Here is a 57,671-nt window from a genome sequence, read left to right on the forward strand (position 1 = left end):
GTGACTTTGCAGCCTTTACGCCGCTATGACTTAGATGCCGCTATTCTTTTCTCTGACATCTTAACTGTGCCAGATGCAATGGGCTTAGGTTTGTATTTTGAAACCGGCGAAGGTCCACGTTTTCAGCGTCCAACTGATACGATTGACGCAATCAAAAAGCTTTGCGTGCCCGATCCAGAAGATGAGCTTGGCTATGTAATGCGTGCTGTTAGCACTATTCGTCGTGAGCTAAAAGGCGAAGTGCCATTAATTGGTTTCTCTGGTTCTCCATGGACACTCGCCACGTATATGGTTGAAGGTGGTTCAAGCAAGACCTTTGAAAAAATTAAGAAAATGGCTTATGAAGAGCCAGCAACATTACACATGTTGTTAGATAAATTAGCTGATTCAGTTATTTTATATCTAAACGCACAGGTAGCGAATGGTGCTCAATCGTTAATGATTTTCGATTCATGGGGCGGTGCGTTATCTCACCACGCTTACCGTGAGTTTTCATTACGTTATATGCAAAAAATTGTTGATGGCCTAACTCGTGAAGCTGAAGGTCGCACAGTACCAGTAACCTTATTCACTAAAGGTGGTGGTTTATGGTTAGAAGCTATGGCTGAAACCGGTTGTGATGCGCTAGGTTTAGATTGGACTGTTGATATTGGTGATGCTCGTCGTCGCGTAGGTCACAAAGTGGCTTTACAGGGCAATATGGATCCATCAGTACTTTACGCTTCACCTGCACGTATTCGTCAAGAAGTGGAACAAATTTTAGCTTCTTACGGTGAAGGTTCTGGCCATGTATTTAACTTAGGTCATGGTATTCACCAGCATGTAAATCCAGAGCACGCTGGTGCATTCATTAACTCTGTCAATGAGTTATCAGTTAAATATCACAAGTAATTCAGTGGTATTTGATATAAAAGCGAACCTTAAGGTTCGCTTTTTTTTACTTATAACTAGACTATCCGTTTTAGACCTTATCCGTTAACAGTTAATACCGACTTTGGGATATTCCTATCTGGACTCGCGACTGTTGAATAGCCATAACCCTTACTATGTGCTCTGAATGGAGCAATAAAGCTAAGTTGGCATCTATTTAAAGCCCACAGCATGTTCTCGCTGGTCTCAATGTAAATAGCCACTGTTCGGGATTATAGCTGCATATCAAACAGCCCTTTGCACAGCTAACTGCGTTGAATTGACTTACAATATACCCGCTATTGATACGTAAATTCGCCTTGTTATCAGTACAAAGTTCAAGTTTTACAGTAAGCAATTGCATATCAATATTTAAATCTCGTGAATTCATCTCTTAACCCAATTTGAGGTTAAATAGTATCCGAATTATTTCATAAATGACGGTATCATCTGCTTCTTGTTCTTATTTGTATATTTTGAAGTCGTCAATGAAGCTCAATCTAAGTAATGGAAATATTAGGTGTAAAAAATTGATTCAATAAAAAAACCAGCCTAAGCTGGGTCTGTTGTATTGATGAGTACGATTAATTACATGAGCTGCTATAAAGATCTTCGGCCCACATTGGATTATCGATGAAGGGATTGCGGTTCAACTGCCATTCATACACACGGTTATTACGACGACGCTCCCAATCACTCACAGGATCTTGAATGTGCCAGTTGAGCAAGGTGCATAAATCACCTAATAGTGCCTCACCAGTACCAGTCACACCTTTGGCTACAGTAAGGTTAGGTGTACCACTGCTATCGCCGCCTTCATAACGCACATCCATATAGAACACCATACGTGCGACATCACCTTTTACCATGTTTGCAGGCTCGAAACTGTCTGCATCTGTTTTGTTATCAGGCGCTTCAGTTAATGGGGCTCCACCTAAGGCAAAATCTTTATTACCTCGACTGCTATTCACTGTGACATCTGCAGGTCGCAAATGGTGTAAGTCGGTATAGGCATGTTGTCCGCTGCTAGGGAAGCCATGGCTTTTAGCCCATACGTGCTCACGATTCCAGGCATCTAAAGAATTGCTCATACCGGCACGGTTTGTTTTAGGTTCTGAGCGATTGGTATACAATAAAATCACATTATTAGTATTGCTTGGGTCTTCATCCGCATAGTTAAGGCCATCCCACACTTGATCATAAGTAAAGCGAGTATGATCGCGAATGATAAGGTTTAGACTCGCCTTTAATGCTGAACCTGTCTTGCCATTAGCATTAGCATAATAGGTATCGAAGGCATAATCACCTGGGTTTCCCTCACCGCCACCTGTGGTAGCCGGGGTATAGTTAGCCACTAAGTTAGCAGCGCTGAAACCTTGATAAGCTGTGATGTTGACAAAATAACGACCTGCTACAGCGGTAGCAATAGGGCATTCTTCATTATTACCAGTTAAGTATGGGCGACAATCAAATACGTTCGCCGTAGGCTCACTGCCCTGACGCACATAAAGATCCGCATCGCCACTGCCGCCATTCATTTTAAAACTAAGTCCAGTTGCCCCAGCTGGAATATCGGCCACAAATTTCAATGTTTGCCCTGTACTGGCGTTAAGGCTTGTCTTGACTTGACCATTTTCGAGTAAGTTTTCCGTTGGCGGCGTGCCACAGCTAGTCGTTAAACTGCCATCCCCGGGATGACCGGCATTGCTGCCCACATCCCAATCAGCTTGGCTTTGGGTGTTCGTGCTGCGTACTAAAGATACGTTAGTGGCATTCAGTGTCCAACCACTTAAGCCACCTTCCCAAGCGACGACATCAATTTCTTGAGTTCCCTTGAGCAACTTAACGTAATCACCTGAGTTACCTAGAGATAAAGGCATGGGTGCTAAATCGGCTTGGCGTGAGAACAGGCTGTTAAACCCTGCAGCATCTTTGGCTATTGTAAAGTATTGACCCGATGCCAATGTGCCGCTTAAGGCTAAGCTTGCGCCATTGTCGCTGATATTATATTGGCTCAAGTCTATACTGCTGCAACTGGCGTTGTAGAGTTCGACAAATTCTTCGAGACTATCATTATTGGGTGCATCGTAAAGCACTTCGCTTATCATCAGATTTGCACTGGCATTGAATGCCAAGCCTGTAATTGCCAGTGTTACAGCACTTTTTAGTGCTATTTTAGATTTAATCATCAACATAACTCTCTTTAATATTTATTATTTAGGACTTTCATAGCAGTTCTTCATGGAAATTCTCAATAATGATTTCCTTAGAAAACACCACGAAAGTCTGACCCCATTCAAATCCATTTGAGTTTTTTTAAAGCGGCTGGAGTATGACACAAACTTAGTTACGTATATGTGATAAAAATGTTGTTTTAAAAATATGGCTATGGGATTTCCGAAGACATGAAACGTGGCCATGTCTAAGGGCTGATCTTGAAATTCTTTTATCTTTTGTTAGTGATACCCAATAACAACAAATTTTACCCTTAGAATACGGTTATGAATTAGCCATACCGATTCAGTTTATTATTTACTGTGCTGAGCGGTTTGACTGAGAATAATCTAGCCTTTTATCAGGTAGTTGGCGGTGATAAGATAAACGATGCATGATCTTCATATCACGCATTAAACACGTTGAGCTAATTTGCCTTTATGAGAGCTCAATATTTGCACATCAAGGACGTGGCACATATGAAACAGAGTTATTTTAAGCTGTTATCTATTTTTGCTTTATCGTTTAACGTAAATGCAGCCAGTTATGATTGTACTGGTCAATTAAATTTAACCGAGCAGGCTATTTGCTCAAGCAAAGCGTTAAATTTATTAGACGAGCAATTATCTGACTATTATTCAGCACATTTAGCCGTATTACAAAATACTGAAAAATCTGATCTGATTAGCAATCAACAAAAGTGGATCAGAAAAAGAAATCATAACTGTCAGACGAATGTCGATTGTTTAGCTGTTGTTTATGCTGCAAGAATTGAGCAGTTGAGCCTTATCCCTGACAACATTGAAACGACCAACAGCACATTTGCTCACCGGCCGGCATTAGATAGCTTTAACGTTGAAAAACAATGCGACTTTTCAAACATCACATTATCTGCAGATTTAGCGGTTTATGCAGGTGGTGCTTACAGCGGCCATAAAACCAATTATCAGATTGACGAAAGCGGCCATATGGCAACGGTTTTCGATGTTGCGATAAACTCTCCGGATGTACCAGTTGCACTCATTTTAGGTGCTTATGAACCTTCCATCTGGAATATCAAGTGGACACAAGACACTAAAATAGCAGCGGTTTACGCTATGGGATACCATAAGCAAATTGTTGCCGGACTAGCAAGCAATACTCCGGTCGTTTTGACCAGTTCTCGTGAAATGCCTAAGTGCCAGAATAATTTTTATATCAGTGCTAAAACATTGGATAAAATAAACCCACTTTCCATGCACCTTTTTAATAAGAAAGTTTCGTTAGTTACTTTTGCAAAAAACGCTAAGCTTGGGTTTGGTAATGCTTTTGATCAAAAAACAGAATTTTTTACTAATGCAGCCAGTACGTTAGAGAAACATGTTGATCATTCTTTGCCCTTGGCAGGCAAAGCCGGAATAGAACAATTAATGGCAAGGGGTGATATAAGACCCTATAACAAGAAAGATATCGAAAAGTGGGTTAAGTTAAAGTCAAATCAACTTAATGAAGACTTGCCTCCCGTTTCTGGAATGGATGTTTCATCAAGATACAAGCCAAAACATATCGGTTATGGTTATGTCATTCTCAAAAAGATAACGATTCCTGCCGGTTTATTTGGTGGAAATCGAGTTACATTCTTTTTGAATGAAAATGTACCTTATCCAGGGGGAAGCCTTGGCCACAGTGATTTATACGATTTTAATACTCTTAAATGCCATGGGTCATTATGTAATATCTAACTATTTAATCGTTTGCTTATCGATATTATCAAGCAACGGCAATGCTGTGATTGACTAGACTTATATCGCTGTGGGTTGAGATGCCCGTTAGCTAAGTTTAAAAAGTGGTTTGTGCCATGTCAGCTGCGCAACGCACAAATCACAAAATGTTAGTTGCCAGATGATTAGGCGACTTCTATCCCGTTTTGTACCTGTAATATGTGCAGATTTGGGGCTGTAGGATATAGTGATAAATTTATCAAGTAACGATAGCTTTGATGACTCACCTTTGGTTGTTTTTTAATCAATTCGCGAGTGTGTTGATTCAATCCGCATAGGGGCTTACTCTGTGAGTCTTAAGTTGTTCTAACTTTGCATCACCAACTCTATCTTAAACTCACTGCCTACGCCTGGTTGGCTTTGCACTTCAATTTTACACTTTAATAGCCCCAACAACTGTCGCACAATGGCTAACCCTACGCCGAGTTGAGGTAGTGCTTGGTTGTTATCAAAGGTCAGTTTGTCTTGTTGGACTGCCGTTTGGCTTAAAGATAATTGTCTTAATGCTTCTACCTCATGTTGATGCATACCAGAGCCTGTGTCTTTCACAGCCAGCCATTGTTGATATTGTCCGTTGGTTAACTCTTGTTGGGTGAAAATAGTGATTTCGCCGCCAGATGGGGTATAGCGTAGGGCATTATCAATTAAGTTATTCAATATGCGGCGCATCAATTGTGGGTCGGTTAGAATTTGTGTCGATTTAATATTGGTAAAGTTTAACTTCACCCCGAGTTTTTTGGCTCTTGGGGCAAAGGTTTGCGCTACATGACTTAATAAATCGGCTAATTCAACCCGCTGTAGCTGTGCATGAATTTGGCCATTTTCTAGTGCGGCAAGCTCTAACAATTGCGCTAATAATTGCTGTAAAGTTTGGCCTGAGTTAGCTGCATATTGGATCAAGGCTTCATCACGCTCAGCGGCAGGTAAAATAAGCCAGGTATCGATATAGCCTAGCAGTGCGGTTAACGGGGTTTTTAAGTCATGGGACAAGTGCAGTAAAAAGTCATGTTTGGCCTGTTGCTGGCGCTTTACCTGTTGTTGCTGTAGTTGAATTTCTTGCAGTAAATGGTTGATATGCTGACTCAATTGACTGATTTCCAAGCTCCCCCTATAGCGTTCTGGCAAGGTGAGGTTTTCAGTCATTGGTATGCTTTTTAACGCGTTTAAGTCATGGGCAAGTTTATGGATTGGACGAGTAAAATAGCGCAGTAACATCACAAACAATAATAGAGCGAATATTCCCCAGAAACCTATTGTCGCCCCCCATATTTTCGGCTGATTTTTGGCATTAATTAACGCCTGCCAGCTGTCGTAATCCTCACCGCCAATAATCACATATAAATAACCGCTATGTAGTCCATCACCATTGATAAGCTTACTGGCAGAAAATATTTTTTGGGTGTTTTTTGAGCGAGGATCTGTTCCTAAAATGGGTAAGTTTTGGCCAGCTAAAAATTGCTGAATAATACGAATATCGACACGGTGGTTTTTAATTTTCTCTTCTTTTGCATCATAGGCTATCACCTTACCATTGGGGTCTAAGGTATAAATTTCAAAGCTTGGGCCAAGCAACATAAAATCATGAAAGGCTTCCTTTAACGCCGCATCAGAGGTGATCCCTTGGGATAACAGCGGATTAATGTGTGCCATATGTTCAGCCAATTCTTGGTGCAGTGATTGCTGAATTTGGTTGCGACTAAACTCATGATTTAACTGCAACCATTGCCATAAAGCGACAAATAACAGAAGAGATATGGTGATTGCGACTAAGAATAATCGATTAAATAGGCGATTCATTAGTGAGCATGCGCCTCTGGTGGCGAGAATTTATAGCCCACACCCCAGACGGTTTTGACTAAGTCGTGTTCTGAGCAACGGGACAGTTTGTTACGTAAGCGATTTATGTGGCTATTGACTGTGTGTTCGTATCCGCTGTAGTTATAGCCCCACACTGCTTCTAATAACTGTAACCGGCTAAACACTTGCTGTGGATGCTGGGCAAGAAAAAGGAGCAAATCGAACTCGCGTGCTGTTAACGCTAATGCGTTATTAAACGCCAGAACTTCACGTGTGCTGGCATTAATACTGACACCGTTAAAATCAAGTTGCTGCTGAAGTTCGTGCTGAACTTGCCCACGTCGTAAATGGGCTTTTACTCTAGCGCGCAGCTCTAAAACACTGAAAGGTTTTACCAGGTAATCATCGGCACCCGCTTCAAGCCCTAATACTATGTCAGCTTCAGAGTCTTTGGCGGTTAATAACATAATTGGCACTTCTTTTTGTGCTTGCCTGAGCTGTTGGCACAGCATGAGCCCATCGCCGTCGGGCAGCATTCTGTCCATTAAGATCAAATCGAGCTTTTTATGTTCGATGATTTTCATGGCTTGCTTTAATGTGGTGGCGTGACATACCTGATAATTCAACGCTGATAAATTCAGCAAAATTAACTTGGCTAAATCTTGTTCATCTTCAACCAATAAAATATGTTGTGGGCTTGTGTGTCCATTATGTTTTGCCGAATGATTCATGTGTATCCCTCAAGACAGATCCCTGCATACTTTGCAAAAGACCTGTGTTGAGGCAATAAAATTTCACCAGTGTTGAAATTTTATTCAGTACGCATAATGGTAACGGCTAGCACTGGATTGTCAAAACGATGAGACGGCATAAGTACTGAGTCTGTTAAACCATCATATTGGCTAATCACACCTGGGTGAATATGGACAAAATCCACATCATCACGGGCGGTATTAAAGCCTTCTCCGCCGTCAGCAGGACCAGGCATACTGCCTTTGGCTTCTGTGTTAGCTTCAGTACCTGCATCGTAGGCCATGTAATGCATCATTGTTGGCATATCCACAGCCATACCTGCAATGTTGACACTATTAATGCCTGTAAAAGCATCATTGGTATTGACCAACATGGTAGCCAAACTGATGTTGGCGACATCCGCTTCTGCTAACGTTAAAGTTAGGGTTTCACTCATACCTGGCATCAGCATGCCTGTACCATTTACGCTGCTGGTGATCACTTCTAGTGCGGCAATATCTGCGGTATCACCACCTTCAGCCATTTTTTCAATCGCAAGGCTTGCGGTTTCACCTGCTTGCCACAACATAGCGTCTGCACTGTGCGATGCTAACACCACTGGCGACATAAGTTGATTTGCAGTGAGGTTTGTTACAGTGACGGTAAAGGTTTGCATAACAACTACTGGAGGTGTTGGCTCTGGCACAACAACGTCATCTCCACAGCCACTAAGTAATGTCGTGGCAATCACTAGGGCAAGTAAGCTGGGTTTAAGTTTAATGTCGGTGGTTTTCATGTTTTACCTCCTTATTTTACTGTGACCACAACTTTGGCCACAGGGTTTAACCAGCGGTGAATTCGGCTGTCTAAATCGCTGGCTCCACCAACGGGGTCGGTATCACCTAATACGCCTGGATGAGTGTGCACGTACATATTATCTGCACCGTCCATTACGCCCGTGCCATTCGAGCCGCCATCTCCACCGGGAGCCGCAGGAATACCAGCAACACCCGACATACCACCGCCATTAATGATTTCATCATTGGCTTCTGTGCCTGCGTCGTAGGCGTTGACATAAACTGTGTAAGTTCCTGCTTCAGTTGGAATTTTCCAGCTGTCTAAACCAATAAATGCATCATTGGTTGGCAGCACCATTGCCACGATAGACAGATGAGTGTTTTCGCCAGTCTCTAGCATGACAGCATTAACGCTTGCTCCTGCTGTAAGTAAGCCCATGGCTGGGTTTGCAGAGGTGACACCATTTGCACCTGTTACCGCAGTATTAAGATCCGCTATGTCGCCGCCTTCAGCCATTTTTTGCAATGCCGGAGTCGCCATTTCACCGACGTGAAATAAATGGTTGTCGCTGGTGTGAGCGGCTATTAACAGTGGCGTAAAGTGATTACCATGGGTAAGGTTGGTGACACTGACTTCAATGTCTGCGGCTTGAGTTGATAAACTGAATAAACCTGCTGCTACTATGCTAGCGTTAACTAATGACCTTTTCATAACCGAGCTCCTTTTGTTTAATTGCAGTCAGTATGACAAAGGGAGTTCACTGGGTTATCGCTAAATTATCACAAAAGTTTAACATCGTTAGTTTCAGGTTATTTTGTTATGCTAAATTGGCCTGTAAATTAACAAAAATGACTTTCCTTGCTATCAAAAAAAAGAATAAAAACATGATAAGAGCGTTACAACAAGATGATTTTAAAGCGGTATTAGAACTTGGTGAACAAGTGCATGGTCAGGGGTATATGGATATGGATGAACTGACAGCCATTTATCACAAGGGCATAAAAAATGGTATTAATGCCAACTTTGTCGCTATTGAAAACAATGAATTACTGGGTTTTCGATTAACCTATGCCGCAGGTAAATGGCAGCAGGATCAATGGTGTACAGTCGAGCAATGGGGGTTTGACTTTATTGATGTGTGTTACTTTAAATCCAATACCATTGCCGAGCATGGTCGAGGTAAAGGATTAGGTGGGCAACTTTTACAAGCCTCTAAACAAGCGGTTATGGCACAAGGTGCTAAAGCTGGCGTGAGTCATTTGTGGCAACAAAGTCCCAATAATGCTGCGGTACGATATTTTACTAAAGCTGGTGGAAAATTGATTAAGCAGCATCCCCAGCGCTGGCATCAACGACACATGGGAGAAGATTATATCTGTGTGCTTTGCGGCGTTGATTGCCACTGTGTCGCCTGTGAAATGTTGTTAATTTTTTAAGGGATTAAGTGATGAAAACAGCCATTCAAACATCGTCAGAAGCACCTAAGACAATAGCAGAAGAGTGTGAGTTGCTTACACTCGAATTAAGCAAGCTCGAGTTAGAGAAGCTGAAACTGTCAAAAGTAGTACTTTATTTGAAATTGGTTCAATTGATTATTTTTATTCCTTTAGGTGCCGTACTTTTGGTGTTAATGGCACGCAATTGGGATCAACTTTTACAGTTATTAGGCTAACCCAATGCAACTTTATGACCCCCTAGTTAATAGCACGCCACAGCAGCAACCTCAGCCGAATAGTTATTGGGCGAGTACGGTTCAACTACCTCCGCCAGATGCCGCACTAAAAGGCTGTCAGCAAACTGATGTCGCCATTATTGGCGGCGGCTACACCGGATTATTAACCGCCTATTACCTTGCAACTGAATTTAATATTGATTGCCACGTGCTTGAAGCTAATCAGGTTGGCTTTGGTGCCAGCGCTCGCAATGCGGGTTTTGTACTTAAAGGCTCTGGGCGTTTAGGGTATAGCGCCATGGCTGAGCGTTGGAGTATTGATACCGCTAAAGGTATTTATGCTGAATTTACCGAGGCGGTCGAGCGCGTATCAGGATTAATTAAACATCATCAAATTAGTTGTGAGGTGCAAGATACAGGTTACTTAAAAGTCGCTCATAACCCCAAAGCACTTGCACAACTGCAAGCCGCAGCAGGGTTCATTCAACAACATTTTGGTGATGGTGCTGAGTTTATCGACCAAAACACTTTTCGTGAACAATATATGAACCATCAGCAAGCCTATGGTGCATTAAGGCTTAATGATGGTTTTGGGATTAATCCATTAAAATTATTACTCGGTTATAAGCAGATGGTGCAGCAAGCAAAGGTTGCGATATCGGAGCAATCTTGCGTGCTTGAATGGCAACAAGCAGGCGGAAAACATCGCTTGATAACCGAGTCAGGTGAGCTTACTGCCAACAGGGTGATTTGTGCTGGTAACGCTTATACCCCAAAACAATTTTCGCCGATCATTGATCATAAATATTTGCCGATTTTAAGTAATGTCATTGTGACTGAGCCACTGACCGCCGATGAACTACTGCAAGCAGGCATTTATACTTCGCAAGTCACCATGGATACTCGGATATTAAAATATTATTACCGCTTATTGCCTGATAACCGCTTGTTGTTTGGTGGTCGCGGCGCAGTATGGGGTAAAGATGGTGCTAACCCTGTGTATGGACAAAGGCTAAAAATGGCCTTGGACAAGTGTTTTCCTGCATTAAAACGCAAAGCGATTGCCTATAACTGGACGGGTTGGATAGCGGCATCATTTGATGATATGCCGCATGTGTTTTCACAAAATGGCGTCGGATATAGCTTAGGGTATTGTGGCGCCGGAGTGTCCTTTAGTAGCCAGGCAGCTTATCGACTAGCCCAAAGTATGGCGGGTATCACATCACCCAACTTACCTTTATATCGTCAACCTTTACCCGCTCAGCCTGTATCGATATTGCCTTTTGGTCAGCTTAAACGCTTAGGCCAATGGGGGTATTACCATTATGGCTGGATGAAAGACCGCTTTGGTTAAAGTGGTTTTTCATCCAATTGTATCGGTCAGTTTATAGGGTTAACCGACTACAGTGCCATCATGAATTTGGCTTTCATCCAATGGCTCAATTTTGAAATTGAAGTATGCATAAGATGCGCTGACACATGGACAAATTAAGTTAAAGAATGCATAGGGTAAATATGCCACGGTAGCCACGCCTAATGTGCTGGCCATAAAGGCACCGCAGGTGTTCCATGGCACTAATGGGCTGGTGACTGTGGCAGAATCTTCAAGGGCACGGCTTAAATTAATCGCGGCCAGTTTTCTATTGGTGTATTCCATTTTTAGCATGCGCCCTGGCAATACTATGGCAATATATTGATCGGCAGTGATCACATTGGCGCCAATGCATACTCCCAAGGTGGTGATGATTAAACTAGAGGTGTCGGTAACTAGGGTTAAAATACTTTGTAAAATTCGCCCCAAAAGACCTGTGACTTCCATTACCCCCCCAAAGGCCATGGCGCACAGAATTAACCAGACGGTTGTTACCATGCTGCTCATACCACCACGGCTTAATAAGTTATCTAAAACATCATCACCTGTGTTAGCCACATAACCATCAAACATGGCAATCCAGATCCCTTTTACTAAAGCTAATAGGGGAGATATAGCATCATCATGCACATATGCCAGCACGTTATCATATTGGAAAATAGCTGCGCAAATGGCACCCGCCAATGTGCCTAAAATTACTGTCGGAAACGCAGGCATTTTTCGATTGGCCAAATACAACACGACCAGCAACGGAAACAGTAAGTGCAGACCTGGATCAAAGGTACGTTCAAGCAGGGCTAAACTGTCGGCAAGTTGATTTTTTACTGGGGTGGCTTCAGCGGTTAATCCTAAAAAGGTAAAGCCAATAAGCGCGATAATGATGCTGGGTACGGTTGTCCAGGTCATGTGTTTGATGTGGCTGAAGATATCTGTTCCAGCAACCGCAGGAGCTAAGTTGGTGGTATCAGACATAGGCGACATTTTGTCACCAAAGTAGGCGCCACTGATAATGGCACCCGCGGTGATATTAACATCTAGTCCCATTGCTGATGAGATACCAATCAGCGCAATACCTAAGGTGCCAGCAACTGTCCATGAGCTGCCGATACTTAATGCGACAATTGCACATAACACACAACATGCACTGTAAAAATATTGTGGGTTCAGTATCTGCATACCGTAATAAATCATGGTGGGCACTGTGCCAGCTAAAATCCAAGTACCGATCAGCGATCCAACACTAAATAGAATTAATAAAGCGCCAGTTGCTACTCCGATACTTTTAACTATGCCACGCTCCATTTGATTCCAGCTGTAACCATTTTTAAATCCGATCACCATGGCGATACAGGCTGCTAATACTAAAGCAATTTGATTCGCACCAGATGAGCTATCAGATGAAAAAAGATACACCGCAGCTGCTAACATAATGATCAGAGCAAACACAGGAATAAGGGCGTCAAGCAAACTAGGTTGCTTGTGCTGAGTGTCAGGCATAAGTGGATCCCTTTGATGATTTATTATTATATTTATAGTCAACGGGTAGTGATGTGTTATGTGGGTTTATAAACTCATCCGGGGGAGTTATAAGCTGTTTTACACTAGCCGTATTAGCTTGTTACTAACTTGTTATCTCGCTTTATCGTGACACAGGTCACACAGCAAAGTCGAGCTTAAACCTTGTGTTGATGCGGTTTGGTGGCAAATCTTAGTTAGGTTTTGTGGCTAAGAGTGATTAAAGTTTTCGGCAAAGTTGGTATTTATGCTAAAAACTGAGAATTTGTTGCCTAAATATGCATACAATCCGATGAGGTTTATTTTTATTATTCTAATTTTCGCAATTTTGTGAATATGGCGTTTGTTTCGCATCTATTTTGCGAACCAAACAACTTCATCAGGTTAGTTAAAATCAGCTATTTTTGATCCATTTCTTCCACTTACTATTAATTTTGCTAGAATCATAACTATTAATAAAATAAGAGAATAATCACATGTCGGCCGCTGAAAAGTCATCTCGTAAGCTCAGTTTTTATATCATTGGAGTCATTCTTTTTGTGTGGCTTTATAGTCTGTGGGCTGATCGTGTAACGCCTATGACGGGAGAGGCAAGAGTTCACTCCTACCTTGTTCGAGTTGCTAGTGAAGTGAACGGAAATGTGGTCGAGGTGAATGTAAAAAATAATCAGGTGGTTGAAGCCGGTAGTGTGTTATTTAAAATCGACCCACGAAACTATCAAATTGCCCTACAATCTGCGCAAGCAAATTTAACCATAGCAGGACAGAATATTGGGGCTAGTACAGCGGCAGTGGCAGTCGCGCAAGCGAAAGTCGTTGATGCATCCGCGGCACGTAACAATGCTAAAGAACAATATTTTAGAGTGATGGAGTTAGCTGACCAAGGCGTCCTAAGTAAAGCTGATTTAGATAATGCAACCGAATCACGAGATAGAACTCAAGCCAGCTATGAAGCTGCTGAAGCATCATTAGTACAAGCGAAACAAAACCTTGGCCCAGAAGGTGAAAATAATCCTCAGCTTTTAGCTGCCATGGCGAACCTAGAAAAAGCCCAGCTTGATTTACAACGCACTGAAGTGCTGGCGCCTTCAAAAGGCGTTGTGACAAATTTACAACTCACATTAGGTCAAAAAGCCAGTGTGGGTACGCCTATTTTAACCTTTATTGACCCACGAGGGGTTTGGATTTCTGCATTAGTGAGAGAAAATTCACTTGAGCATATTCGTAAAGGGCAATTAGTGGAAATTGTTCTTGATGCTTTGCCTGGACGAGTGCTTAGGGGCAAGGTTGACAGTATTGGCTGGGGAACAGGCGGCAGTAACAATATTGATCAAAATACTGGTTTTTTGATGGCGGATACTCATTCCATGAATGCGCAACGTTATCCAGTTAATATCGTTTTTGAAAACCAAGATGTACCGAAAAATATTCGCTACGGCTCGCAAGCAACAGTCGCATTTTTTACTGAACAAAGCAGTTTTGGTGAGTTACTGGCGAAACTGTGGATACGCGTAGTGAGTGTATGGACTTATGTTTCATAGTGCGGTTAATCCGATAATTCGATTGGTATTTTTCCCTGTATTGCTGTTGTTTTATTTGCAATACAGTGGCGCGATTATGCCATTTTTAAGCCCCGTCTTTGTGGTTATTTTGCTGACATTAATGCCATCGAAGCCACCTATAAACCTGTCATTGAAATTGCTATTGATATTGTTTTTTGTCAGTTTTGTTTTGGTATTTTTAGGCGGTGCATTGCACGACACTCCTACAGGCTATGGTTTATTTTGTTGGGGCCTCTTTTTTTGGAGCTTTTATCGCAGTCATGATAACCCCAAAGATATTATGGCAAGTTTGATATCGATTGTGGTCATTATTATGACCGTTATGAATTTTCAAATGGGAGCTCAAATTGATGTGTTACCTTGGGTTATGTTTAAAGCTTTCTTAATTGCTATTATTGTTGCGTATGTTAGCTTTTGGCTTTTCCCTGGCGATGAGAAAGATATTGCCATGGATGAAACCCATAAAGAAGGTGCGCAAACTAACCTTGCTTTAATTATCTTTAAAGCCACGGCAATGTGTTTGGTGTTGGCTGTCTTGATTGGTGTGGGTAGCTCGCAAACCATATTAATCACCCTCACTATTAGCAGTATGATCACTATTCCGATAGCAAATGATCATCGAGTATTTAGTTATAATAAAGTGGTCACCACCATTTTGGGGATATTGTTTACCTTGCCCATAATGTTGTTGTCTATGTGTGGTTTACCGACTTGGGTGCTCATTGGCGTTACCATATTTTGTGGGCTTCAATTGGCTTGTTATAGCATACGAAAGCAATGTCGCTTTAGCGTTTATCAACTGCTATTCACCAACTTTATTGTCCTCACTTATCAAGTGATTCATCATCAAGGTACGGACTCTTTATCTGCTGAATTTTTACGTTTGCTCTCGGTTGTGATTGCTATTCTTGTTGGTATGTTAATTCTAAGCTTAACCACACAGGTTGCCGTGCCATTAGCAAAAGAACAACCTAAAGCTCAAACTGAATAGTCTTTATCTGGCTAATAAAAAATCCCTGCGATACAACTATCACAGGGATTTTTTAGCCAATGGGGATTATTGCTCCCTAATTAAGGCTTAGCGGTTTATGCTTTACCTTGCTCACGTGCAATGGCGCGGTAAGCGATATCAGTACGGAAGTAGACATCATCCCAATGGATAGCATCGACTAAAGCGTAAGCCGCTTTTTGTGCTTCTGTGACTGTGTTACCTAATGCCGTAGCACATAACACCCGGCCACCATTTGTTACCACATGACCGTCTTTCATTTCTGTGCCAGCGTGGAATACCTTGGCATTGTTATCGCCAAGAGACAAACCATCAATGACATCATGCTTACGATACGCATCTGGGTAACCGCCAGCCGCTAATACAACCCCAACAGCAGGGCGTGGATCAAATTCAGCGCTGACTTTATCGAGTTCACCACGGGTGGCAGCCAGGCACAGTTCAACGATGTCAGATTGCAGGCGCATCATGATGGGCTGAGTTTCAGGGTCGCCAAAGCGGCAATTGTACTCGAGTACTTTTGCGCTACCATCAGCAGAAATCATCAGGCCTGCATATAAAAAGCCTGTGTAAACATTGCCTTCAGCAGCCATGCCATCAACCGTTGGGCGGATAACATTAGCAATGGTCCAGTCGTGTACCGCCTGAGTGACCACAGGTGCTGGTGAGTATGCACCCATGCCGCCAGTGTTTGGACCGTAATCGCCGTTATCACGGGCTTTATGATCTTGGCTGGTGGCCATAGCTAAGATGTTCTTACCATCTACCATAACGATAAAACTGGCTTCTTCGCCCTTTAAGAATTCTTCGATAACAACGCGTGAACCCGCCTCGCCAAATTTGTTGCCAGCCAGCATGTCTTCGATGGCTGCATTTGCTTCAACTTGGTTGGCAGCAATAATTACGCCTTTACCCGCGGCTAAACCGTCGGCTTTAATCACGACAGGGAAACCTGTTTTAGCGGTTAGCTCAGCAGCGTAAGCTTTGGCAGGTTCGATGGCGGTGAAGTTTGAATAATCAGCGGTTGGAATATTGTGGCGTGCTAAAAAGTCTTTAGTGAAAGCTTTTGAAGACTCTAGTTGAGCAGCGCCTTGGGTTGGGCCAAATATGGGCAGGCCTGCTTCGTTAAATGCATCAACAACACCCAATGATAACGGCACTTCTGGGCCAACAATGGTAAGTTCAATCTTGTTATCTTGGGCAAATTTCACTAACTCTGAAATAGCCTCAACCTTAATTGCAACGTTTTCTAATTTTGGCTCTAATGATGTGCCCGCATTACCTGGTGCAACAAACACTCTTTCAACTTGAGTAGACTGCGCTGCTTTCCAAGCTAAAGCATGTTCACGACCGCCGCCACCAATTACAAGTACTTGCATTTTTTAATCCTTTTATAGCTGCGCCATTGTTCCAATTTCTGCTTCAAGTATGCTCACTTATACTTATAAGCTCCGCCTACTTTCATTGAACTTGAAACAACGGCTGGCTCTAATATGTTAAAAATTAAAGTCAAAAACGCCACTTAGATTTAGAAAATAAGTGGCGTCAAATCTGATTAGTGACGGAAGTGACGCATTCCGGTAAACACCATAGCAATGCCGTGTTCATCGGCTGCGGCGATGATTTCTTCATCGCGAATTGAACCACCCGGCTGGATGATGCAACTGATACCCGCAGCGGCTGCAGCGTCGATACCATCACGGAACGGGAAGAATGCATCAGATGCCATAACAGACCCTTCAACCACTAAGCCTTCATCAGCGGCTTTAATGCCAGCCACTTTAGCTGAGTAAACGCGACTCATTTGACCTGCGCCTACACCTATTGTCATGCCATCTTTAGCGTAAACAATCGCGTTTGATTTAACAAACTTAGCCACTTTCCAGCAGAACATTAAGTCAGTTAGCTGTTCAGCAGTAGGTTGACGTTTTGAAACCACTTTAACGTCTTCAACATTAACCATGCCTTGGTCGCGGTCTTGTACTAATAAGCCACCGTTAACGCGTTTAAAGTCTTGAGTTGTCGTTTTAGTGCTCCACTCGCCACATTCTAATAAACGTACGTTTGCTTTAGCGGCAACAATATCACGTGCAGCTTGGCTAACTTTAGGGGCGATAATGACTTCAACGAACTGACGGTCTACAATCGCTTTGGCAGTATCTGCATCTAACTCTTGGTTGAAGGCGATGATGCCGCCAAATGCCGATGTAGGATCTGTTTTGAAAGCACGCTCGTAAGCTTCTAAAATCGTACTGCCTAATGCGACACCACAAGGGTTGGCGTGTTTAACAATCACACAAGCTGGGCCTTCAAACTCTTTAACGCACTCAAGTGCAGCATCGGTATCAGCGATGTTGTTATAAGACAAGGCTTTACCTTGTAGTTGAGTTGCACTGGCAACTGAGGCTTCATCAATGTGTGCATCAACATAAAACGCCGCTTTTTGATGGCTGTTTTCGCCGTAACGTAAATCTTGCTTTTTAATCAGCTGAGTATTGAATGTACGCGGGAAGCTTGAGTCTTCGTGACACTCATCTTTGCTGTGTGCTGACACCATAGTACCGAAGTAGTTGGCGATCATGCCATCATATGCAGCTGTGTGCTCAAACGCGGCAATCGCTAAATCAAAACGGGTTTCAAGCGTTGTGCTGCCGTTGTTCGCTTGCATTTCAGCAATCACGCGGCCGTAATCTTTAGCATTTACCACAATAGTCGTGTCTTTATGGTTTTTAGCCGTAGAACGCACCATTGTTGGACCACCTATATCGATGTTTTCCACTGCGTCAGCTAATGTGCAACCTTCTTTGGCAACAGTTGCCGCAAAAGGGTATAAGTTTACTGCGACTAAATCGATAGGCTTGATACCGTTTTGTTCCATCACGATTTCATCAATACCCCGGCGGGCCAAAATGCCACCGTGTACTTTAGGGTGCAATGTTTTGACACGACCATCCATGATCTCAGGGTGACCTGTGTAATCAGAAACTTCCATAACAGGGATATTGTTATCGGCCAGCAACTTTGCAGTGCCTCCGGTAGATAACAGTTCAACACCTTGAGCATGCAAAGCTTGTGCAAATTCAAGGATTCCAGTTTTATCTGAAACGCTTAATAGCGCGCGACGAATTGGTCTGACAGTATTCATGTAGGTACAGGGTCCACTATTTAATTTCAAGGATCTTTCGCAAAGCAGATTCATCGTGATTGATGGTGTTTAATACCAAAAGAGAATCTGTTTTGCCAAAGTTCCTCGGGTTCATTATTTGAACAAAATGTGCAGCTGCTTATTGTGATTATTATGAGTGCCGTTAAAGCGCGCGTATTTTACCGTAAACCATAGGGCTTGAGTGTTTTTTCTGCGTGATTTCACAATATTGAAATCCGAACAACGCAACATATAATAAAACGCATTAAAACCCTTGACCTTAGATTAAACTCTAAGGTTTATACTGGACCTATATTCAAGTGGTTTACTTATCTAAAACGGGATGCTTATGTACCGAATAGGCGAGTTAGCAAGTCAATGCGATATCAAGGCAGACACGTTACGCTTTTATGAAAAGCACGGTTTGTTAGCGCCCTCAAGTCGTTCTGAATCTGGCTATCGACTGTATACAAAAGAGGATGCTGCAAGATTGCGTTTTATTCTTCGCGCTAAAACCGTTGGTTTTACCTTGAATGAAATATCTGAATTGTTATCTATTGAGCTGGATAAAGCCAATTGGGCCTGTGCTGATGTAAAAGGCATGGTAGACAATAAACTTGAACAGGTTGAATCAAAAATTATCGAGTTAACTCAATTTGCTAATTCACTGCAAAGCTTATCAAACGCCTGCTGTGGCGGTCCAGATAGCGCTGAGCATTGCAGTATTTTAGAAGCGCTTGAGTCGGAAGATAAACAACTGAATGCCAAAAATGAGATTGCGCACAAAGGTCATCATCATGCATCTAAGTAAAGTCATACCTTTATCAGTTACTTTGTGGTCTTTTGTTATCTGTACTAGCCCAAAGCGGTTTGTAAAAGTCGAGCCGTTGGAGATGTTGTTATGTTAATTGAAAACTTTATTCATTTGTTTTTAGAGTCTGCTCCCTGGTTATTATTAGGGCTAGTATTGGCGGGTTTGTTGAAAGTGTTTGTGCCGATGGAGTGGATGCAAAAGCAATTAGGGGGGCATGGGTTTAAAACCGTACTGAAAGCGGCAGTATTAGGGGCGCCGTTACCTTTATGTTCCTGCGGCGTTATTCCTGCTGCAGTTGGGCTGCGCCGCTCTGGTGCATCAAAAGCTGCGACAACCTCCTTTTTAGTCTCAACGCCTGAAACCGGTGTTGATTCCGTGACGGTTTCTTATGTGTTACTTGGTCCTTTCATGGCGATAGTGCGTCCAATTGCGGCGATTACCAGTGCCGTTGTTGCTGGTTTATTAGTCGGTCGAGATGACGATGATGGCAAGCCAAATGATAAAGCTAGCCATACAGCAGAGGAACAGCCTGCCGTTGCATTAGCTGAAGCAAAAAAAACTAGCAGTTGCTGTGCAAGCCAGCCAGCTAAACCTAAAGCGATAACAACGATGAGCTTTAAGCCAGCTGTGGCTGAAACTAAGTTGTTCCAAGCTGAGTCGTTTAAGGCCGTGGCAGATAAACCTGCGGATCATTTAAGCCAGAAGCAATCCAGTTGTAGTGCAACATCCGTTGAAAAAGCACCCGACACATCGAACTGTTGCAGTAAAACTTCTGCCTCGTCAGCCCAAACTCACTCAGATGCTAAAACCTATGCTGAAGTCCCGGCTAAAGCCAGTTGCTGTAGTAGTAAATCTGCTGATCAAGCTAACGTTAAACCTAAAGCGAATGAAACTACTGAAAGTTGCTGCGCTTCAACCGATGATATGGCTACAGCATTAAAACAAAATTCAATGTTAAGCCGAGTGGGCTCAGGTTTGCACTATGCTGCAACTGATTTAGTCCGTGACACTACTTTATGGTTATTGGTGGGCTTATTTTTTGCCGCCTTAGTGCAAACCTATGTACCAGGCGACTTTTTAGCGAAATGGGGTGATGGCATTTTGGCTATGCTGGTGATGGTATTAGTATCTGTGCCCATGTATATCTGCGCAACGGCATCAACACCTATCGCGGCAGGATTGTTACTGGCCGGTGTATCCCCAGGGGCTGTGTTGGTGTTTATGATGGCAGGGCCAGCCACTAACATTGCGACCTTAGGTGTCGTTAGTAAAGAGTTGGGAAAACGTGCGTTAATTGGTTATCTGGGTGGAGTACTTGGCGTGGCGTTGATTTCGGGGATGTTGGTGAATTACTTAGTCGCCACCTTCGGATTTGAAGTGATCCCACAAATTGGCCCAGAGCACGAATTGTTGCCACAAAGCGTAGTGGCTATATCGGGGATCGTACTTGCTGCGTTGATGGCAAAAGTGTTGTGGGATAAACTGCCAAAAAAACACAAAGATACCGGTTGTTGCTCGTAGCATGAACAACTCGTAGGATGAACAAATAGTGACGTATTTCAGCGTTGGTAATATTAAAGGCCTTTAGGGCCTTTTTTATTGTCTGAAAGTTGTTATTGATAGCTTTTTTCACCGCGGTATCTCTAGACTGTGGGGGCTTAGTGACAAATTGGAGTGGCTCGAGTCATGCTGTATCTTTCTGTATTGTATTAGTTTTAATATTTGCTAATTTAGATTTTTATGGATTAGCCTTTTGAAAACAAGATCTATATCTGATTTTTACCTTAAAACAGCTGTTTCCATATATTTGGTAAGACTTTATGTGATTTTGCTCTCGTTGCTGTTTATTGAAGCTGCTTATTATCTAAACGGGTTATACCTAATAAGTAGTATTTATAATAAGAAAAACGGAGTGAATGATGAACAAGATGAATGTATGTAAAATTGCATTTCTCATTGCGACGGCAATGGGAGTTGTTGCTTGCGGAAGTGATGGTAAAGATGGCGCACCAGGAGAGCCTGGTAAACCCGGAGAGCCAGGACCAGGTCCAGTGCCTCCTGTGGTGGAAACATCCACAATCACTAATGTGGAAATGATTAACCACATGGTTGAAGAAGGTAAGTTGACGATTGAGTTTGCGATTACTAACGAAGATGGCATAGCGATAGCTGGATTAAAAGATGCCTCTGTTTACCTTGCCGCTATGACTGAACAAGGTATTCAGCGCAGCCGTGATGGCAGTGTCGGTGGTAATGCCACGGTTGGCGGTGACAAACCAACAGAAGGCGCTTCATTGGAAATGTTAGATAATGGCAATTATCAATTTGTCGCGCCAATGGCTGCGGTACAAGCAGACACAGAAGGGTTGATCCGTTTACAAGTGGGCGGCGGTGAAATTGCTAAATCACCTTATATCATCATTGATAAGCCTGAAATGACCCATACTAGTACCACTGAAACCTGCTATTCATGCCACGTTGATTATGCCACGTCAGATATTCGACACAGTGGATATGTCGCATTAAATACTGATGGCGAAGTGGATTTTGTTGGCGGCTGTATGGTGTGTCACAACAATGTCCCGCGCGATATTGCTGAAGATGGTTCATCTTTAAACACAGGTGGCTATGCTAAAAACACCATGCAGAAGTTGGGTCACATCAATCACCAAAAATTTGAAAAAGATTTCACCCCAGTTAATTGTTATACCTGTCACGCTGAACCTGTAATGAACACTAATCTTGCTGGTAATGGTTGTACTGACTGTCACAGTGTTGAAGGTGCTAAGTTTGATCGCGTAATGAGTGCGACCAGTAGCGGTTTTGATGCCCGTGATTTCCATGCGCAAAAGAGTGGTTTAGCTAATTTAAAAGCCATGCGAAATGGTTACTCTGCTGAAACATCGGTCCCGTTTAAAGATGAAAACGGTGTTTGGTGTACCACAATGGCGTTATTTAAGCTTGATGGTGATACCAAAACTCCTGTGCATATTGGCGATAACTATAGCCATGATTTAACCAGTCATCATCCAGATACTCCGATTGTATACGCCGGTGCTTATTTGCATGGCTACTACAATAACTCAGTAGTCGGTCGCTTTGCTGGCCATGGAAAAGATGAGATTAAAACCGATAATGCCGACGGTACGCGGACGCATTGTTTCCCATCGCCATCTGCAGGTTTTGATGCTGCAGATATTATGGCTTCAGCACGAATTTCGCTAAGCTATGATGGTTGGACAGATAATGACGGTAAAGAGTCGTTATCATTTACGGCTTACTCAGATGCAATCAACCAAAGCAGCAGTGAAGAAGTGCCATATGAGCGCCGCCTAGCGGTTACCAATGATAGTTGTACAACCTGCCATAATAGCGAAACTAACTACCATAAAAATGGTGCGTATAACGATGGCGGTGTCGACTGTGTAGCCTGTCACAACAATGGCCAAGACAGAAGCGCGAAAAACTCTGCACCAGGCTTTGGCCCTATGGTACATAGCATGCACTGGGGAATTGGCAACGCACTTTCAGGTGCTAAAAAAGATCAGGATGGTAATAACATTGCTAACTCAGCTGATAGTTTAAATGCGGACAATTGTGTATCGTGTCATGCTGAAGGTGTTGATTTGAATGCAATTCCTAATCAATATATTCGAGCTAAAGCATTTAACAATGGTGACCAAACCAAAATGGCTAGCCCAATCACAGCTAACTGTTTTGCTTGTCATAGCGATGCACAAGCCTTGAACCATATGCAACAAAATGGTGGCGAGATTAGTGCTGAAAAAGGTAATGGCAACGACGGTACTTGGTTTACTCAACCAACAAGCGAATCTTGTGCAACTTGTCACGCTGAAGGCAAATCATTCGGTATTGAGAAGTTCCATAATTTCCAACGTTAATCACTGCAATTAAACTATCTTAACTGTTTGTGACGACAGAGTAAGATATACAGTTAAAGCAGTAATGGGAGCTTAATCGGCTCCCATTTTTTTGCTTTACTCACGCTATTTGGGATTGCCTGATTAGGTTTGTCCGAAGGTGTTAATAAGTTGATTTTGCATTGGGGCAATCTATCGTTTTAGATTAAACACCTACCCGCGGCCTAGCGCTCGGTTTGCTAACGCTGCCAGACAAGAGTTGTGCTCTTGAAGATAAAGTGCCCAATAACACTGTGGGGGATTGTTAACGGATGATTGAGACGTTAATGATCGCCTCAGAAAGAGAGCTTTAAACCTAAGGTAAAAGTGTACAGTCAAAAACAAAAATACCGAGCAATGCTCGGTATTTATTTCAGTATCGGCCTAAAGATAAATTATTTTGCTTTAGATACGATAGAAGATTGTGGCGCCTTTTTAGCTTGTTTAGCTGCACGTTTTTCTTTTAACGACAGTTGTGGCTGTTTTTTGGCTTCTTTAGAATTATTACGTTCTTTACTCATGTTGCACTCCCAAAAATGTAAGGGTTTACGGTTACGAAATAATTTAAACAGAATGAGGGTTTTCGTTTAACCCAATTCGTAAAAGCAGCGTAGCACTAATTGGCAAAATTTGAGCTAGGATCGCGATAGAATATTTTAGTCTAGGATTAGCTTAATATGTGCTATCACATTGGCATAGAAAAGCATGTCCACAGCGCATAGACACTGATGCAGTAACAAGTGCTACAATGCGCCTGAATTTATTACATAAAAAGGAGTCTGTAGTGATTTGGCGTACATTGAAGTTTGACCAACTAACACGTGATGAACTCTATGAAATACTCAAATTACGGGTTGATGTGTTTGTGGTAGAGCAAAATTGTCCTTACCCTGAACTGGATGAAAAAGATCGTCATCCGCAAACCTTGCATCAGGTTGCCGAAGACCGAGACGGCCAGCTCGTGGCTTATTGCCGAATTTTGCCTCCAGGGTTAAGTTATCCTCAAGCTAGCATTGGTCGAGTTGTGGTTGCACCAAGCCATCGTGGCCAAGGTTTAGCTGAGCCGCTCATGCAACAAGCATTAAAAAAGGCCTTGGCCAACTGGCCAGACGCGGGCATACAAATTGGCGCGCAAGAACAGCTGCAGAAATTTTATCAGCGCCTTGGGTTTATTAATCATTCCAAGGTGTATTTAGAAGATGGCATCCCCCATGTCGATATGATGTATCAATGTTAAGGAAGTAGTAATGTCGGATTATGTAATCAATAACACTCAGTTAGTTTGTGTGGCACAATTTGTGGCGAAAGCAGGTAAGCGAGATGCACTAGTGGCTGCGCTGGTCAGTTTAATTGCTGACACACGTAAAGAACCCGGTTGCATTCGTTATGAGCTCAATGTCAGTGCTGATGATGAAAACAAAGTCGCTTTTGTGGAAAAGTTTGTTGATCGCGCTGCGTTTGATAAGCATTGTGCAAAAGAGGCTATTCAACATTATTTCCATAATGTGATGCCAGAGCTAGTTGAGTCGCACCATGTAGAAGTGTTTCATCAGGTTATTGCTTAACTCATTAAAAATATCTAAAAGAGTGCAACCGCACTCTTTTTTAAGCCATATTTTTACTCGCTTTGGCGCAGTGTAATTTGATGTTGTAAAGTGAGTGAACCATTGGGATCAACAACAGCAATATCATCGTTTTGCGCTATAACAGCCAAAGGTCCATTAGCGGTTTTACGCACAAACAGCAGCCGATAGCCATAGCGATGTAAATCATACAATGCGATTTTTTGTTCGGCAGAAGTGTTTTCCCAATGCTCAATATTGGAAAGCGGAGGCAGACGTTGTTCTTGGAATTGATAGGAAGCGACATCCATGTTGATATACCTATTGTGTGTTAAAACTTGAAATCCATTTCAATGCTTAATCTAACACAGTGTTATTGTTTATCTTATTGTTTTTATGCTTTCTGTGAGAAATATCAATATTCAACCTATAGGGCTGAAATAGTGAATATTTTTATTGATTAATGGCGATATAATTTAGTGAGTATGACGTAGCGTTATTTTAGGGCGTAAATCAACTTCACCATCGTGATATATCACGGCAATATCATCTTGTTGGCAAACAACAGCTATTGGACCTTTTAAGCTGTGTCTTACAAACAACAAGCGGTAACCAAAACGATGCAAATCATAAAGAGCAAGCTTTTGCTCTGCGCTGGCTTGTTCCCAATGCTCGCTATTCGCTATTGAATGACCGCGACGCTCACTGATATCAAGTGCTGTTTGATCCATTCTAATACCTCTCATTCAGGCTATCGAATATTGTGATTATTTAGTTAGCTAAATACATTGGTAAAGTGTTTTTTTGTCAATATAACAACAATTTGAAGCAATGGTAGTACTTTTTAATCTTGGCCTAGTCATTTACACTGTCAACCGAGACATAACATTATAATTTGACTCATTAGAGAAGGATGTGATCTTGTTAAAATATATCGAACCTGTGTTTAGACCTCCTTCAGAGTGGAAGTCGTTAATTTTGCAGGTTACTAATGGATGCAGTTGGAATAATTGTAGTTTTTGCGATATGTATACCCAGCCGCAAAAACAATTCCGTGCCCAAAAGGTCGACAGTATTGAGCAAGATATCCTTGTTGCCGCTGCATCTGGTTATCCCATTAGTCGAGTATTTCTTGCCGATGGTGATGCCATGAGTTTGCCCTTTAATCGATTAAAAGCGATTTGTGAGTTAATCAATACCCATTTGCCATCGGTGACTCGGATCAGTAGTTATTGTTTGCCTCGCAATTTAAAAAACAAAACCGTTGAACAGTTAGCAGAGCTTCGCCAAATGGGCTTGTCTTTATTATATATCGGCTGTGAAAGTGGCGACGATGAAGTACTTACTCGAATTCAAAAAGGTGAAAGCTACCAGTCGTCACTTGCGGCATTAACTAAGATTAAGCAGGCAGGTATCAAGTCATCGGTGATGATTTTAATGGGCTTAGGCGGGACTAAAGTCTCGACACAACATGCTATCGCATCAGCCAAATTAATGAACGCCGCTCAGCCGGAATATTTGTCGACACTGGTAGTGACATTGCCGCTAGGAACCGCGCGAATGGACGCGGCATTTGATGGCAAGTTTGAACTCCCTAATCAGCACGGGTTATTAGTTGAAATGCAAACACTACTCAGCCATCTTGAACTGGATAAAACCATCTTTAGATCCGATCATGCCTCTAATTATCTGGTGTTAAAAGGTGTGTTAGGTAAAGATAAACCACAATTGTTGGCTCAAGTGACTCAGGCATTACAAGGTATGGTGCCATTAAGGCAGGAATGGCAGCGCGGCCTATAAGTGCGATTAATATCCTATTTTTGTCGTAGCTAAGACACTGACGATTAAAGCAAAGTAAAGGAAGCGTGCAATAAATGGAAATACGTGTTGATGATTTATTGGGGCCAGAAATAGTCATGCTACTCAATGAGCATTTAGAGGATATGTATGCAACTTCGCCGCCAGAGTCGGTCCATGCTCTTGACCTGTCAAAATTACGCCAACCCGAGATCACGTTTTGGACGGTATGGGATAATGGCCAATTAGCAGCTTGTGGTGGGATAAAGCAATTAACAACCACTCATGCCGAGATAAAGTCTATGCGCGTAGCTAATGCCCATAGACGAAAAGGCGTTGCTGCTAAACTATTACAACACATACTGGACTTTGCGCAGACCAAGGGTTACCAAAAAATCAGTTTAGAAACTGGTACTATGGATTTCTTCGCCCCCGCAAGGCAGCTTTATAGTCGTTTTGGTTTTCAGGAAGGAGATACATTTGCTGACTACCCCATAGACCCAAATAGTATGTTTATGCACAAAATTTTGTGACTCTGATATTGATACTCAACATCTTCTAGCAGAGTCACATTTGTGTAATTAAATTGGCCAATAAACGCCATTGCAATGATTGATTATTCAACCGCTTCATCTTCAAAAATATCTTCAATGGTGAGACCGAATAATCGTGCGGCTTTAAACGCTAAAGGTAAGCTTGGGTCAAACTTGCCTTTTTCTATTGCATTAATGGTTTGTCGTGACACATTTAATAAATCAGCCAATTGTGCTTGGGTTAAGTCACGTTCAGCACGTAATACTTTTAAGCGATTTTTCATTGGTACTTCCTATTGCCTAAAATAATGCCAATCATGTAAGTCAGTGCCATAACGATAATAAGGTGGGAGATCTCGGCATGACTGCTGATAAGTCCGGTTGTGTCTAATGTTGAATAACTAATACCCACAATTAATCCAATGCCCAAGCTTAATCCCATCGCGTTAAGTTGTATTTTTTGCTGTAACTCATCTAAGTCGATTAAGTGCTGTTTATTGACCATGATCATCATGATCCCGACCAGAAAGTTTATCCCAATAGCTATTGCGGTGATGAGCTCATTTTGTTGCCAGATAAATTTATCACCAAAGGTAGCTAGGGCTAATGAAATAACCCAGGCCGCAGTCCATTTGGCTAAGCGCTTAGTGTTAAGGTTATTGCGTTGTTTCCAGTTTGTATTAGTGGATTCTGGTGATGTCATTTCACACTCCTTTTTAAGTTAACTTGTCTTTATGTAAAGTAAGCTTTACCTAAAGGTGCGCTAACTAAGAAGTTGTGTCAAGCTTTAATGACTTTTTGTCGTGTTTTTAAGTCTTATTATTTTCAGCAAAGGTAAAAGACCGCTTTAAAGCGGTCGTACGCCAGAGATTAATGCTGAATTTGAATCTCTTTAACGGGGCAGGGAATATCAATATTAGCTTGTTTTAAAGCTAAAATAACAAACTGATTAATCTCATATTTAGCTTGAAAATAGTGGGCTGTGGGCACCCAGTATCGGATACCCATTTCCATGCCTATGCTATTGAAACCATTAATGCCCACTAAAGGTTTTTGCTGTTTATTGAGCTTGTCTGATTGCATAATGGCTTGTTCAATAATGGTAATCACAGCGCTAGGATCGGCCTGATAGTCGATATTCAAGGTGTTTTCTACTAATTTGTATTCAAATGAGTTATGCAAAATTTCGCCGATGATATGTTTATTCGGAATGCTAATTTGCTCGCCCTCTTCATTTGATAGTATGGTTAACCCTAATTTTATCTGTGAAACTACGCCACTGACGCCTTGCACTTCTATGGTATTTCCTACGACAAAAGGCCGAGTGACAATAATGGTGACGCCAGCAGCATAGTTTGACAACATCCCCTGCAATGCCAGACCTGCACCAAGAGAGGCCGCGCCAATTGCAGCGACCATAGGGGTGACACTGATCCCCAATTTACCTAAGCAGATCACAGCGACCATAATGATGATTATGATCCGCACCAAGTTTGAAGTGAAATTGCTTAAGGTGATATCAATGTTATGTTTTTCAAATTGATGGGTAACAAAATTGGCGGACTTACTCGCTACCCATAGGCCTAATAAAAATATCAGTAAGGCACCGATGAGTTGAAAACTGTATTGCACCAAAAATTCAGTGATAAGGTTGTAGGCGCTTTGAAGTTGGGCGAGTTCTTGATCTAAACTTGGCTGGTCCATTTGCTATCCCTTTTAAAACAGAACAATATTTGTGACAAGGCGTTAAGGCACTTTTGTGAACCATAGCATAACAAGGTGATCCATTTTATAAAAAGACATCTTAAGGGCGCACATTTCAGATAGGTTTCATATTATGTTGATAGCTTGCTGAAAACACCTTTTGGAGAAACCAATGCAATATTTAATCTTAATCATCAGCCTGATATTTTCATCTGCGGCAGTGGCTGACCGCCCAGCAATTAAAGTGGGCGACACACTTGTGCTAATCAGTTTACTGGACCAGTTTGAAAAACCGTTAAATGTGACCGCAGAGACTAAAGTGTTACTTTTTAGTCGTGATATGGACGGTGGTGAGATTATTCAAGCAGCATTTGCCGACACACCTGATGATCAACGTCCAGAAAACTTAGTCTATGTGGCCGATATCAGTGGTATGCCCTCGTTAATTGCCAAATATGTTGCCGTGCCTAAAATGCAAGACTATCCATTTACATTAGGACTTGACCGTGAAGGGGAAATAACGGCGGCGTTTCCCCTAGTAAAAGGGCAGGCGACAATCATAAAATTAAACGATTTAAAGATACAATCCATTGAGTTTGCTCAAGATGCAAAAATGCTGAAGTTACAGTGGTAGACAGCCTTTTAAAAAACTTAATTTGGTTAATAATTTGTTATTTAGGCTGATTTTTGTTTGAATAGAGGGAGCAACTGCTGACTTTAACAATGGTCTATAGTGGGGCAAATAACCCGCTAGACATAATTAAATAGATGTATGATTTTTTAGGAATAAAAAATTACCAAAAACGCATAAAAATTCGTTGCGTTGACTCTTAAAATAGCGTTTACTGCGCGTGTTTTTTGATGTGGTTCAAAACACGCATTTATTGTGATTTTTGTTAGAGCATCATCCAGTTATTTTTGCCCAACTATGAGGAGGCACTGGCCTAATGAGCCAATTTCAATCTATTGATGTAGCTGATTATTATGACAAAGACACTTTCGCTCGTATTAAAGAATTTGCGAAAGACAAACCAACACCGTTTGTAGTCATTGATACTCAAATCATTGCGAAACAATACGATGACATGGTAAGAAGTTTTCCATTTGCGAACGTCTATTACGCAGTGAAGGCTAATCCAGCAAAAGAAGTATTAACTTTGTTGCGTGATAAAGGCTCAAACTTTGACATCGCATCTATCTATGAATTAGAGATGGTGACTTCAATTGGCGTCAGTCCTGACAGAATCAGCTACGGTAACACGATTAAAAAACGTGTAGATGTACGTTCGTTCTACGAGCAAGGCGTGCGTATGTTCGCATCAGATTCTGAAGCCGATTTACGTATGATTGCTGAAGAAGCGCCAGGCGCAAAAGTGTATGTACGTATTCTTACTGAAGGTACACATACGGCTGATTGGCCTTTGTCGCGTAAATTTGGTTGTCAAAATGAGATGGCATACGATTTACTGGTTTTAGCCAAAGAGCTAGGTTTACAACCGCATGGTATTTCTTTCCATGTTGGTTCTCAGCAACGTGATATCGGTGCATGGGATTCAGCGATTGGTAAAGTTAAAAGCATCTTTGATCGTCTACGTGACGAGCATGGTATTGTGCTAAAAATGATTAATTTAGGTGGGGGCTTTCCAGCTAATTATTTAGACAAAACCAATGAGCTTGCAACCTATGCCCAGCAAATTAAACACTTTTTACACGAAGATTTTGGTGACGATTTACCAGAAATCATTCTAGAACCAGGTCGTTCATTGTTATCAAACGCGGGTGTACTAGTGTCTGAAGTGGTGCTGATTTCTCGTAAATCACATACCGCACTTGAGCGTTGGGTGTTCACCGATGTAGGTAAATTCTCTGGTTTGATCGAAACCATGGATGAGGCGATTAAGTTCCCTATCTATACTGACCGTAATGGTGAGTTAGATAAGTGTGTTATCGCAGGACCAACATGTGACAGTGCTGATATTATGTATGAGCATTACAGCTATGGTTTACCTGTTGATTTAGCTATCGGTGACCGTATGTACTGGTTAACTGCAGGTGCATATACTACTACCTATTCTGCTGTATGCTTTAACGGTTTCCCGCCGCTTAAAGATTATTATCTATAACACTCAGTTATTGATAAACAATAAAGGACGCCTAGGCGTCCTTTAATTTTTTTAGCTTATTTTAAAACACTTAAGCCATTTCATGTTTTTTGAGTATTTCAAAAATCTCTTCTTTAAGGTGTAGCTTCTTCGCTTTAAGCACTTTAACTTCTGGCGTGGTATCGCTACTACTGTGGGTTTCTAATTGTTTGATCTCTTCATCTAACTGATTATGTTCATCAAATTTACGGGTAAAATGCGCATCAGTGGTTTTTAGTTTAGTGATTAAGTCGCGGTACTCTGGAAACATTCTTAACTCCTTGTAGGGTGATTTATTTTTACTGCTTAACTTAAACCTACGCCTAAATAGGTAAAAAAAAGTTGATGTAAATCAAATTATCAACTCTTTAGATTAATTCTTGCTAAAATGAGATCCTTGTTGATTAACAGCGCTGTTTTTTGATTCGTAATCATTCAGTAACAATTATTTTTGATGATGAAGAATAATGTGATCTAGTTAACCTTTTCCTAATGCATACTAAGGTATTGTTTAGGAAACACAGCGTTTTATTTTAGAAATAATATAGGGGTTCAGCATGTCTGACGTATTCCACTTAGGTTTGACCAAAAAAATGCTAGATGGCGCAACTTTGGCGATTGTGCCGGGCGATCCAGAGCGTGTGAAGCGTATTGCCGAATTAATGGACGGTGCCACTTTTCTTGCCAGTCATCGTGAATATACTAGCTATTTAGCTTACATAGATGGCAAGCCTGTGGTTGTCTGTTCAACGGGTATTGGTGGTCCTTCAACGTCTATCGCAGTTGAAGAATTAGCACAATTAGGCGTAACGACATTCTTGCGTGTAGGGACAACCGGTGCCATTCAACCGAATGTGAATGTCGGTGATGTGATTGTGACCCAAGCATCAGTGCGTTTAGATGGTGCCAGCTTGCACTTTGCGCCACTTGAGTTTCCTGCTGCAGCTAACTTTGACTGTACAACGGCTATGGTTGCCGCATGTCGTGATGCAGGTCTTGAACCACATGTGGGTATTACTGCTTCTTCTGATACTTTCTATCCAGGACAAGAGCGTTATGACACGGTATCTGGTCGTATCACTCAACGCTTTGTGGGTTCAATGAAAGAATGGCAGTCTATGGGTGTGCTGAACTATGAAATGGAATCAGCAACTTTATTTACTATGTGTGCGACACAAGGTTGGCGTGCAGCCTGCGTTGCGGGTGTGATTGTAAACCGCACTCAGCAAGAGATCCCAGATGAAGCAAGTATGAAGAAAACCGAAGGTGTTGCGGTATCTATCGTTGTTGCAGCAGCTAAAAAATTACTGAGCTAATATCAGTTTAGTTTTACCGATACTCGAATAAATCACGCCCAACAGTGCAAACTGGTGGGCGTTTTGTTTTATATTCGTTAAGCAAAAATTCACTTTGCAATTTTCCCCCTATCATGTATGGTTGACATAATATGTCATTTATTGTGCACTGCTGTTTAGTGTTTTAAATGGGTGTAAATTTCTATTTCAGGGGGAAATATGGAGCTTGCAAATCCTATAACGGTTTGGGTGTGTTTGGGCATTATTTTAATGTTGTCTGAAATTGTCATCCCAGGCGGTATTGTTATTTTATTGGGCTCATCATGTCTGATTGTGGCTTCGGCGCTTGGGCTTGGAGTGATAGAGGGTATGGCTCAAAGTTTGACCCTGTGGTTCATATCTTCAATGGTGTTGCTGTTAAGTTTTCGTCATGTCACCCAACGACTTGTCGGTGGCGATTCACATGTTGATAATACCGATGAAGAGTTAGATTTATATAATCAGCAAGCCATAGTGAAGGAAACTATCGGGCCAGGTCAGCAAACCGGACGTATTAGTTGTTTAGGCTCTGATTGGACTGCACTAGGGGATGGCAGCGAAATTAAATCGGGGACCAAAGTTAGAATTATATGTCGGGATAACATTGCATTAGTGGTCGAGCCTTTGTTGGAGTAGCAGGCTACAAAACTAGGCCACCTTAATGTTTAATCAAAAGGAATAGAGCATGTTCATGTTTACCATAATATTTTTGTTCATCATTTTTATTTTATATAAATTAATGTTGATTGTGCCTATGCGCGAAGTGCATGTCATTGAGCGTTTAGGTAAGTTTCGTACCGTGTTGCAACCAGGGTTTCATTTTTTAGTGCCGTTTGTCGATCGCGTTGCGTATCGCCACGATACCCGTGAAGAAGTGCTCGATGTTCCACCTCAAAGTTGTATTTCGAAAGATAATACTCAGTTAGAAGTGGATGGCTTGGTGTACTTAAAAGTGATGGATGGCAAGCTTGCTAGCTACGGTATTGAAAATTATCGTAAAGCCGCTGTGAATTTAGCGCAAACCACCATGCGCTCGGAAATTGGTAAGTTGACCTTATCGCAAACATTTTCAGAGCGTGACAGCTTGAATGAATCTATTGTACGTGAAATTGATAAAGCATCAGATCCATGGGGGATTAAGGTGTTGCGTTATGAGATTAAAAACATTACCCCATCACACCATGTTATTCATACGCTTGAAAAACAAATGGAAGCCGAGCGCCGTAAACGAGCTGAAATCACCTTAGCCAATGCTGAGAAAGCGGCAATGATTAATATGTCACAGGGCGAGCGTCAAGAGGCAATTAATTTATCTGAAGGTCAAAAGCAAAAGCGCATTAATGAAGCGATTGGTACCGGACAAGAAATCTCGATTATTGCTAATGCCAAAGCAGAAGGCATGGCAATGATCTGTAAGGCGCTTACCGTCAATGGCGGAAATGATGCCATGAACATGTTACTTAAAGAGCAATTTATTGGCCAAGTTGGCAAGATTTTAGCCGAGTCAGAAGTGTCTGTTGTGCCTGCAGAAATGGCAAAACTGGAAGGTTTTTTTGAAGGTATGGAACAAGTAACACATGCTGTTTCAGGCGCTCAATCGACAAATGCAAAAGGAGTTCGCTAATGATCATTAATGGCATAGATACAGATATTGCAGTAATGGCCATTTGGGGCATTATTTTTGCTATCTTTGTGATGAAGTTATTTCAATCTATTCGTTTAGTACCGACAAAATCAGCCTACATTGTTGAGCGATTAGGCAAATATCACAGCACATTAGATGCAGGTTTTCACGCTTTGGTGCCCTTTGTCGATAAAGTGGCTTACATTCATGACTTAAAAGAAGAAACCATTGATGTGCCGCCACAGGAGTGTTTCTCTAGCGATGAAGTCAATGTAGAAGTGGATGGGGTAATTTATATTTCGGTGACAGACCCTGTTAAAGCCAGTTATGGCATTACCGATTATCGTTATGCCGCCATCCAGCTTGCCCAAACGACCACGCGCTCTGTGATTGGCACCTTAGATTTAGACCGCACGTTTGAAGAGCGGGATTTAATTTCAGCTAAGGTTGTGGAAGTATTAGATGAGGCTGGAGCCATTTGGGGGATCCGAGTTCATCGTTATGAAATTAAGAATATTACCCCGCCAGAAACCGTTAAAAATGCCATGGAAATGCAGGTTAACGCCGAGCGTGAGCGCCGGGCATTACTGGCTAAAAGTGAAGGTGATAAGCAAAGTAAAATTAATCGCTCTGAAGGTGTCATGGCTGAAACCATTAACCGCTCTGAAGGTGAAATGCAGCGTCGCATTAACGAGGCTGAAGGTAAAGCCCAAGAGATTTTAACCTTAGCGAAAGCCACATCAGAATCGATTGAGCGGTTAGCCTCGGTGATTTCATCTGAAGGTGGTCAAAGTGCTTTGAGGATGCAATTAGGTGAGCAGTACATGAAGCAACTTGATGGGTTAAGCAAGCCTGGCAGCCGTATTGTATTACCGGGTAACCTGGTTAATTTTGAATACTGGATGGACAGTATTGGCTTAAAAGACGATAAAAAATAATTCAAATATTTTGATAACAATGGGTCAGTGAATACTGGCCCATTTTTTAAATTTGTGAATTGTGGTTTACAACATGGTAGATATTATCGCCAGATGAGCAAAGATAACCGCTTATTTGTTTGAATTTTGTCAGTTACAATATTGAAAAATGAATTGAATGATATGCAGATATGAATCGCTTTTCATCCTTAACCATCTCAAAGCATGTACTTAAAAACCGTTTAGTTGTCGCACCAATGGCCTCGCAAACTTCAACACTTGATGGCAAGGTAACCGATAAAACACTGCGCCATTATGCCAATTTAGCCCAATCCCAAGCGGGACTGGTTATGGTTGAATATAGTTTTGTGGCGTTTTCTGGTCGCAGTGAGCCTAATCAGCTAGGCGTGCATGATGATGATTGTATTGCTGGGATTACGGCTATTGCTAAGGCTATTCATCAAGCAGGTGCGAAAGCTGGACTGCAATTAACCCATTGCGGCGGTAAGGCACAACTTGATGTCTGCCCTGATCTAATGGGGCCATCAGGGATAACGGTTCCTGCCTATGATCGCATTTTACCTACTCCTAAAATGATGACGCTAAATGATATTGCTGTATTGAAAAAGCAATTTATAGATGCCGCCAAACGGGTTGAACTAGCGGGCTTTGATTTTGTTGAATTACATTGCGCTCATGGTTATGGCCTGAACCAGTTTTTATCACCTTTGACCAATCAACGCGATGATCAATATGGGGGGTCTCAGCGCAATCGTGCACGATTAATTGTTGAAATTATCGAACAAATTAAACAGCAAACCCAGTTATCCATTATGGTTAGAGTGCCTGGGCAAGACCTGTATCCTCAAGGCCTTACCCAGATGCAAATTGTCGAATCCTGTGAATATTTTATTGATGCAGGGGTGGTGATATTGGATGTTTCTTCTGGTATTGGGGGCTGGAATCGCCCGAAAGAAAGGCGCGGTGAAGGTTTCTTAGTTGAAGAAGCCGCTTACTTGAAGCAAGCAGGATTACAGGCGTGCATTATCGGTGTGGGTGGTATAGAAACCGCTAACTATATTGATACGGCGATTGAGAATCAGTGGCTTGATTTAGCGGCAGTGGGTCGTGCCATTCTGAAAGGGCCACAAGCATTTGCTGAAAACGTGATGATGAACGGTATAAATCAGTAGTGGGCATTATCGCGAGGGTTATAACAGCGTGGTTAGTTTAACCCTGTAAGGTGTTCAACTAACACTTTAGCCGCACTCGAGAAGTTTGCATCATAAGGGTAAATCAAATTAAGGTCACTGAAACCTGCGCTCAACTCAGGAAGCACATTCACCAGTAATTTATTTTCTACTGATTTATGGACAATAATTTCGGGTAGTAAGGTGATACCGGCTCCACCTAAACAGAGGTTATATAATGTGTTGTAATCACTACAGATAACTTTGTGATTAGCGGCTATTTCTGTGTGTTGAAATGTCCATTTGTCTTCAACTAACCCGCTGGTAACTCGAAATCCGAGCAACGATTGATACTGTAAATCTTCAATGGTTTCAATCACCGACGATTTTTCTAAATAGGTTGGGCTCGCGTAAATTTTGCGTTCAAAACTGAGCAGGGTTTTAGAGATAAATTGGCTGTCATGCGGTTGGTTAATATCAATCACGAAATCTAAACCGAGACGGGCAATATCTTTAAATCCCCCAGAAATCACCGTGATATCTAACTGCACTTGCGGGTAACTATGCACAAAGCTAGCAATATGCTGATCGAGCATTTTGTCGGCAAAGGGAAGTAAACCAATACGAACGCGTCCTTGCACTTCGTTGTAGCGATTTTTGAAAACAAAAGAGGCGTTTTTCAGTTGTTTGAGCAGCGGGGCAACTTGTTCTAAATATAACTCACCTGAAGGCGTGAGTGACATTGCCCGGGTGGTGCGGGTAAACAATGAGGCGCCAAGTTGTTTTTCTAATTCGGCAATACGGCGACTGACTAAGGCTCTGCGAGTATTCAATGACTCAGCGGCTTTGGCAAAACTCCCTTGCTCGGCAACTAAAATAAATAACTCTAAATCATTGATATTCAAATTAGTTCAACCCAGTCGCATAAATGAGGAATTATAGTAGTTTTCGGACTGGTTTTTGTCAATTTAAGCCCTGTTTGCCGATGGCTAATTGAGTAAAACTTAGGCAATAAAGCTATTTGCTTTACAGCAATACTTGATTGCCACATAAATCCGCTGACTATCATCGCATCTGGGGTAATTTTGACGTTATAATGCGTGCAGATTTCTGGGAGGAAAAATGGACGTATCATCATTATTAGACGGCCTGAATGACAAGCAACGTGAAGCCGTAGGTGCACCTTTATCTAACATGTTGGTGTTAGCGGGTGCAGGCAGCGGTAAAACGCGGGTATTAACCCATCGTATTGCTTGGTTAATGCAGGTTGAACAACAAAGTCCATACTCTATTCTGGCGGTAACCTTTACCAACAAAGCGGCAGCAGAAATGCGTGAGCGAGTTGAAAAAGTGGTTGGCAGTAACATGGGACGCATGTGGATTGGCACCTTCCATGGTTTAGCTCATCGAATTTTACGTACCCATTTTCAAGATGCTAACTTGCCGCAAAGCTTCCAGATTATTGATTCAGACGATCAGCTCAGACTATTAAAGCGAATTTTAAAAAGCCTCAATCTAGACGATAAACAATATCCGCCAAGACAAGCTCAGGCTTATATTAATGGTAAAAAAGATCAGGGATTAAGACCAAAACACATTGATGCTGGTGGTTTTCCTGTCGAGCAAAATTTGCTCAATATCTACAAGATCTATCAAGAGTCATGTGATCGCGCAGGTCTAGTGGATTTTGCTGAGATTTTACTAAGAGCCCATGAGTTATGGCTGAATAAACCGCATATTTTAGCCCATTACCAAGATCGTTTTCGGCACATTTTGGTCGACGAATTTCAAGATACTAACGCCATTCAATATGCTTGGATCCGCGTACTGGCGGGCAACAGCGCTAATGTGATGATTGTGGGTGATGACGATCAGTCTATTTATGGCTGGCGTGGAGCGCAAATTGAAAATTTACATCGTTTCTTAAAAGACTTCCCAGGTGCACAAACCGTTCGTCTTGAGCAAAACTATCGCTCCACCGGCAATATTTTGAAAGCGTCTAACGATTTGATTGCCAATAACCCCGATCGTTTAGGCAAAAAATTGTGGACGGAAGACAAAGATGGCGAGCCTATTTCAGTTTATTGTGCCTTTAATGAAATGGATGAAGCTAAGTTTATCGTTGGTCGCATTAATGATTGGCAAGATAAAGGTGGCAGCTTAAGCGATTGCGCCATTTTATATCGTTCAAATGCTCAGTCGCGGGTATTAGAAGAAGCCTTGTTACACCGTGGGCTTGCTTACCGAATCTATGGCGGCTTACGCTTCTTCGAGCGCCAAGAAATTAAAGATGCCATGGGTTATATGCGTCTTATTAATAATAAAGATGATGATGCTGCCTTTGAGCGGGTGGTGAATACGCCTACCCGCGGTATTGGCGATCGCACCCTAGAGATTATTCGTTCAACCGCCAGACAGCAGCAATTAACCTTATGGCAGGCGAGCCTTCGTTTGTTAGAAGAAAAAGTGTTAGCTGGCCGCGCAGCAAATGCAGTGCGTGGTTTTATGGATTTGGTCATCCATATGCGAACGGATACCGCCGACATGTTGCTATATCGCATGACAGACAGCGTCATTAACCAATCTGGTTTACGGGCAATGTATGAAGCCGAAAAAGGTGAAAAAGCGCAGGCGCGCATTGAAAACTTAAATGAGCTTGTCACAGCAGCTAAAAGTTTTGAGCTCCCCGAAGAACTTGAAGATATGGGCGAGTTAAATGCCTTTTTATCCCATGCCGCATTAGAAGCGGGTGAGGGGCAGGCCGATGCCTTTACCGATGCGGTGCAACTCATGACCCTACATTCGGCGAAAGGGTTAGAGTTTCCAATGGTATTTATGTCGGGTGTGGAAGAGGGCATATTTCCAAGTAAAATGGCATTAGATGAGGGCGATCGTTTAGATGAAGAACGCCGCCTTTGTTATGTTGGTATGACGCGGGCAATGCAAAAACTGTACATCAGTTATGCCGAGTCTCGTCGTATTTACGGCCGTGAAGATTATGCGCGTCCGTCGCGATTTATTAACGAAATCCCTGAACAATACGTTGAACAAATTCGTTTACGTGCTCAGGTATCCCCTTCTATCAGTCAACGTTTTCCTGCGCGTGGGGCAAGTCCTGCTTTTAGTCAGTCATCAGCAAACACGACCGGATTCAGCGTTGGTCAAAAGGTAAAACACTTTAAGTTTGCCGAAGGTGTTGTGACTAACTTTGAAGGCACAGGTGAAAAAGCCCGCGTACAAGTTAACTTTCGTGATTTTGGCAGTAAGTGGTTGCTCGTTAGCCTAGCAAAGCTGGAAGCGTGTTAAGTAAAGGAGATTAGGGTGAAACAAAAACTGCATGCTTATGCCCGCTTAATGCGTATCGATCGACCTATCGGCACTTTGTTGCTGTTGTGGCCATGTTTGATGGCATTACTACTGGCTGCAAAGGGAATGCCCGATATCAAGGTGCTGCTGATTTTTGTTGTTGGTGTAGTGATCATGCGTGCGTGCGGTTGCATCATTAATGATTTTGCCGATCGTAAGTTAGATGCCCATGTCGAGCGGACTCAAAATAGGCCCTTGGCGTCAGGCGAAGTAACGGTAAAAGAAGCCCTTATGCTGTTTGTGCTGCTGGGTCTTGCCGCATTCTCTTTAGTGCTATTGTTAAATATCTTAGTGGTGCAACTTTCCGTTGTCGGCATTATTTTAACTGTGATCTATCCGTTTATGAAACGGGTCACTAACATGCCGCAGATGTTTTTAGGCATAGTGTGGAGTTGGTCTATTCCAATGGCTTATGCAGCACAGCTAGGCAGCGTTCCGGTTGAAGCGTGGTGGTTATTTGCCGCCAATTGGTGTTGGACAGTGGCTTACGACACCATGTATGCCATGGTCGATAGAGATGATGATGTCAAAGTGGGCATTAAATCGACCGCCATATTATTTGGCCGCTATGATAGACAATGGATTGGCCTATTTCAGCTTGCCGCCCTGGGATGTTTTATTATGGCGGGCTTATCAGCCGAACGTGGCTTAGTGTATGGTTTGGGTATTATCACTTTCATTGGCTTTAGCTGTTATCAACAATGGCTAATATTTGGCCGTGAACGCGCCCCATGCTTTAAAGCATTTTTAAATAATAACTGGGCAGGTTTTGTGCTGTTTGTCGCCTTAAGTGCAGACTACTTGGTTTAATCTTGCTAACTGCTAACTGCTAACTGCTAACTGCTAACTGCTAACCGCACCTGAGATGTTATCACCCTAAAAGCCGTTTAATCGCGGCTTTTTGCTCTTTGTAATCTAGCAAATACATTTACTGACAAATTTGGGTTTGTTAATCATTTGTTTCTCTTTATGCTGGTTTGACTTTAAGAGAGCCAGTTCAGTTTAAGCAATGAGATAAATTGAACTTAATTCACAGTGTTTGCTATCGCCCACTAAGGTGAGTTTTCTTTATATCTTAATCGACAAGGAATGTTTGATGCGTTCAAAGGTAAAATTTCGTTTATTGTTTTTAAGCTTGGCACTGATTTGTTTTTGGTTGGGAGTCAGCTTTACCCCAGATACTTTGAATACAGCTGCAGATAAATGGTTGCTTGGCGGAATTTCGGCGGTCTATTTTATACTGCTTCCCATCGGCTACTGGTACTGCATTATCAAAATTGGCCAGCAAAAATTGTGGAAGCTGATTATGATTTTCAGTTTAAGCAGTTTGGTCGCCAGATTAAGTTATCCCGCAGAACTGAGTCATTATTTTGAGTTTGTCATGTGGTTACGTTACCCCATAATTGCGGTACTTTTGCTTATTGAGCTGTATTTGGTCATTAGCGTTATTCGTGGTTTGCTTAAGGCGCGCACCCTAAAAGGCGATCCGCGGGTGGGCGCGGTTGAAACCTATAATGAGGGTGCAGAAAAAACCTTAACAGTGGCATTGATTTTGGCCAGTGAAGCGACCAATTGGTATTACTCAATACCTTGGTTTTCGCGCCAACATCCGGCAACGATAGCGCACATTAACCTGTTAAGTGCTCGTCGCTGGCACGTTTGGCTGATGGTACTTGGCTGTATTGGGGCATCGACAATGAGTTATATGTTATTGCAGTCATGGAGCGAGATAATCGCCATTATTGTCGCCTCGTTTATCTCTTATACCTTAATGGCAATTGTCGCCAATCATCGTATATCGCGTCATTATTCGCTGTATTTCCTGCGTAACAAATTGGTTATCAATAATGGTTTATGGGGATTTATGGTGATTGATAGCTGTGATATTTCACAGGTGAATCAGCAACAGGCTTCTGTCGTCCATAAAGATGATGATGCTGTGCTTTCAATTGGCCGAGGGCAGAGTCATGTCAGTTTAGTGTTAAATAAACCAGTGATTTACCACGGCGGAATGGGGCAATTACCCGAGCCTATGAGCGAGATTCATTTGAGTGTTGATAAGCCAGAAGATGTCATTGCGGCGATTGAAGCTAGCCGAATTGAAGCTAGCCATACTGTCGTCGCCGCTTAACGAAGGTGTCGTTGTTTTCGATATCCTTAGCTGTATCTGCACTGGGGTATTCTATCTTTTCGATTTGATTGCATTTCAGAATTTCCAAACTCCGTTTGGAGTAACATCGCAGGATTCCACTAATAGTTTTGGTTTATACTTAACTTTTGTGTTTAAAAAAATAGGCTGTTATGAAATTTAAATATTTAATTGGTTTAACATTGATAATCCCAATTTTAGGGCTGTTTTGGGTGAATTTATTTGCAACTAATGTGTCCAGTTTTATTGTATCTGCTACTAACTTTATTTGTTTAGGTATTCTTTTTATTGCTGTTTTAGATATTGTTTTTATGGCATTTAAACGACGTAAAGCTAATCTAACCGGCAACTAAAGTGTATTGTGGTTTGTGCATATAACAGATATGAGCCTCCCGCTATTCAATAGGTGAGCCTAATCTATTTTGTTGAAATAATAATTTATCAACAAATTCAAAAATTTGATTTAATTCCTGGCTATCAAGTCATCGTGTTCTTAGTAACAACAGCAGGCAAACACATATAAGGTTCTCTTAGTGCGATCTTATCTCAGCCTGACGCTTTCAGTCCTTTGAAATATAAAGCTAACACGTTTCTGTTCTGTTCCGAGTTAGCTCTTTGTGTATCAATAAAGCTAAATCGAAGAGGCAAAAATGGCTGTGCAGATGACCCAGCGGGTATCCAAAACAGGGCGAAGTTTCACTAAGTGAAATATTTTTGAGCGAGGGGCGTGGATACCAAATTGGCTGTTTAATAAGGGTTTTATTGGTTTTGGTTAAACCCACATGGATGCTGATTTTAAAACCAAGAACCGGCGTCTCGCTAGATCATCTACATATAAGCCTGCAGCAGGCAATAAATACCGATGCGGTATTGGACTCGTGACACTCACCAGAGTGGTTGTCGTTGAGACATTTAATGTGAACTATAGCGGTCTCAGGGGAAACGCTATTATCTTTGTAAATTAAACACAAAAAATGCGCTTACAGTGAATAGGATAAGCGCAATTTATTTGGCTATTTTGCCATGTTAAAGTAGGTGTGCTTTACTAAACACCCGCTGTACGTCTTAATCCTTAACCAGCGGCGTTAGATCTGCTGGGCGATAGTAAACCGATTTTAATACCTTACCTTGACGAACCACTTTTCCTTCCATTTCAACATCTTTAGCGCACTTGGCAATGATAAATTCGCCTTTCATGCTGCCCACTATTTCCACACCTTGCTTGGCGTAGTGGGCGATGGTTTCGTTTAGCTCTTGTTCATTGCGACAGACTTTACTCATGTTGCTTGAATGCACTTCGTCCCAACAGGTAATAAAGTCAATTTGACGATTTTTGGCCACGTTTAATAACAAATCAATAAGGTAGCTAATTTCGAGGCGATCACAGACCTGAGTTGCACCTAAGTGAACTAAACGGCCCATTAGCACATAGACCGAATCGACGATGGCATCGGCTTGTTCAATACGACTGTCAGCTTCAGCAAGCTCGGTCATTTCTTCAATGATAAGCGAAGTATGCAAAGCATCGGCTTGTGCGTCTAAACTCGATTCGTCAGCAACCGGTAAATCAAATGTGCTTCTAAACTCTAAAATATCGCGGTAAAGATGATCATAAATGGGTTGTGATAATTGGCTGAGTTGCATGTTAAACCTTTAAATTTATCCGAATGTTTTTCTAAGGCCTTTGGCCTTTTCAGCTTGTTGCTGAATGGTGTTAGCCGCTGATCGTATCACAGATAAGTTATGAACATTACCTTGGCTTAATTCACTTATTTGATGAATATTTTCAGTCATCTCATTGGTGACGGCTCTTTGTTGCTCTGCTGCAACTGCGCTTTGTTGGGTAAACATGTTTACTTCAATGATTTGTCGATTGACAGCCTCAAATTGTTCCGCAACATTAGCGATATCATCAACACATAATTCAGCTTGTTGTTTACTTTGCTGCATTTGCGCAGACCAGTTATGCAACATGGTGTGCATTGACTGGACGCTTTTTGAAATCAAATTCGTCGACAGTTGGGTGCGACTGGATAAGGCTCTTACTTCATCAGCGACTACCGCAAAACCTCTACCTTGTTCACCTGCACGTGCCGCTTCAATAGCAGCATTTAAGGCCAATAGGTTAGTTTGTTCTGCAATGCCATTAATTTCTAGCATAGCTTGAGAAACATTTTCAGCTTCTTTATTTAAAAAGTGTGTACTTTGCGCTGCTTCAGTGACTGATTGTGTCAGGGCATCAATATTTTTACGGCTGTTTTTCATGGCTTTAAGGTTATCAACACAGACACTTTGCACTTGCTCAACATTTGAAGATGTTGATAAGGCATGTTGCGCCATCTCGGCAACCGTGGCGTTCATTTCTTCAATTGCGGTCGCTATTTGGGTAATTTGATCCTTTTGCTTCTCAATACTTTGGTTAGCCTGTTTTGCCGTTGAGACTAGCTCATTGGCGACATGATCAAGGTTATTACCTTGATCTTGGGCTCGGCCAAGCACGCCCTGCATTTTGGCTTGATTCATTTTGATCTGAAAGTCGAGTACCGAACTATGGTCATTACCGCAAAAGACTAAACGGCTGACAGAGTCGTATTGGCTTTGATAGCGAGTGATGTGCGCGGGAATAGTGAATAATTCTTGGTTAAATAATCCTGCTAATAAGGCGGTTAACGCTAATAGTCCCATCGCGGCGTATATATTTGCAGTTAAGCCCATAGCCAGTGCACTTGCCATGATAAGCACAATTCCAATGAGTTGTTTTTGTTTGAAACTTAAAGGCGAGGCTAATTTTTTACCCTGTTTTATTTGGGCATAAAGCGAGATGGCATTTTTAATGTACTCAGGCTTGGCTTTGATGCGAACAGATTGATAGCCAGTAATTCTGCCTTGCTCATATAAGGGCGACACAAAAGCATCCACCCAATAGTAGCTGCCATCTTTACAGCGATTTTTAACAATACCTCGCCATGATTCACCGGCTTTTAATTTGTCCCATAAATCCTTAAATGCCTCTGCGGGCATATCAGGATGGCGCACTAAATTGTGGTTGTGGGTAATTAATTCAGCTTCGGTGTAACCTGAAATATGAATAAAAGCAGGATTTGCATAGGTGATAATGCCACGGGTATCGGTTATGGAAACTAATTCATCACCAGCTTTAAGCTCTACTTCCTTGTCTATCGTGGGTTTATTTCGCATTGTGGTTCCCTGAAATGTTAACTGAGGCAAGCTGTGGGTTTAATCCTTTTTATATAGATCTCATTTTAGATGAATATTTGATGACTATCACGGTGCTTTTGTGGGAAACAACGTTTTGTTACATTTTGATACTTAATTTGGGGCATAAAAAAACCGACTAATTTAGTCGGTTTTTTTACATGATAAAGATTATTTGATAAAGGCGAAGGCATCACCAAACAGGTGGTCTTCTTCAACACCTAAATTACGGAACACTTCACGAGCCGCACCAACCATATCAAAACGGCCAGCGATATAAATGTCATATCCTTTAAGGCTGATAAAGTCATGTTTGATTTGCTCAAGTAAATTGGCGGTTTTACCATCCCAATCGCCATCGGTTTGCTCAATAACAGGCACAAAGTCTAACCACTTATGATCCGCGTGCCATTGACGAGCAATGCTTTGGTAATACATAGCATCTTCGTTACGACATCCCCAGTAAAATGTGGTGTTAATTGTCTGGCCGATGGCAATTTGATGCTCAATAATACTTTTAATATATGAAAAACCTGTGCCGCCAGCGATTAAAATACGTGGACGGGCGCTATCATGGCGAAAATAGGCATCACCCGCAGGTGCTTCAATATCAATATGGGTAGAGCTTCTTAGGCGCTCAACCACTTGCATTGGGTAGCTTTCGCTTACCGCTGCACCGATATGCAGTTCTATCTGATCGGCATTAGGCGCGCAAGCGATGGAAAAAGGACGTTTGTCTTTCTCACCCATAACAACACTTAAATACTGACCCGCTTTAAATTCAAAAGCTGTGTCAGGTTTAAGGATGACTTGGAATACGGCATCATTAAACGGGGTGATTTTTTCTATCTGACAACGAATGGTTTTCATCTAACGTCCTTTAAGCCCTATCTTTTTTAGGTTTTCAATCTTTGAATGATTATAACGTCTTTATGTGACCAAGGTCACTCTTTACAGTGTCGGTTGGCCATCAATACCTAATTGATCCCACATTTGATCCACTTTTTCTTTCACAGCATCATCCATTACGATCGGTGTGCCCCATTCTCGATTGGTTTCGCCTTCCCACTTATTGGTGGCATCTAAGCCCATTTTTGAACCTAGGCCTGCTATAGGAGAAGCAAAGTCTAAGTAATCAATCGGTGTATTGTCGATCATGACAGTGTCACGGGTGGGATCCATTCTGGTGGTAATGGCCCAAATAACATCTTGCCAGTCGCGACAGTTCACATCGTCATCAACGACAACAATAAACTTGGTGTACATAAATTGACGTAAAAACGACCATGCGCCCATCATGACGCGCTTGGCATGCCCCGGATATTGCTTACGAATGGAGATAATCGCCATGCGGTACGAGCAGCCTTCAGGCGGCAAGTAGAAGTCGATAATTTCTGGGTATTGTTTGCGTAAAATAGGCACAAAGACTTCATTTAATGCCACACCTAACATGGCAGGTTCATCAGGTGGACGACCTGTATAGGTGCTGTGGTAAATCGCATCTTTACGGTGGGTGATGTGAGTCACCGTAAATACGGGAAATGAATCGGTTTCATTATAGTAACCGGTATGATCGCCATAAGGGCCCTCTTCAGCCATTTCATCAGGGGCAATATAGCCCTCTAAGATGATTTCGCTGGTTGCGGGCACTTCTAAATCACAGCTTAGTGCTTTACATACTTCGGTGCGCTCACCGCGCAGTAATCCTGCAAAAGCGTATTCACTCATAGCATCGGGTACAGGAGTCACAGCGCCAAGGATAGTCACAGGATCACTGCCCAATGCCACGACAACGGGGTAGTTTTCGCCTGGGTGCTTTTCTTTAAAGTCTTTAAAATCTAATGCTCCCCCTCGATGATCTAACCAGCGCATGATGAGCTTGTTTTTACCCAGTAATTGCTGACGATAAATACCGAGATTCTGACGCTTCTGGCGCGGGCCTTTGGTAATGGTCAATCCCCATGTGACTAATGGCGCGACGTCGCCAGGCCAGCAGTGTTGGATCGGTAGTGACGTTAAATCAACATCATCACCTGTTTTTACCACTTCTTGGCAGGGCGGATTGCGCACAGTTTTAGGCGGCATGTTTAACGCTTGTTTAAACATAGGGATTTTTGATATCGCATCTTTAAAGCCACGAGGTGGTTCTGGCTCTTTTAAAAAAGCGAGTAGTTCACCCACTTCTCGAAGCGCCAAAGGATCATCTTTGCCTAATGCCATCGCGACGCGCTTTGGGGTGCCAAATAAATTGACCAGTACGGGCATGCTATTGTTTTTAGGGTTTTCAAACAGCAAGGCTGGCCCACCAGAGCGTAATACTCTGTCGGCTATTTCTGTCATTTCAAGGTGAGGGTCAACCGGGTGGCTAATGCGTTTTAGCTCACCATTGGCTTCAAGATGGTCTATGAAGCTACGTAAATCCTTGAAACTCATACCTACCGCCTGTTTGTGCAATTTGATGTGCCGCGCACTATAGCATTTTTCTAATATGGGGTTAAGCCATTTGATTTATCACTCTGTGCGATTGATGTTTCAAGGTGTAAACTAACTAAGGTTATGGATTAGGATGTAATTTGCATAGCTATGTAGATAGCAGGATGAGGTGCGTTTGATGAAGATTAACAAGATAACAGTTATGTCGCTTTTATTGGCTGTCAGTGGTTTCTGTCCTGCTGTCGCGCAGCAACCTTTGAGTTTTGAGCACCTTAATCAAGCTAGCAATAACAATCATGCTACTTCTAATAATCTTAGTCATCATAATCGAGACCATGATAACTATGATCGTTATAGCAACGATCGTTACAACAAGCATCAATATAACAATCGACATGGCTACCGTGATCCTTGGCGTTGGGGAGCTGGATGGAATAATCATTGGGGGCCAAGTGTCGGCATAGGTTGGAGCAGTGGTTATCGATGGGGTAATGACTGGCGAGATCCTTGGTACAATAATGGCTATTCCCCGTATCGATATGGGCGTGATAACCATTATGCTCGTCGTGAGGTTTATGTTGAACCTACGGTTGTGGTCGCACCGCCGCAAAGAACGACCACATCATTACAATATGATAGCGATATTCGCTCTTTGCCTGAAAATGCTAAAGCCTTTCAACAGAATGGTAAGATGGTGTATGAGTGGCAAGGAGTGATTTACCAATATGATTGGTCGACTGAAACCTATGTAAAAGCGGTTGAGCAACAAAAGCCCTAATGTATTGTGACTATGAATTGATTTTTGTGAATAAAAAATAGTCTTGTTTTAAATCATGTTTGGCAATATACATAGCGGCATCAGCAGCAGTGACAAGGCTGTTGCTGTTATCGCCATGCTGTGGATATTGGCTTACACCAATACTTGCCCCAACGGTTAAGGTATTACCTTTTATTTCAATCGTTTGATGCATCACTGACAAAATTTGCTTTACTTTGATGATGATGTCTTGCTCGTTACTGATGTAGTCTAACCAGATCACAAACTCATCTCCGCCAAACCGTCCAACAAAGTCTGTCGTTCGCAAATGAGATTTTAACCGTAAAGCGATTTCTTTTAGGACTTCATCACCGGTTTGATGACCTAAAGTGTCATTAATGACTTTAAATTTATCTAAGTCGATAAACAGCAATGCAGCTTGTTCATTTCGTCTGGCATTGCGGGCGATAGCGATATCAATTTGCTTGATAAATGCGCGACGGTTATAAATAGAGGTGAGTTCATCGTGTTCGGCTAAATAGGTGAGCTTAACCTGTTGTTCTTGTAGTTTTTGGGTTTGCCTTGCCACTTCTAATTTCAGTTCCTCTTTTTTAATGGTTATTTTTTGCAAAGAGGCCTTCATATCATTAAAATTGTTACTCATTTCCGCAAATTCATCATTCATGTCATAAGAGATACGACTCTCTAAATCACCACTGGCAAGTGTCCGCATACCATCATTGAGGGATTGCATTCCGCGTTTGAAGCGCATTAATGTCATGGAAGACCACAAAGTCACCAGAATCGATAGCAATAAAACCACCAAAGAGACAGAGATCAATAATGATTGTTGAGTTTGCTTTGCTTGGGCTATGGTTATTTGGTGAAGTCTGAACATATCTTCAGTCATCTTTTCTATGTTCATACTGTATTTTGCTTTCAGTAATCGACTCGAGGTCAGTTGTTCCTCTCGGGAAGCATTGACAGTATTGCTGAGTATTTGAGTATTAAATAATGCCCGAATATTAGCATTGAGGCGATTTAGGTTGTCCAGTACTTGCTGCTGCTTTTTATGCCATTGAACATTTTTAGATAATTCAACGGCAAGATTAGCTTGTCTGGTATTGAGTTCCGATAGGCTGAGTTGATCGCTATACTCTTCATAAATCCATAATTGGCTTCTTAAGCTATCAATGCTTAATTGTATTTGCATGGAATGATTAAGTTGCTTATAAATTTTTTGTTGGTAATTATGTGCTTGATACAAAGCTTGGCCAACGGCAATCGTTAATAATGCACACAGTATTGCGGTAAGTTTAAGCCTAGTTGCAAGGGTCATTGATGCTCGTCCATATGCTCATTCATTGCAGACTCAAATAGCTGCCTATCTAGTATTTGTCTAATATCAATGCGATTGTCTTTTGGGACTAAAAGTCTGTCAATCGCCCATTGAGACTGTAATTGTAAACTGGAGACTAACGTGTTGCTTAGGGTTAATCGAAACGAATAATCACGCCATAAATAACTGAGTTGAATCTTATCGATATTAAGCAGTTGACTGATTATCAATTGGCTGTCTTCAGGTTTTTCATTTATAAAATTAACCGCGTCACTTAACGCTTGCAGAATACTTTGCTTATCTTTGACGCTAATTGAATGATTTTTCAACCCAACTAAGTTAAACGAAAGATTGTAAAGTCCTTTAGTACTAATGACTTGGCTAGCCGTTGGTGATTCATCTACTAGCTGATAGGGGAGAGGCTCCCATGCAGAAATTAAATCAACTTCCTTTTGCTGCAGTGCATTTATCATTTGATTTGGCTTAAGGTAGACTCTTTCTATTTGTGCATCTTGCTGGTGGTAAAGCATCAGCAAACTATCGAAGAAAAATTCACTCGCACTGCTCTTTACGATACCCACTTTTGCGCCAGAAATTGCCGCTAAATCATCAAATCTTTGTGGAGATAGACTGAGTAGTTTTACGTCATTATCAGACTCAACAAAGCTGGCAAGCACAGTAAAATCAGTGCGATAGAAACTATTAAACATCACTACGGATTCAGACGTAGTCGCAAAATCAACATTGCCAGCCATGAGCTCGTTAAAACATTTAACTCCGCCATCTTCTCTGATCAATTGGATATTCAGTCCATGCTGTTTAAAAAAACCTTTTTCATCGGCAATGAAAATTGGCGAGGATAAGGGGGTTTTAGACACCGCTATTTTTATAATAGGCGATTTCTGCCAATCACCCTGAACGTTAGAGTTAGGGTGGCAGGCGGAAATAAGCAGCAAAAGTACAAAGCAGATTGGCAAAGTTAAATTCATAGGCTTGGGTTAAAATTTATCATGATTCAAGTGTAGTGGTTGAAATGCAATTTCGCTAAGAAGTTGATAAAAAACTTTTTTATCTATAATTAGGCAGTGATTATTAAAGGGGATGTTCGCCATGAGTCGTCAAGAATACGTGGTGAAATGGTCTATTATCTTGCGGTATTGAGAGAAAGTGGCAAGGATGTTTGTACATCACTATTAGGCTGTCTAGCGCCATATTATTATGTGTGGTTGTTTGCATTGTTATAGTCGATTACTGGGGAATAATCTCATATATTCAAACACCCTTGCCGAAAACGGTTATGCCATCATTTGCAATAAGTTGTTCAAACTTTTTATTTGTAATTGCAGTGATGCAATTTGATTGGTTATTTCATTTTTTTTCAATTCAGTCGGTTCGGCAGATGATTTAACCCATTGATAGACGGTTCTGGAAGAAATGCCATATTTTTTAGCTACCTCTGAGAGTAATAGATTATGATTTTTGACTTGGTTAACTACTTCGCAGATTAAGGCTTGCGAATACTTGTGGCTTATATGGTTGTGCGATGCGGTATTGTGCATAGTGCTATTCACTTTTATTGAGTTGTGCTTGTCGGATTATCTATTTTCAACTTCCCACTGACTGACGCCAATTTGGGAAAAAAATTGATAATATTGATGAATTTTTCTCGGAAACAAGCTGCCAAGTTGCAATGTATGCACAAAAACCGTGGACAACATATTTAGGGGGAATGGTTTTAATTGCATAATATCTTCTCCTACAATTCAATAAGTATAAAAATTAAACTACCTATTTATGGGTACTTGTATTGTATGAAAAGTCTGTGCCAAGTGTGGTAATTAATTTTTTATCAATATTATTAGTTAGTTATGTTTTTATGAATGCATTTATCATATTTTAACTTGCAATCTATTGGTGCAATTGCACTAATTTGGTTTTTGAATCTTGAATTTAAAAAGGTAAAAAGTCATAGCCCAAATCTGGTTACAGATGCATATACCCAAACAACTTGAAGATACGTGTTTCAGAGCTTCACCGTGTTTTCAATACTAGGCGCGTTAATGCGGTAATGTAGATACCTTATAAATTAGCGCAACAACGCTGTTGATTTAAAAATCAGGGGAACACGGTGAAACTCCCTGAGGGCAAGTTTTACACGCGTTTATGCTGCGTTATTGATTTTGAAAAGGGAATAACCATTACCCGCAATCAATGCCTTGCCTAAACGCGTGTAAATTCTTGCTGAAATCGAGCATCTTCAGGTTGTTTGGGTATATATGGCGCTCAGGTTATTTACACTTAATCGCTGATATTCAACCCGCAAAGATCGGGCCCTAGTCAATCTCTCACCAGAGTTCAGGTTGACGATTTTTTTTGAGGGGCAAGATCTTGTTGATATGCATTTACTCTTACCTGAAGATAACGAGGCTGAATGACAGTGAACGGTGTGTTTAAGCGTCGCTGCGGCTGATTAGCTGGGGTTATCTGCTAATGAGTACCATAAGGGATGTTAGAGAGTTTAAAACAGATTTGAAATCTACATTGGCACGAGGCTAACTCGTTGGAGTGGTGTGAGTAAAGGGTGAATGTACTCAGCTGCAATGCATTTTTAGCGTTAACAGCCTTCATCAAACTTAGCATTAATTAGTGCGCAAATTGCATCGAGCGCAGCTTGGGCATCAGGTCCATCAGCCGTAATATCGATTGTTTTACCTAAACCACTTTCCAGCATCAGTAAACCTAATACACTCGCCGCACTGGCCGTTTTACTGCCTTGAATGAGCGTCACATTGGCATCAAACTCATTAGCCAGCATAACCAACTTTGTCGCGGCTCTGGCGTGTAAGCCCAACTTATTGGAAATGGTAACTTGGCGCTGTAAATGGCTCATAACACTTGGCTCCGAAAAGTCGCTAAATAGGGTTATTTAGCCTTATTTGCCAGCTCACGGTGTCTTGCATGAACCGTATGTTTTTTATCAGTGGAGAAGCGTTTTGCTAATTGGTCTGCAATATAAACAGAACGGTGCTGTCCGCCGGTGCAGCCGATGGCGATTGTTAAATAGCTTCTATTATTGCGTTCTAGATGCGGCATCCAAGTTTCAAACAGATTTTCTATTTGCCAAATAAATTTGTTTACTAAAGGCTGTTTTCCCAGAAATTCTTGCACAGGTTCATCAAGCCCAGTAAAAGGACGCAATTCAATTTCCCAATGGGGGTTAGGTAAAAAACGTACATCAAACATAAAGTCTGCTTCAGTTGGCATTCCGTGTTTAAAACCGAATGATTCGAAGTTGATGACTAATTCTTTATCAACACTGCCCATCAATATTTCACGTACTTGATCGCTCAACTCGTAAATATTTAATGCTGAAGTATCAATATAATGGTCTACCACATTAGCGATAGGCTCTAATAATACCCCTTCTAATTTAATTGCTTCTTGGAGTGAGATTTGGTTCTTTGACAGCGGATGTAATCGGCGGGTTTCGCTATAACGTTTCAGTAGCACTTTGTCTGAAGAATTTAAGAAAAAGCTACATACTTCAGTGTCATTGCCTAATTTTGCAAGTTGTTGCTGTAGCACTTTACCTTGGTCAGCAATATTCCGCACATCGACACTAATTGCTATTTGATCTCGGCTTCCTTTTAATTGGTCCAATAATGTGCCAATTAATGCTACAGGTAAGTTATCAACACAGTAATAACCAAGGTCTTCTAATACCCTGAGTGCGACAGATTTACCTGAGCCCGAGCGGCCCGATACAATAACTAATTTCATGCAGTGATAACCTGGTAGAGTTCTGTTGAGTTACTACTTTTACGTAACTGCTTGAGAATAAGTTTATCTGATAACTTTTCAGCCATCGAAGATAAGGTGCTGAGATGTTGTTGGCATTGTTCCGCTGGAACTAATAAGGCAAATAACAAATCAACGGGTTGTTTATCTATGGCATCAAATGGAATGGCGTCTTCACATTTAATAAAAACCGCAATGGGCTGTTCGATGGTCGTTAATCGACCATGAGGGATTGCAATGCCAGAGCCTATTCCTGTGCTACCCATTTTTTCTCTGGCCACTAGGCTTTCGAAAATCTCTTGTGAAGAGAGGGATGGGTACTGGGCAGCGACTAAATCACTGATAAGTTCCAGTACCTTTTTCTTACTGCCCGGTGAGGCACAGGAGGTGCATTCCGGCTGCAGGATGGTACTAAGTTCCATCATTAATGCTTAGATAGTTTCTCTTTGTGTTTAATAACCTGACGATCGAGTTTGTCGATCAGGGCGTCTATTGCATGATACATGTCGGCATGATCAGCAGCTGCAAATACTTCCGCTCCATTTAAGCTGACTTTTGCTTCTGCCTTTTGCTGTTGTTTTTCGACATTTAACACTACATGCACATTATGGATCTGATCGAAATGTCGTTCAAGCTTTGAAAATTTTGTAGTGACATATTCGCGTAATGATTCAGTAATTTCAACATGGTGACCTGTTAAATTTATTTGCATATTTATCCTCCAATTGCCTAGGTAGATTATAAACTCTTACGCTGGTTTGAGGGGGGGATCATCATCGCCTCACGGTATTTAGCGATAGTACGACGTGCAACATTAATCCCTTGTTCCGCCAGAAGATCCGCCATTTTGCTGTCGCTTAATGGTTTTTTCTGGTTTTCTGCAGCAACCAGTTTTTTAATAAAGGCTCTAATTGCTGTAGATGAGCATTCTCCGCCATCATCAGTACTGACGTGGCTAGAGAAAAAGTATTTTAATTCGAATAATCCGCGCGGAGTATGCATGTATTTTTGAGTTGTGACCCTCGAAATAGTTGATTCATGCATTTCTACCGCTTCGGCGATATCATTAAGCACCATAGGTTTCATGGCTTCTTCGCCATACTCAAAAAAACCTTGTTGGAACTGAACAATACAATTGGACACTTTTAATAAGGTGTCATTGCGGCTTTCTAAACTTTTAATAAACCATTTGGCTTCTTGCAAGTGTCCACGAATAAATTGGCTGTCAGACTGACTTTTACTGCTTTTTGCCATCGCGGCATATTGCTGGTTAATGCCAATTTTTGGCATATTGTCAGGGTTTAATTCAACCACCCAACGACCATTTTTTTTCATCACCGACACGTCAGGGATAACGTACTCATCATCCTGTGGGGTGATCATTGAGCCTGGGCGTGGATTTAACGATTGAATTAACTCGATGGCTTCACGCAGTTCATCTTCTTTTAACTTGGTTTTGCGCATCAAGGTGCGAAAATCCCTACCCGCAATTAAATCTAAATAATCTTTGATAAGAATTTTGGCGTTGTCTATGTGCGGCGTGTGCGGATCATATTGCATCAATTGGATTAGTAAGCATTCCCGCAGATCGCGAGAGGCGACGCCAATAGGATCAAAATGTTGAATACGCTTTAAAACAGCTTCAACTTCATCAAGTTCAACATTTTCATCGCCCATAGCTTCAAGAATATCTTCAGTGCTTTGGGTTAAATAACCTGTGTCATCAATAGCGTCGATAATCGCGGTGGCAATGGCTAAATCTGTGTCCGAAAATGGGGTAAGATTCTTCTGCCATTCGAGGTGTTCGTACAAACCTTCAGAGGTTTCACCTTGAAAAGGCATGTCATCGCTTGGCATGCTACCAGAACCTGAAGTGGCCATAGGGGATGCGGTATATACCTCATCCCAAGTGGTATCCATTGGTAAATCGTCAGACATTTGTTCTTTTGTCATCGATTCAGCGGTGTCCACATTCGAGGTGTCTTTTTCTACTGTTGGTGCACTTACTTCATTAAAATCGGTTTCTGATTGGTTTTTGGATTGATCATTTCTGTTGCTAAATTCTGCAAATTCATCTTCCATTTCAAGCAAAGGATTTGAATCTAATGCTTGTTGAATTTCTTGCTGTAACTCCAAAGACGATAACTGCAGCAAACGGATCGCTTGTTGCAGTTGTGGGGTCATAGTCAGATGTTGACCCATTTTAAGTTGGAGTGAAGCTTTCATTACTACTGATCCCTAGAAGATTTCCGTTTGCTGCACTGTTTTCACAAGTGTTCACTGCAAATGTTATTTAAATACATTATTAAACACCACAATAAAAGGTTACTGAAGTGTTAGACTTTTCAAAGCATCTATCTGTTGTACTTAATTAACTATAGCTTGAATTGTTCGCCCAAGTATACTGCTCGTACTTGTTGGTTGTTGAGTATTTCATCAGGTGTACCCTCTGCAATCAAATTGCCTTGGCTCACGATATAAGCGCGTTCACAAACATCAAGGGTTTCACGAACATTGTGGTCAGTAATCAGTACCCCAAGGCCACGATTTTTCAATTGTTGAATAATTTTTTTAATATCAATAACTGAAATGGGGTCAACCCCGGCAAAAGGTTCATCGAGTAAGATAAATTTAGGATTGGCTGCCAATGCTCGTGCAATTTCAACTCGGCGGCGTTCACCACCTGAAAGAGACATGCCTAGACTGTCTCGAATATGGGTGATATGAAATTCTTCTAACAGGCTTTCCAGCTCTTGTATTCTTTCTTCCTGATTTAATGATTTACGCGTTTGCAATACAGCCATGATGTTGTCATGAACCGATAGTTTTCTGAAAATGCTCGCTTCTTGTGGTAAATAACCTATACCTTTGCGAGCCCGTAAATGCATAGGATCTGCGGTTAAATCATCGTCATCAATTAAAATTCGACCGTTATCGCTTTTGACTAAACCAACCACCATATAAAATGTTGTGGTTTTACCTGCTCCATTTGGGCCTAGCAAACCGACAATTTGACCAGTTTTTATCGTTAAACTGACACTTTTGACAACTTGGCGACTTTTATAGCTTTTAGCTAAATTTTCAGCGGTTAAGGTAATTTGGTTCATTGGTTACCTTGTTTTTTTAACGGAATTTCAGGAAGTTTTTGTTTTGGTACATCTTCGGTTTGGAAGTTTTCCGGCTGAATGATGGTGATAACACGATCTTCACCTTTACCGGTACTTTCTGCAATGAGCTCTTGGGCGGTGATATTGTAGCGAATAATATTCCCAGTGACTTTACTACCAGCCTGATCTAGCTTGGCATTGCCAGTCAATAATAAACCTGTTGTAGCCAGATCATAGCGGATCTCATTGGCACTGGCGGTACCTATTCGGCCGTCATCGAGTTCTTGTGAAAACGTCGCAGGATTACCAATGGCAATCAACATTTTGGTTTGACCATTTTCAGCGGAAAATGCACGTAGTTCATCAGCATTAATGTTGATACTACCTTGGGTGATTTTTACTGGGCCATTAAAAATAATCTGGTTATTTTTAATGTCAGCGCGCTGGCTTACCGCAGCAATTTTAAGCTCTTGTTGCAGGTCGCCTTCTTTGGCCAAAGCATTGCTCGTCATTACACCCATAGCCAGTGCTGTAACAGCACAGATTTTACCGAGTGATTTTGATAAAAACTTAATGTGGTTCATATGTTCCTTCTACCTGACTGAGCAAGGTAATTTCTTCTGCGTTGAGATCGGCGAACAACCCTAAGCCAGTAATTAAAAAACCGTTACCCTTTATGATAACAGGCTCTTCAGAGCGCCCAATCATGGTATCTAAATTAAAGGTGACTTGTTGCGTCTCAAGCGATTGTAGCGGCTCTTCAATGTCAATGGCATCGATAATTACATCATTGTGCAAACTGACTTGATTTGCATTTTGCTCAAGGGTGGCTTTTTCAGCGGTAATTTGCCATTTTGCTTCACCGTTTTGAGGATAAAGTAATAATACGGGTTCAGTAAATAAAGTGGTGTTGCTAGTAGAGAAGTGCTCCATGTGCTTGGCACTCATTTTACTATCAACAAAACCTTGCTTATTAAACTCTGTTGTATGCAGTTCATCGGCAACAAAATCAGGTCGCTCAATTCGGGTGTCTACGACTAATGCCATTTCGCTGCGTTTAATCTGTACCTGCCAGTACAATACTAACGCTAAGCCAAAAAATGCACATATGGCCAGTGTGGTTCGGTTCATATGCTCATACCATGGGCATTTTCAAATTTGTCTTGGCTTAATAAGAGTAAATCCGTGAGCTCACGTAATGCGCCATGACCGCCATTAATGTGTGTGGTCATATGACAATGTTTACGGACAAACGGATGGCCGTCTGCAACACAAACTGCCAATCCAACGACTTTCATCACTGGCAAATCCACCATGTCATCACCTATGTAAGCGACTTCTTCAGCTGTGACATTGTATTGTTTGATTAATGCTTCATATGGGACAAATTTATTATCAATACCTTGATAAATATCTTTTATTCCCAGCGCGCTCATGCGGTTTTCGACTATTTGAGATTTGCGTCCGGTGATAACGGCTACATGA

General features: G+C 41.7%; 58 protein-coding genes (2 of these 58 cut by a window edge). 25 read left to right on the forward strand and 33 right to left on the reverse strand.

Going from position 1 to position 57,671, the window contains the following annotated elements; translation table 11 throughout:
- A protein-coding gene (gene hemE / locus IEY03_RS04085; RefSeq protein WP_188840086.1) for a uroporphyrinogen decarboxylase crosses the window boundary here: on the forward strand, window positions 1–891 show its 3' portion. The gene continues 174 nt to the left of window position 1, outside the view; the window shows 891 of its 1,065 coding nt (coding positions 175–1,065); its start codon lies off the left edge, out of view; the stop codon is at window positions 889–891.
- A 602-nt stretch (window positions 892–1,493) separates the two neighbouring features.
- Here the strand turns inward: hemE and IEY03_RS04090 are convergent.
- Complete coding sequence (locus IEY03_RS04090) at window positions 1,494–3,104, reverse strand: endonuclease (protein WP_188840087.1); 1,611 nt, start codon at window positions 3,102–3,104, stop codon at window positions 1,494–1,496.
- A gap of 498 nt (window positions 3,105–3,602) precedes the next feature.
- Here IEY03_RS04090 and IEY03_RS04095 point away from each other — a divergent pair, with 498 nt between their 5' ends.
- Window positions 3,603–4,844: a lysozyme inhibitor LprI family protein gene (locus IEY03_RS04095; protein ID WP_188840088.1), complete on the forward strand. Its 1,242-nt coding sequence runs from the start codon at window positions 3,603–3,605 to the stop codon at window positions 4,842–4,844.
- A 345-nt stretch (window positions 4,845–5,189) separates the two neighbouring features.
- Here IEY03_RS04095 and IEY03_RS04100 read toward each other — a convergent pair whose 3' ends face one another.
- The 4 genes from IEY03_RS04100 to IEY03_RS04115 all read right to left on the reverse strand — a co-directional run bounded on the left by IEY03_RS04100 (window position 5,190) and on the right by IEY03_RS04115 (window position 8,921).
- Window positions 5,190–6,680 carry a sensor histidine kinase gene (locus IEY03_RS04100; RefSeq protein ID WP_188840089.1) on the reverse strand — a complete coding sequence of 497 codons (1,491 nt, stop codon included), beginning with the start codon at window positions 6,678–6,680 and terminating at the stop codon, window positions 5,190–5,192.
- A complete protein-coding gene (locus IEY03_RS04105; RefSeq protein ID WP_188840090.1) occupies window positions 6,680–7,411 on the reverse strand; it encodes a response regulator transcription factor in 732 nt (243 codons plus the stop codon). Before IEY03_RS04105 ends, IEY03_RS04100 begins: the two co-directional genes overlap by 1 nt.
- An 80-nt stretch (window positions 7,412–7,491) precedes the next feature.
- Window positions 7,492–8,208, reverse strand: coding sequence for a spondin domain-containing protein (locus IEY03_RS04110; RefSeq protein ID WP_188840091.1), 717 nt, complete (start codon window positions 8,206–8,208; stop codon window positions 7,492–7,494).
- A gap of 11 nt (window positions 8,209–8,219) precedes the next feature.
- The gene (locus IEY03_RS04115) at window positions 8,220–8,921 is read right to left on the reverse strand and encodes a spondin domain-containing protein (protein ID WP_188840092.1); all 702 of its coding nucleotides are present in this window, start codon (window positions 8,919–8,921) and stop codon (window positions 8,220–8,222) included.
- Between the two features lie 173 nt (window positions 8,922–9,094).
- Between IEY03_RS04115 and IEY03_RS04120 the strand changes: the two genes are divergently transcribed.
- Genes IEY03_RS04120 through IEY03_RS04130 form a run of 3 tightly spaced genes read left to right on the forward strand, consistent with a single transcriptional unit; the run spans window position 9,095 to window position 11,236 of the window.
- Entirely contained in the window at window positions 9,095–9,646 is a 552-nt protein-coding gene (locus IEY03_RS04120; RefSeq protein WP_188840093.1) for a GNAT family N-acetyltransferase, read from the forward strand.
- 11 nt (window positions 9,647–9,657) lie between these two features.
- Window positions 9,658–9,882 carry a hypothetical protein gene (locus IEY03_RS04125; RefSeq protein WP_188840094.1) on the forward strand — a complete coding sequence of 75 codons (225 nt, stop codon included), beginning with the start codon at window positions 9,658–9,660 and terminating at the stop codon, window positions 9,880–9,882.
- A 4-nt stretch (window positions 9,883–9,886) separates the two neighbouring features.
- Entirely contained in the window at window positions 9,887–11,236 is a 1,350-nt protein-coding gene (locus IEY03_RS04130; RefSeq protein ID WP_188840095.1) for an NAD(P)/FAD-dependent oxidoreductase, read from the forward strand.
- Window positions 11,237–11,275: 39 nt separating this feature from the next.
- Here the strand turns inward: IEY03_RS04130 and nhaC are convergent, their stop codons facing one another.
- The gene (gene nhaC, locus IEY03_RS04135; protein ID WP_188840096.1) at window positions 11,276–12,751 is read right to left on the reverse strand and encodes a Na+/H+ antiporter NhaC; all 1,476 of its coding nucleotides are present in this window, start codon (window positions 12,749–12,751) and stop codon (window positions 11,276–11,278) included.
- 494 nt (window positions 12,752–13,245) lie between these two features.
- Here nhaC and IEY03_RS04140 point away from each other — a divergent pair, with 494 nt between their 5' ends.
- Together IEY03_RS04140 and IEY03_RS04145 are read left to right on the forward strand one after the other, a co-directional pair.
- A complete protein-coding gene (locus tag IEY03_RS04140) occupies window positions 13,246–14,310 on the forward strand; it encodes an HlyD family secretion protein (RefSeq protein ID WP_188840097.1) in 1,065 nt (354 codons plus the stop codon).
- Entirely contained in the window at window positions 14,300–15,322 is a 1,023-nt protein-coding gene (locus IEY03_RS04145) for a DUF2955 domain-containing protein (RefSeq protein ID WP_188840098.1), read from the forward strand. The genes IEY03_RS04140 and IEY03_RS04145 overlap by 11 nt, the downstream gene beginning before the upstream one ends.
- Window positions 15,323–15,417: 95 nt before the next feature.
- Here IEY03_RS04145 and purD read toward each other — a convergent pair whose 3' ends face one another.
- Together purD and purH are read right to left on the reverse strand one after the other, a co-directional pair.
- The gene (gene purD, locus IEY03_RS04150) at window positions 15,418–16,719 is read right to left on the reverse strand and encodes a phosphoribosylamine--glycine ligase (RefSeq protein ID WP_188840099.1); all 1,302 of its coding nucleotides are present in this window, start codon (window positions 16,717–16,719) and stop codon (window positions 15,418–15,420) included.
- A 176-nt stretch (window positions 16,720–16,895) separates the two neighbouring features.
- On the reverse strand, window positions 16,896–18,485 hold the full coding sequence (gene purH / locus IEY03_RS04155) for a bifunctional phosphoribosylaminoimidazolecarboxamide formyltransferase/IMP cyclohydrolase (protein WP_188840100.1): 1,590 nt from the start codon (window positions 18,483–18,485) through the stop codon (window positions 16,896–16,898).
- 349 nt (window positions 18,486–18,834) lie between these two features.
- On the opposite strand from purH, the gene zntR reads away from it, so the two are divergent.
- From zntR to IEY03_RS04170, 3 genes are all read left to right on the forward strand, one after another.
- Window positions 18,835–19,296: a Zn(2+)-responsive transcriptional regulator gene (gene zntR / locus IEY03_RS04160; protein ID WP_188840101.1), complete on the forward strand. Its 462-nt coding sequence runs from the start codon at window positions 18,835–18,837 to the stop codon at window positions 19,294–19,296.
- Window positions 19,297–19,386: 90 nt separating this feature from the next.
- Window positions 19,387–20,820 carry an SO_0444 family Cu/Zn efflux transporter gene (locus tag IEY03_RS04165; protein WP_188840102.1) on the forward strand — a complete coding sequence of 478 codons (1,434 nt, stop codon included), beginning with the start codon at window positions 19,387–19,389 and terminating at the stop codon, window positions 20,818–20,820.
- Between the two features lie 395 nt (window positions 20,821–21,215).
- A complete protein-coding gene (locus IEY03_RS04170) occupies window positions 21,216–23,201 on the forward strand; it encodes a multiheme c-type cytochrome (protein ID WP_308424615.1) in 1,986 nt (661 codons plus the stop codon).
- Window positions 23,202–23,614: 413 nt separating this feature from the next.
- On the opposite strand, the gene IEY03_RS17115 is transcribed toward IEY03_RS04170, so the two are convergent.
- Window positions 23,615–23,740, reverse strand: coding sequence for a hypothetical protein (locus tag IEY03_RS17115; protein WP_268238969.1), 126 nt, complete (start codon window positions 23,738–23,740; stop codon window positions 23,615–23,617).
- Between the two features lie 263 nt (window positions 23,741–24,003).
- Here IEY03_RS17115 and IEY03_RS04175 point away from each other — a divergent pair, with 263 nt between their 5' ends.
- Together IEY03_RS04175 and IEY03_RS04180 are read left to right on the forward strand one after the other, a co-directional pair.
- Window positions 24,004–24,456 (forward strand): GNAT family N-acetyltransferase, encoded by a 453-nt coding sequence (locus IEY03_RS04175; protein WP_188840103.1) that lies wholly within the window; start codon window positions 24,004–24,006, stop codon window positions 24,454–24,456.
- A gap of 10 nt (window positions 24,457–24,466) precedes the next feature.
- Window positions 24,467–24,784 (forward strand): putative quinol monooxygenase, encoded by a 318-nt coding sequence (locus IEY03_RS04180; RefSeq protein WP_188840104.1) that lies wholly within the window; start codon window positions 24,467–24,469, stop codon window positions 24,782–24,784.
- A 53-nt stretch (window positions 24,785–24,837) separates the two neighbouring features.
- Here the strand turns inward: IEY03_RS04180 and IEY03_RS04185 are convergent, their stop codons facing one another.
- Window positions 24,838–25,092 (reverse strand): hypothetical protein, encoded by a 255-nt coding sequence (locus IEY03_RS04185; RefSeq protein ID WP_188840105.1) that lies wholly within the window; start codon window positions 25,090–25,092, stop codon window positions 24,838–24,840.
- A 165-nt stretch (window positions 25,093–25,257) separates the two neighbouring features.
- A complete protein-coding gene (locus tag IEY03_RS04190; protein ID WP_188840106.1) occupies window positions 25,258–25,512 on the reverse strand; it encodes a hypothetical protein in 255 nt (84 codons plus the stop codon).
- Window positions 25,513–25,699: 187 nt separating this feature from the next.
- Between IEY03_RS04190 and IEY03_RS04195 the strand changes: the two genes are divergently transcribed.
- Together IEY03_RS04195 and IEY03_RS04200 are read left to right on the forward strand one after the other, a co-directional pair.
- Window positions 25,700–26,581: a radical SAM protein gene (locus IEY03_RS04195; protein ID WP_188840430.1), complete on the forward strand. Its 882-nt coding sequence runs from the start codon at window positions 25,700–25,702 to the stop codon at window positions 26,579–26,581.
- Window positions 26,582–26,655: 74 nt separating this feature from the next.
- Window positions 26,656–27,111 carry a GNAT family N-acetyltransferase gene (locus tag IEY03_RS04200; RefSeq protein WP_188840107.1) on the forward strand — a complete coding sequence of 152 codons (456 nt, stop codon included), beginning with the start codon at window positions 26,656–26,658 and terminating at the stop codon, window positions 27,109–27,111.
- A gap of 83 nt (window positions 27,112–27,194) precedes the next feature.
- Here the strand turns inward: IEY03_RS04200 and IEY03_RS04205 are convergent, their stop codons facing one another.
- The 3 genes from IEY03_RS04205 to IEY03_RS04215 all read right to left on the reverse strand — a co-directional run bounded on the left by IEY03_RS04205 (window position 27,195) and on the right by IEY03_RS04215 (window position 28,815).
- Complete coding sequence (locus tag IEY03_RS04205; protein ID WP_188840108.1) at window positions 27,195–27,395, reverse strand: helix-turn-helix transcriptional regulator; 201 nt, start codon at window positions 27,393–27,395, stop codon at window positions 27,195–27,197.
- Window positions 27,392–27,814, reverse strand: a complete 423-nt coding sequence (locus IEY03_RS04210; protein WP_188840109.1) for a hypothetical protein — start codon at window positions 27,812–27,814, stop codon at window positions 27,392–27,394. The genes IEY03_RS04205 and IEY03_RS04210 overlap by 4 nt, the downstream gene beginning before the upstream one ends.
- 167 nt (window positions 27,815–27,981) lie before the next feature.
- Window positions 27,982–28,815, reverse strand: a complete 834-nt coding sequence (locus IEY03_RS04215) for a mechanosensitive ion channel family protein (RefSeq protein WP_188840110.1) — start codon at window positions 28,813–28,815, stop codon at window positions 27,982–27,984.
- A gap of 172 nt (window positions 28,816–28,987) precedes the next feature.
- On the opposite strand from IEY03_RS04215, the gene IEY03_RS04220 reads away from it, so the two are divergent.
- Together IEY03_RS04220 and IEY03_RS04225 are read left to right on the forward strand one after the other, a co-directional pair.
- A complete protein-coding gene (locus tag IEY03_RS04220; protein ID WP_188840111.1) occupies window positions 28,988–29,449 on the forward strand; it encodes a hypothetical protein in 462 nt (153 codons plus the stop codon).
- A 313-nt stretch (window positions 29,450–29,762) separates the two neighbouring features.
- A complete protein-coding gene (locus tag IEY03_RS04225; protein ID WP_188840112.1) occupies window positions 29,763–30,938 on the forward strand; it encodes a type III PLP-dependent enzyme in 1,176 nt (391 codons plus the stop codon).
- 70 nt (window positions 30,939–31,008) lie between these two features.
- Here the strand turns inward: IEY03_RS04225 and IEY03_RS04230 are convergent, their stop codons facing one another.
- On the reverse strand, window positions 31,009–31,227 hold the full coding sequence (locus tag IEY03_RS04230) for an HP1242/YdcH family protein (protein WP_188840113.1): 219 nt from the start codon (window positions 31,225–31,227) through the stop codon (window positions 31,009–31,011).
- 286 nt (window positions 31,228–31,513) lie between these two features.
- On the opposite strand from IEY03_RS04230, the gene udp reads away from it, so the two are divergent.
- The 5 genes from udp (at window position 31,514) to IEY03_RS04255 (ending at window position 36,024) form a co-directional block, all read left to right on the forward strand.
- Entirely contained in the window at window positions 31,514–32,272 is a 759-nt protein-coding gene (gene udp, locus IEY03_RS04235) for a uridine phosphorylase (RefSeq protein ID WP_188840114.1), read from the forward strand.
- Window positions 32,273–32,470: 198 nt separating this feature from the next.
- On the forward strand, window positions 32,471–32,926 hold the full coding sequence (locus tag IEY03_RS04240; RefSeq protein WP_188840115.1) for an NfeD family protein: 456 nt from the start codon (window positions 32,471–32,473) through the stop codon (window positions 32,924–32,926).
- A gap of 49 nt (window positions 32,927–32,975) precedes the next feature.
- Complete coding sequence (locus tag IEY03_RS04245) at window positions 32,976–33,914, forward strand: SPFH domain-containing protein (protein ID WP_188840116.1); 939 nt, start codon at window positions 32,976–32,978, stop codon at window positions 33,912–33,914.
- Window positions 33,914–34,852, forward strand: coding sequence for an SPFH domain-containing protein (locus IEY03_RS04250; RefSeq protein WP_188840117.1), 939 nt, complete (start codon window positions 33,914–33,916; stop codon window positions 34,850–34,852). The genes IEY03_RS04245 and IEY03_RS04250 overlap by 1 nt, the downstream gene beginning before the upstream one ends.
- 170 nt (window positions 34,853–35,022) lie before the next feature.
- On the forward strand, window positions 35,023–36,024 hold the full coding sequence (locus IEY03_RS04255) for an NADH:flavin oxidoreductase (RefSeq protein ID WP_188840118.1): 1,002 nt from the start codon (window positions 35,023–35,025) through the stop codon (window positions 36,022–36,024).
- A 32-nt stretch (window positions 36,025–36,056) separates the two neighbouring features.
- Here IEY03_RS04255 and IEY03_RS04260 read toward each other — a convergent pair whose 3' ends face one another.
- Window positions 36,057–36,926: a LysR family transcriptional regulator gene (locus IEY03_RS04260; RefSeq protein WP_188840119.1), complete on the reverse strand. Its 870-nt coding sequence runs from the start codon at window positions 36,924–36,926 to the stop codon at window positions 36,057–36,059.
- A gap of 217 nt (window positions 36,927–37,143) precedes the next feature.
- Here IEY03_RS04260 and uvrD point away from each other — a divergent pair, with 217 nt between their 5' ends.
- The 3 genes from uvrD (at window position 37,144) to IEY03_RS04275 (ending at window position 41,518) form a co-directional block, all read left to right on the forward strand.
- Window positions 37,144–39,327, forward strand: a complete 2,184-nt coding sequence (uvrD, locus tag IEY03_RS04265) for a DNA helicase II (protein WP_188840120.1) — start codon at window positions 37,144–37,146, stop codon at window positions 39,325–39,327.
- A gap of 9 nt (window positions 39,328–39,336) precedes the next feature.
- A complete protein-coding gene (gene ubiA / locus IEY03_RS04270; protein WP_188840431.1) occupies window positions 39,337–40,197 on the forward strand; it encodes a 4-hydroxybenzoate octaprenyltransferase in 861 nt (286 codons plus the stop codon).
- Window positions 40,198–40,483: 286 nt separating this feature from the next.
- Window positions 40,484–41,518, forward strand: coding sequence for a hypothetical protein (locus IEY03_RS04275; RefSeq protein ID WP_188840121.1), 1,035 nt, complete (start codon window positions 40,484–40,486; stop codon window positions 41,516–41,518).
- A gap of 1,083 nt (window positions 41,519–42,601) precedes the next feature.
- Here IEY03_RS04275 and IEY03_RS04280 read toward each other — a convergent pair.
- From IEY03_RS04280 to ubiD, 4 genes are all read right to left on the reverse strand, one after another.
- Window positions 42,602–43,180 carry a nucleoside triphosphate pyrophosphohydrolase family protein gene (locus IEY03_RS04280; RefSeq protein WP_188840122.1) on the reverse strand — a complete coding sequence of 193 codons (579 nt, stop codon included), beginning with the start codon at window positions 43,178–43,180 and terminating at the stop codon, window positions 42,602–42,604.
- A 15-nt stretch (window positions 43,181–43,195) separates the two neighbouring features.
- Window positions 43,196–44,734 (reverse strand): methyl-accepting chemotaxis protein, encoded by a 1,539-nt coding sequence (locus IEY03_RS04285; RefSeq protein ID WP_188840123.1) that lies wholly within the window; start codon window positions 44,732–44,734, stop codon window positions 43,196–43,198.
- 189 nt (window positions 44,735–44,923) lie between these two features.
- A complete protein-coding gene (gene fre / locus IEY03_RS04290) occupies window positions 44,924–45,622 on the reverse strand; it encodes an NAD(P)H-flavin reductase (protein WP_188840124.1) in 699 nt (232 codons plus the stop codon).
- A gap of 81 nt (window positions 45,623–45,703) precedes the next feature.
- Entirely contained in the window at window positions 45,704–47,185 is a 1,482-nt protein-coding gene (ubiD, locus tag IEY03_RS04295; protein ID WP_188840125.1) for a 4-hydroxy-3-polyprenylbenzoate decarboxylase, read from the reverse strand.
- A 178-nt stretch (window positions 47,186–47,363) separates the two neighbouring features.
- Between ubiD and IEY03_RS04300 the strand changes: the two genes are divergently transcribed.
- Window positions 47,364–47,963: a hypothetical protein gene (locus IEY03_RS04300; protein WP_188840126.1), complete on the forward strand. Its 600-nt coding sequence runs from the start codon at window positions 47,364–47,366 to the stop codon at window positions 47,961–47,963.
- Window positions 47,964–47,973: 10 nt separating this feature from the next.
- Here IEY03_RS04300 and IEY03_RS04305 read toward each other — a convergent pair whose 3' ends face one another.
- The 13 genes from IEY03_RS04305 to kdsC all read right to left on the reverse strand — a co-directional run.
- Entirely contained in the window at window positions 47,974–49,281 is a 1,308-nt protein-coding gene (locus IEY03_RS04305) for a GGDEF domain-containing protein (RefSeq protein WP_188840127.1), read from the reverse strand.
- Window positions 49,278–50,159: an ABC transporter substrate-binding protein gene (locus tag IEY03_RS04310; RefSeq protein ID WP_188840128.1), complete on the reverse strand. Its 882-nt coding sequence runs from the start codon at window positions 50,157–50,159 to the stop codon at window positions 49,278–49,280. Before IEY03_RS04310 ends, IEY03_RS04305 begins: the two co-directional genes overlap by 4 nt.
- A 417-nt stretch (window positions 50,160–50,576) precedes the next feature.
- On the reverse strand, window positions 50,577–50,840 hold the full coding sequence (locus tag IEY03_RS17150; RefSeq protein ID WP_188840129.1) for a transposase: 264 nt from the start codon (window positions 50,838–50,840) through the stop codon (window positions 50,577–50,579).
- A gap of 36 nt (window positions 50,841–50,876) precedes the next feature.
- A complete protein-coding gene (locus tag IEY03_RS04320; protein ID WP_188840130.1) occupies window positions 50,877–51,026 on the reverse strand; it encodes a hypothetical protein in 150 nt (49 codons plus the stop codon).
- A gap of 869 nt (window positions 51,027–51,895) precedes the next feature.
- A complete protein-coding gene (locus IEY03_RS04325; RefSeq protein WP_188840131.1) occupies window positions 51,896–52,171 on the reverse strand; it encodes an HPr family phosphocarrier protein in 276 nt (91 codons plus the stop codon).
- 32 nt (window positions 52,172–52,203) lie between these two features.
- A complete protein-coding gene (gene rapZ, locus IEY03_RS04330) occupies window positions 52,204–53,061 on the reverse strand; it encodes an RNase adapter RapZ (RefSeq protein ID WP_188840132.1) in 858 nt (285 codons plus the stop codon).
- Window positions 53,058–53,501: a PTS IIA-like nitrogen regulatory protein PtsN gene (ptsN, locus tag IEY03_RS04335; protein WP_188840432.1), complete on the reverse strand. Its 444-nt coding sequence runs from the start codon at window positions 53,499–53,501 to the stop codon at window positions 53,058–53,060. Before ptsN ends, rapZ begins: the two co-directional genes overlap by 4 nt.
- 2 nt (window positions 53,502–53,503) lie before the next feature.
- Window positions 53,504–53,791, reverse strand: coding sequence for a ribosome hibernation promoting factor (gene hpf / locus IEY03_RS04340; RefSeq protein ID WP_188840133.1), 288 nt, complete (start codon window positions 53,789–53,791; stop codon window positions 53,504–53,506).
- Window positions 53,792–53,817: 26 nt separating this feature from the next.
- Window positions 53,818–55,305, reverse strand: coding sequence for an RNA polymerase factor sigma-54 (locus tag IEY03_RS04345; RefSeq protein WP_188840134.1), 1,488 nt, complete (start codon window positions 55,303–55,305; stop codon window positions 53,818–53,820).
- A 149-nt stretch (window positions 55,306–55,454) separates the two neighbouring features.
- On the reverse strand, window positions 55,455–56,186 hold the full coding sequence (lptB, locus tag IEY03_RS04350; protein ID WP_188840135.1) for an LPS export ABC transporter ATP-binding protein: 732 nt from the start codon (window positions 56,184–56,186) through the stop codon (window positions 55,455–55,457).
- Complete coding sequence (gene lptA / locus IEY03_RS04355; RefSeq protein WP_188840433.1) at window positions 56,183–56,707, reverse strand: lipopolysaccharide transport periplasmic protein LptA; 525 nt, start codon at window positions 56,705–56,707, stop codon at window positions 56,183–56,185. The genes lptB and lptA overlap by 4 nt, the downstream gene beginning before the upstream one ends.
- Before the next feature lie 49 nt (window positions 56,708–56,756).
- Window positions 56,757–57,317, reverse strand: coding sequence for an LPS export ABC transporter periplasmic protein LptC (gene lptC, locus IEY03_RS04360; protein ID WP_188840136.1), 561 nt, complete (start codon window positions 57,315–57,317; stop codon window positions 56,757–56,759).
- Window positions 57,314–57,671, reverse strand: partial view of a 3-deoxy-manno-octulosonate-8-phosphatase KdsC gene (gene kdsC / locus IEY03_RS04365; protein ID WP_188840137.1) — the 3' portion only. It continues 209 nt past the right edge of the window; the window shows 358 of its 567 coding nt (coding positions 210–567); its start codon lies off the right edge, out of view; the stop codon is at window positions 57,314–57,316. Before kdsC ends, lptC begins: the two co-directional genes overlap by 4 nt.

Origin of the sequence: Shewanella aestuarii, assembly GCF_014647215.1 — a bacterium.
GTDB classification, from domain to species: Bacteria; Pseudomonadota; Gammaproteobacteria; order Enterobacterales; family Shewanellaceae; genus Shewanella; species Shewanella aestuarii.

Excerpts from the sequence above, each read along its gene's own strand:
- IEY03_RS04325 (WP_188840131.1), bottom strand. The coding sequence starts at position 52,171 with ATGAGCCATTTACAGCGCCAAGTTACCATTTCCAATAAGTTGGGCTTA.
- zntR (WP_188840101.1), top strand. The coding sequence starts at position 18,835 with ATGTACCGAATAGGCGAGTTAGCAAGTCAATGCGATATCAAGGCAGAC.
- IEY03_RS04115 (WP_188840092.1), bottom strand. The coding sequence starts at position 8,921 with ATGAAAAGGTCATTAGTTAACGCTAGCATAGTAGCAGCAGGTTTATTC.
- IEY03_RS04120 (WP_188840093.1), top strand. The coding sequence starts at position 9,095 with ATGATAAGAGCGTTACAACAAGATGATTTTAAAGCGGTATTAGAACTT.
- IEY03_RS04210 (WP_188840109.1), bottom strand. The coding sequence starts at position 27,814 with ATGACATCACCAGAATCCACTAATACAAACTGGAAACAACGCAATAAC.
- fre (WP_188840124.1), bottom strand. The coding sequence starts at position 45,622 with ATGAAAACCATTCGTTGTCAGATAGAAAAAATCACCCCGTTTAATGAT.
- IEY03_RS04345 (WP_188840134.1), bottom strand. The coding sequence starts at position 55,305 with ATGAAAGCTTCACTCCAACTTAAAATGGGTCAACATCTGACTATGACC.
- IEY03_RS04140 (WP_188840097.1), top strand. The coding sequence starts at position 13,246 with ATGTCGGCCGCTGAAAAGTCATCTCGTAAGCTCAGTTTTTATATCATT.
- IEY03_RS04205 (WP_188840108.1), bottom strand. The coding sequence starts at position 27,395 with ATGAAAAATCGCTTAAAAGTATTACGTGCTGAACGTGACTTAACCCAA.
- IEY03_RS04320 (WP_188840130.1), bottom strand. The coding sequence starts at position 51,026 with ATGCAATTAAAACCATTCCCCCTAAATATGTTGTCCACGGTTTTTGTG.
- IEY03_RS04200 (WP_188840107.1), top strand. The coding sequence starts at position 26,656 with ATGGAAATACGTGTTGATGATTTATTGGGGCCAGAAATAGTCATGCTA.
- IEY03_RS04280 (WP_188840122.1), bottom strand. The coding sequence starts at position 43,180 with ATGCAACTCAGCCAATTATCACAACCCATTTATGATCATCTTTACCGC.
- udp (WP_188840114.1), top strand. The coding sequence starts at position 31,514 with ATGTCTGACGTATTCCACTTAGGTTTGACCAAAAAAATGCTAGATGGC.
- rapZ (WP_188840132.1), bottom strand. The coding sequence starts at position 53,061 with ATGAAATTAGTTATTGTATCGGGCCGCTCGGGCTCAGGTAAATCTGTC.
- IEY03_RS17150 (WP_188840129.1), bottom strand. The coding sequence starts at position 50,840 with ATGCACAATACCGCATCGCACAACCATATAAGCCACAAGTATTCGCAA.
- IEY03_RS04245 (WP_188840116.1), top strand. The coding sequence starts at position 32,976 with ATGTTCATGTTTACCATAATATTTTTGTTCATCATTTTTATTTTATAT.
- IEY03_RS04300 (WP_188840126.1), top strand. The coding sequence starts at position 47,364 with ATGAAGATTAACAAGATAACAGTTATGTCGCTTTTATTGGCTGTCAGT.
- IEY03_RS04100 (WP_188840089.1), bottom strand. The coding sequence starts at position 6,680 with ATGAATCGCCTATTTAATCGATTATTCTTAGTCGCAATCACCATATCT.
- IEY03_RS04305 (WP_188840127.1), bottom strand. The coding sequence starts at position 49,281 with ATGACCCTTGCAACTAGGCTTAAACTTACCGCAATACTGTGTGCATTA.
- ptsN (WP_188840432.1), bottom strand. The coding sequence starts at position 53,501 with ATGGAACTTAGTACCATCCTGCAGCCGGAATGCACCTCCTGTGCCTCA.
- IEY03_RS04165 (WP_188840102.1), top strand. The coding sequence starts at position 19,387 with ATGTTAATTGAAAACTTTATTCATTTGTTTTTAGAGTCTGCTCCCTGG.
- IEY03_RS17115 (WP_268238969.1), bottom strand. The coding sequence starts at position 23,740 with ATGAGTAAAGAACGTAATAATTCTAAAGAAGCCAAAAAACAGCCACAA.
- IEY03_RS04105 (WP_188840090.1), bottom strand. The coding sequence starts at position 7,411 with ATGAATCATTCGGCAAAACATAATGGACACACAAGCCCACAACATATT.
- IEY03_RS04250 (WP_188840117.1), top strand. The coding sequence starts at position 33,914 with ATGATCATTAATGGCATAGATACAGATATTGCAGTAATGGCCATTTGG.
- IEY03_RS04170 (WP_308424615.1), top strand. The coding sequence starts at position 21,216 with ATGATGAACAAGATGAATGTATGTAAAATTGCATTTCTCATTGCGACG.
- IEY03_RS04255 (WP_188840118.1), top strand. The coding sequence starts at position 35,023 with ATGAATCGCTTTTCATCCTTAACCATCTCAAAGCATGTACTTAAAAAC.
- ubiD (WP_188840125.1), bottom strand. The coding sequence starts at position 47,185 with ATGAGTTTCAAGGATTTACGTAGCTTCATAGACCATCTTGAAGCCAAT.
- lptA (WP_188840433.1), bottom strand. The coding sequence starts at position 56,707 with ATGGGTGTAATGACGAGCAATGCTTTGGCCAAAGAAGGCGACCTGCAA.
- IEY03_RS04220 (WP_188840111.1), top strand. The coding sequence starts at position 28,988 with ATGCAATATTTAATCTTAATCATCAGCCTGATATTTTCATCTGCGGCA.
- IEY03_RS04130 (WP_188840095.1), top strand. The coding sequence starts at position 9,887 with ATGCAACTTTATGACCCCCTAGTTAATAGCACGCCACAGCAGCAACCT.
- IEY03_RS04090 (WP_188840087.1), bottom strand. The coding sequence starts at position 3,104 with ATGTTGATGATTAAATCTAAAATAGCACTAAAAAGTGCTGTAACACTG.
- IEY03_RS04285 (WP_188840123.1), bottom strand. The coding sequence starts at position 44,734 with ATGCGAAATAAACCCACGATAGACAAGGAAGTAGAGCTTAAAGCTGGT.
- IEY03_RS04190 (WP_188840106.1), bottom strand. The coding sequence starts at position 25,512 with ATGGATCAAACAGCACTTGATATCAGTGAGCGTCGCGGTCATTCAATA.
- IEY03_RS04145 (WP_188840098.1), top strand. The coding sequence starts at position 14,300 with ATGTTTCATAGTGCGGTTAATCCGATAATTCGATTGGTATTTTTCCCT.
- lptB (WP_188840135.1), bottom strand. The coding sequence starts at position 56,186 with ATGAACCAAATTACCTTAACCGCTGAAAATTTAGCTAAAAGCTATAAA.
- IEY03_RS04095 (WP_188840088.1), top strand. The coding sequence starts at position 3,603 with ATGAAACAGAGTTATTTTAAGCTGTTATCTATTTTTGCTTTATCGTTT.
- IEY03_RS04125 (WP_188840094.1), top strand. The coding sequence starts at position 9,658 with ATGAAAACAGCCATTCAAACATCGTCAGAAGCACCTAAGACAATAGCA.
- nhaC (WP_188840096.1), bottom strand. The coding sequence starts at position 12,751 with ATGCCTGACACTCAGCACAAGCAACCTAGTTTGCTTGACGCCCTTATT.
- IEY03_RS04240 (WP_188840115.1), top strand. The coding sequence starts at position 32,471 with ATGGAGCTTGCAAATCCTATAACGGTTTGGGTGTGTTTGGGCATTATT.
- hpf (WP_188840133.1), bottom strand. The coding sequence starts at position 53,791 with ATGCAAATAAATTTAACAGGTCACCATGTTGAAATTACTGAATCATTA.
- purD (WP_188840099.1), bottom strand. The coding sequence starts at position 16,719 with ATGCAAGTACTTGTAATTGGTGGCGGCGGTCGTGAACATGCTTTAGCT.
- purH (WP_188840100.1), bottom strand. The coding sequence starts at position 18,485 with ATGAATACTGTCAGACCAATTCGTCGCGCGCTATTAAGCGTTTCAGAT.
- uvrD (WP_188840120.1), top strand. The coding sequence starts at position 37,144 with ATGGACGTATCATCATTATTAGACGGCCTGAATGACAAGCAACGTGAA.
- IEY03_RS04275 (WP_188840121.1), top strand. The coding sequence starts at position 40,484 with ATGCGTTCAAAGGTAAAATTTCGTTTATTGTTTTTAAGCTTGGCACTG.
- IEY03_RS04225 (WP_188840112.1), top strand. The coding sequence starts at position 29,763 with ATGAGCCAATTTCAATCTATTGATGTAGCTGATTATTATGACAAAGAC.
- lptC (WP_188840136.1), bottom strand. The coding sequence starts at position 57,317 with ATGAACCGAACCACACTGGCCATATGTGCATTTTTTGGCTTAGCGTTA.
- IEY03_RS04215 (WP_188840110.1), bottom strand. The coding sequence starts at position 28,815 with ATGGACCAGCCAAGTTTAGATCAAGAACTCGCCCAACTTCAAAGCGCC.
- IEY03_RS04180 (WP_188840104.1), top strand. The coding sequence starts at position 24,467 with ATGTCGGATTATGTAATCAATAACACTCAGTTAGTTTGTGTGGCACAA.
- IEY03_RS04110 (WP_188840091.1), bottom strand. The coding sequence starts at position 8,208 with ATGAAAACCACCGACATTAAACTTAAACCCAGCTTACTTGCCCTAGTG.
- IEY03_RS04230 (WP_188840113.1), bottom strand. The coding sequence starts at position 31,227 with ATGTTTCCAGAGTACCGCGACTTAATCACTAAACTAAAAACCACTGAT.
- IEY03_RS04185 (WP_188840105.1), bottom strand. The coding sequence starts at position 25,092 with ATGGATGTCGCTTCCTATCAATTCCAAGAACAACGTCTGCCTCCGCTT.